Here is a 57,671-nt window from a genome sequence, read left to right on the forward strand (position 1 = left end):
CTGGCCAAGGGCTGCACTGCCACCACAGCCATGCTGACCATTCACAACATGGCCACCTGGATGGTGACGACCTGGGGCCAGCAAAGTCTGCGGGCCGAGTGGTCTGAAGCACTGACCACAGGCAGTAAGCTGGCTTCTTACTGCCTGACCGAGCCGGGTTCAGGCAGTGACGCCGCTTCACTTGCTACCCGCGCCGAGCGCGACGGCGATGAGTATGTGATTAACGGCTCCAAGATGTTTATCTCGGGCGCCGGCGCCACCGAGCTTTTGGTGGTGATGTGCCGCACCGGTGAGGCCGGCCCCAAGGGAATTTCGGCGATTGCCATCCCGGCTGATGCCAAGGGCGTTATCTACGGCAAGGCCGAGGACAAGATGGGCTGGAACGCCCAGCCAACCAGACTCATTACTTTTGAAAACGTGCGGGTGCCGGTTAATCATCTGTTGGGTGAGGAAGGCCAGGGCTTTACCTTCGCCATGAAGGGCCTGGATGGCGGCCGCATCAATATCGCCACCTGCTCTGTGGGTACTGCTCAGGCTGCGCTTGAGCGCGCCACCGAATATATGCATGAGCGCAAGCAGTTCGGCAAACCACTGGCCGCCTTCCAGGCGCTGCAGTTCAAGCTGGCCGACATGGCCACCGAATTGGTAGCCGCGCGGCAGATGGTGCGTCTGGCGGCATTTAAGCTGGACAGCGGCGATCCCGAAGCCACGGCTTATTGCGCCATGGCCAAGCGTTTTGCCACAGACATAGGGTTTGCCGTGTGTGACAGCGCGCTGCAAATTCACGGCGGTTACGGCTACATCCGCGAATACCCGCTGGAGCGACATTTCCGTGATGTACGGGTACACCAGATCCTGGAAGGAACCAATGAGATTATGCGCCTTATCATCGCCCGCCGCCTGCTGGATGAGCATGCCGGCGAGATCCTCTAAGGCCAAACCCATTTAACCGAATTGCAAGGAGTCATTCATGTCTTTTTTGATTGAGCATATCGAAGGCCATACGGCTGTTCTGACCATCAATAATCCACCGGCCAACACCTGGACGGCCGAGAGCCTCAATGAACTGCGCCTCAAGGTGGAAGAGCTCAACAATGATCCCGATATCTATGCCTTGGTACTGACAGGGGAAGGGGAGAAATTCTTCTCGGCCGGCGCCGATCTCAAGCTGTTTGCCGACGGTGATAAAGGCAATGCCGTCACCATGGCACGCTGTTTTGGCGAAGCATTTGAAACCCTGAGCGCCTTTCGTGGTGTGTCTATTGCCGCCATTAACGGCTATGCCATGGGCGGCGGTTTGGAAGTGGCACTGGCCTGTGATATCCGTATCGCCGAAGAGCAGGCACAGCTGGCATTACCCGAGGCTACAGTTGGCCTGCTGCCTTGTGCCGGCGGCACCCAGAATCTGACCGCTCTGGTCGGTGAGGGCTGGGCCAAGCGGATGATCCTTTGCGGTGAGCGAATCGATGCCGCCAAGGCCCGTGAGATTGGCCTGGTCGAAGAGGTCGTTGGTAAGGGCGAGGCCCTGAGCGTTGCCATTGCGCTGGCGACCAAGGCCGCCAAGCAGAGCCCATCGAGCGTGACCGTTTGCAAGCAGTTGATCCAGGCCGGACGTAATATGCCAAGAGCTCAGGCACTGCCGCTGGAGCGTGAGCTGTTTGTGGCTCTGTTTGACACCCAAGATCAGAAAGAAGGGGTCAATGCCTTCCTGGAGAAGCGCGCAGCCAACTGGAAAAACGCATAAGGAGGCGCTGATATGAGTCATGAAGTGGTATTTCAGACCCTGGGAACCGCCAGCGGCAAGTTGATTGGTGTGGCCACACTTAATGTAGAAAAAGCACTCAATGCACTGAACCTCAACATGGTGCGTTTGCTGGCCAAGCAGTTGGCTGCCTGGAAACAGGATGAACAGATTGCCTGCGTGATCCTCGACGGCAGCGGCGACAAGGCCTTTTGCGCCGGTGGTGATGTGCGGGCGCTGTATCAGGCGCAGCAGGCCAATCCCGGCAGTTACACCCAGGAAGCCCGGGTGTTTTTCGAAGAGGAGTATCGGCTCGACTTTCAGCTGCATACCTTCGGTAAGCCTGTATTGGTTTGGGGTGACGGCATAGTGATGGGTGGTGGTCTGGGGCTGATGATAGGTGCCAGCCACAGGGTATTGACCGAGCGCTCGCGCATCGCCATGCCTGAGGTCACCATTGGCCTTTACCCGGATGTCGGCGGCAGCTATTTTCTCGGCCGCATGCCGGGTAAAACTGGGCTGTTTCTCGGCCTGACCGCCTACAATATGAATGCGGCCGATGCCCGTTATACCGGCATTGGCAATCATTTTCTGGCCTCAACGGATAAAGAGCGCATGCTCGATGCCATGGCGACGGTTAACTGGGGCAATAACACCAGTCTCAACCAGCAGAAGCTGCATGATCTGCTCAATGAATTGGAAACCCAGAGTGAAGAGCGTCCCGGCAGCAGTCGCTTGAAGGGCCATCAGGCTCAGATAGATGAGCTGATGACCGGGGATATGGCGGAAATTCTCGTCAAGATGCAGACCTTGGAAACCGAAGAGGGCTGGTTGCAGCGTGCCCGTGACACCATGCTGAGCGGCAGCCCGCTGAGCTGGGCGCTGGCCTACGAGCAGTCAAGGCTTGGGACTGACATGAGCCTGGCGGATTGTTTCCGCTTCGAGCTGGGTCTCAGCCTCAACTGCTGCGCCATAGGTGATTTTTGTGAGGGTGTCAGGGCGCTGCTTATCGACAAGGACCGTAATCCCAACTGGCGTTACGGCAAGGGCAAGATAGCACCGCAAGAAGCGGTATCTGCCTTGCTCGAGTCGCCATTTGAACATGAACACCCATTGGCCGATCTGTAACAGGCCTAACTGCAAGATTGACCGGTGTCTTTGGTTAAGGCGTCGGCAAACAAGATTCCAACAGGGAGAGCAAACAGATGACAACAGTGGCTTTTATTGGTTTGGGCAACATGGGTGGGCCGATGGCGGTCAACCTGATCAAGGCCGGGATGACTGTTAGGGTATTCGATCTGGTGCCGGCGGCGATGCAGAGCCTGGCAGAGCAGGGGGCTATAACTGCCCAGAGCGCCTGTGGCGCAGCGGCGGGTGCCGATGTGGTGGTAACCATGTTGCCGGCTGGCAAGCATGTGCGTAGTCTGTACCTCGGTAGCGAGCAGCAGCAAGGGCTGCTGGATGTTGTGGCCGAGGGAACCTTGCTTATCGATTCGTCGACCATAGATGCTGACAGTGCCCGCGCAGTGGCGGCTGGGGCGGCCGCCAAAGGGCTTGAGTTTGTTGATGCGCCAGTTTCCGGTGGCACCGCCGGGGCCGCGGCCGGTACGCTGACCTTTATCTGCGGCGGCAGCGACGCAGGTTTTGCCAAGGCCAAACCCGTTCTCGAGTGCATGGGCGCCAATATTTTCCATGCAGGCAGTGCCGGAGCCGGTCAGGTTGCCAAAATCTGCAACAACATGCTGTTGTCTGTCTTGATGGTAGGTACCAGTGAGGCGCTGAGTCTGGGGATAGATAATGGTTTGGATCCCAAGGTGCTGTCAGATATCATGAAAGTTTCGAGCGGCGGCAACTGGACCTTGGAGAAATACAACCCCTGTCCCGGGGTGATGCCAAGCGTGCCATCGTCCAATGACTATCAGGGCGGGTTTATGGTGGATCTTATGGTTAAGGACCTCGGTCTGTCCCAGGAAGCAGCGCTGTCCAGTCAGTCGAGCACCCCCATGGGCGCACTGGCGCGCAGCCTCTATGTCAATCATGCCCGCAAGGGTAATGGTCGTCGCGATTTTTCCAGTATTTTTGAACAATTCAAGCAAGAGAAATAAGGATAACCCAATGGATGTAAAAGGTAAGGTAGTCGCCATCACAGGTGGAGCCGGTGGACTGGGTCTGGCGATGGCGCAGGAGCTGGCCGCAGCCGGTGCCCGTCTGGCGCTGATCGATGTGGATCAGGACCGTCTGGAGCAAGCCTGTGCTCTGCTGGGTGAGACCGAAGTGCAGGGTTATGCGGTGGACATCACAGATGAAGAAGATGTGATGGCAACCTTTCAGTACATTCTGGAAGATTTTGGTCAGCTTAATGTGCTGGTAAACAACGCGGGTATTTTGCGTGACGGCATGTTGATCAAAGCCAAAGAGGGTCAGGTGACAGACCGTATGTCGCTGGAGCAGTTCCAGTCGGTTATCAATGTAAACCTGAGCGGCAGTTTCCTCTGTGGCCGTGAAGCCGCCGCCGCCATGATAAGCTCTGGTCAGGAAGGGGTGATTATCAATATCTCCAGCCTGGCTCGGGCCGGCAATGTGGGGCAGAGCAACTATGCCGCCTCCAAGGCAGGTGTCGCTGCCATGGCGGTGGGCTGGGCCAAGGAGCTGGCGCGCTACAAGATCCGGGCCGCTGCTGTTGCACCCGGGGTTATTGCCACCGAAATGACCGCCGCCATGAAACCGGAAGCGCTGGAGCGCCTGGAGAAAATGGTACCGGTCGGCCGTCTGGGGGATGCCGCTGAAATCGCCTCGACAGTTAAATTCATCATTGAAAACGACTATGTCAATGGCCGGGTATTTGAAATTGACGGCGGTATCCGCCTGTAATTAAATGCCTTGAGATCAAGGCCAAAATAGATATCATCCCTGTTCTTTACCGGGTTTCAAACAAAGGCAGGGATGATGTTTTCTTCCTCCACCGGGCAGCTTGTTTGTTAATTTTCTTTTGCCATGATGCGCCGCAGCTCTATGTGAACGACGGCGATAAGTTGGTGAATATCTTCTCTGAACTTATGTACTTCTATGAGGATTTGGCCGGTGAGCGGGATGAAACCGGCGAACGCGCCAGGGTCTTGCAAAAGTTATCATTCTGCAATGGTGAGGGGTAGATACTTGTCCGCTTTGTATTACAGACGTTGACAATTCTTGTCTCGGATTGAACAATCCCCCCTAATAAAAGTTAAAAGTACCAGAGGTATCGACACTCACCCATGCATTGGTTGGAGAAACAGATTAAGCGCCTGCTTTTGTTGGTGGGAATTGCGGGTGTCATGGTAATCTATTTCGGATTCTTCTATCTGCTTCTCAGCGGTCGCTCTACTGAACCCATCACCTGGTACTATTTGCTTTCACCTTGGATCTGCATCTTTTTTGGATTATCCAGTTTGCAGCAGTACAGGGTGTTGCAGTGGTTCTGCGCCAAATTTAAATAACAACACAAGACTTAAGTTGTAGTAGTTTCAATCTGCCTGAGGGTGGGTGTTGGGGGGAAACGAAACCATGATTTTCAATCCCGGAAAGCAAATTTTGGCCGTAGCGCTGATGGTGTTCGTGCTGCAGGGTTGCGGTCAACCTGCGCAGGAGCAACAAGCGCCTGCCGACAATGAGCAGAGGATTAGCGCCGCTTATGGCAGCTGGGCCTCGCCTTTGGGGGCCGCCGAAGTCTACGGCAGTGCCTCGGCAATAGGTGAGCTGCAGAGTGTCGGTGATGCGATTTATTTCTCGGAATCCAGCCCGGCCGAAGGCGGCAAGGTGGGGATAAAGCGTCTTGAAAAAGATGGCAGCATTACCAGTGTGGTGGCACCGGCCTTTGGTGTTGGTAGTCGCGTTCACGAGTATGGCGGTGGCGATTTTCTCGGTATAGGTCAGAGCCTGTTTGTCACCAAGGGGCAGGATCAGCTGTTTTACCGGATAGCGCCGAATCAGGAGGCGCTGGCTCTGACTCCCAATGGCACCCGTCACGGGGAATGTATCTCTTACCCCAAGGGCTCACGGATTATTTGTGTTCGGGAAGATCATCGCCAACCGGGTGAGCCCAAGGCCAGTTTGGTGACCATTAACCTGAATTTCTCCGGTGAAGGGGATATCTTTGTCGATGGGCACGACTTTATCAGTTCTCCGGCAATCAATGCCGACAATACTCAGCTTGCCTGGATCACCTGGGAACATCCCAACATGCCTTGGGATAATACTCAGTTGTGGCTTGGGGATCTCAATCGCAAGGGGCAGTTGACTAACATTCGCCAAATCGCACCCGAGCGCAAGGGCGCACTGATGCAACCCCTGTTTAGCCCAAACGGCGTGCTCTACTTTATTGCCGACTATGACAACTGGTGGAACCTCTATCGGCTTGATGGCAAAGGCGATATCGAACAGGTTACCCAACTCAAGGCTGAAATTGGCGGCCCTGCCTGGAAGTTGGGGCAGCACGCTTACGCCTTTGAAAATGAAAATACCCTGATAGCCAGCTTCAACAAGGAAGGGGATGCCGGATTGCTGCGACTGGATCTGCAGACCGGGGTTATTGAAGTGCTGGCTGCTGACTTTGCCGATATCAAACAGGTGGTGCAGGGGGCCGACGGGGTTTATTTCGTTGGCAGTAGGCCAACACCAGAGCGCGGCATCTATAAGGTTTCCGGCCGCGGCACAGAACTTGTGTATGCACCTAAAATTTGTGGTCTGGATCCCAGATACATCTCCCGCGCCGTCAATGTTGAGTTCACCACCAAGGGGGGAGGCAAGGCTCACGGCTATTTTTATCCGCCGGTAAATGGTGATTACCAACCTCTGCCGGATACCCGGCCGCCTCTTTTGATGATGTTGCATGGTGGGCCGACCGCCAGCGCAAATAGGGCATACGACAGCGCCATTCAATACTGGACCAGCCGCGGCTTTGCCGTGTTTGAACTCAATTATCGCGGCAGTACCGGCTTTGGCCGCCAATATCGCCAGAGCCTCTATGGCAACTGGGGCAAGGCAGATGTTGAGGATGCTGTCTGGGCTGCAGGTTTTTTAGTTGACCAAGGCTGGGTCAATGCTGAGAAATTGGCTATCCGCGGCGGTAGTGCCGGTGGCTTGAGCGTGCTTTCAGCCTTGGCTTTCCATGATAAGTTCAAGGCCGGGGTGAGCTATTTCGGGATCAGTGATATTGAGGTGCTGGGTAAGGAAACCCATAAGTTTGAGTCAAGATACCTGGATCAACTGATAGGCCCTTACCCGGAAATGAAGGCAGTGTATCGTGAACGCTCGCCCCTGTACCACCTGCAGGGCTTCAACGAACCTTTGCTGCTGTTGCAAGGGCTCGAAGATAAGGTGGTGCCACCGAGTCAGTCGCAGCATATCTACAAGGCGCTGAAAGACAAGGGGGTGCCCACAGCATTTATCGGCATTGAGGGAGAAGGACATGGCTTCCGCCAACCCCACAACAAGATACTGGCGTTGGAATCAGAGCTGGTGTTCTATGGTATGGTGTTTGATTTCACCCCGGCGGGCACACTACCGGCACTGAAGCTGGACAATGCCGCAGCCTTGGCGCGGCCCGGGCAGCAAGTTGAGTGATAGCTTCAGGCCTGTTTGGTTTCGCTGGACAGGCCATCTATGATGGCGCATTCAGACTGATTGCCGCCGCGGCACTGGGATACCAGTTCGCTCAGTTGGGCATGCAGCGACGCCAGTCTGGCCATTTTGTCTTCCAACGCCTGCAGGTGCCCCTTGGCCAGACGTTTGACATCCTCGGCGCAGCGCTTGGGATTGTGTTTCAGTTGCAACAGATCCCGGCATTCATCCAAGGTAAAGCCCAGCTCGCGGCAGTGCTGCAAAAACTTGAGCGCCTCGATTTCAGCCGCCCGATACTCACGATACCCATTGGCGCCTCTGTGGGCCTCAACCAAGCCTATGTCATGGTAATAGCGGATACTCTTGATACTCAGACCTGTTGCCTTGGCCACTTCGCCTATTTTCATCGCTGAACTCCTGCCGTGTTGGGACTCTTGTGGGCTATTTTGTCGCGCCGCAAGCGCATTGTTGAGAGTCAGAGCACCTTTTCTGTTATGGATAATTATCCGGGCTTGACTCTCCCGTTACTGGAGACTTTAACCTTTATCTCAGTGTTGAGCCAGCCTCGCTTGCGAGGGGCACAGATGGGAGTTTCCAATGGACCAGATACAATTCACCATAGCGAATATGAAGTGCGGCGGCTGCGCCCGCAAGATAAAGGCCCTGTTCGCCGATGATACCGGCGTAGAAGCCGCTACCGAGGTGGCAGATAAGTCGTTGACGCTGACATTCGCCCCTGGCGCTGAGCTTACCCCCGCCGCGGCGTTGGCGAAACTGAAAGACGCAGGTTATGACGCCGAGCAGGCCGAGATTGCTGCTCCCGGTGCCGGTGACAGCGCGCAAGAGCCCAGCCCTGAACCTAGCCCTGAAGCCCCTGGCCGCTTTAGTTTCCATGTTGCCGATATGAACTGCGGCCACTGTGAGAGTAAGCTTCGCAAGGCGCTGGCTGATGAGCTTGAGGTAGAAGTCGACCTTAAAGACAAACAGCTACGGGTGAAAAGTCACAAGAGCGCGGCCGAACTGGCCGAATTGATAACCGGCGCAGGCTTTACCCCGCAAGCGCTTGCGCCTGGCAATACAAGTGAGCCGGAAAACTTCCGCTTTTATGTTGGCGATATGACCTGTGGCCATTGTGAGGCCAGTATTCGTAAGGCACTCAGCGATGAAGCTGAGGTGACGGTCAATCTGAACCAGAAACAGCTTGCACTGAAAAGCCATAAAACCGCCGCCGAGTTGACCGAACTGTTAAAGGCCGCCGGGTTTACCGCCGAGCCTTGGCGCGATGAGCATGCCGAGACTGATACTGATACTGATACCGAGACTGAGATTGAGACAGAAGCTCAGGCTGACGCTTCGAAACCGGCAGTGGCTGCAACTACAACTGAAGCTGAAACTGGCAACCATGCCGATAAAGCCGTCAAGCACAAGGCCGCCACGGCTTATCCTGCCAGCCCCACACTACTGTTTGTGCCGGATATGAGCTGCGCCAGCTGCGTGGCCAAGATAGAAAAAGCCTTTGCCGTCAAAGAGGTCGAGGCCAGAGTCAACTTGGCCGACAAGCAGGTTAGCGTAGCCGCTGGGCTGCCTGTGGCTGAAGCCGTTGCGCTGCTGCTCTCGGCCGGGTATCGCGCCGAGCCGATAACGGATGCCGCCAGTGCCATGGCCGACAAGGCCGAGCATGATGCCAGGGAATATCGCACCCGGATCAGGCAGGCCATTGCCGGTCTTGGGCTGGGGATCCCCTTGATGATCTGGGGCCTGGCCGGTGGTGACATGATGATCCACGATAGCCAAAGCCAACTTATCTGGGGCGCCATGGGGCTGCTGACCTTGTTGCTGCTGGTCACCACAGGGGGGCATTTCTTCAGTGGTATGTGGCGTTCACTCAAGGCCAAGAGTGCCAATATGGATACGTTGATCGCCTTGGGTACGGGCACGGCCTGGCTTTACTCCATGCTGGTGGTGCTTATTCCCGGCTTTTTCCCCGACGGCACCCGTCATGTGTACTTTGAAGCCAGTGTGATGATCCTTGGCTTGATTAACCTTGGGCACGCATTGGAGCTGAGAGCCCGCGGCAAGACCAGTGAAGCGGTGCAGAAGCTTATTGGCCTGCAGAGCAATACGGCTATCAAGATCACCGAAAACGGCGATGAAACCGTGGCCATAGCGGCGCTGGTGGTGGGTGACAAGCTGAGACTGCGCCCGGGTGACAGAGTGGCGCTAGATGGTGAAGTGCTTTCAGGCAATTCGTTGCTCGATGAGTCCATGCTCACAGGCGAACCCATTCCTGTGGCTAAATCCGTGGGCGACAGTCTGAGCGCCGGCACAGTTAATGGTAACGGCAGCCTTATTTACCAAGTTACTGCCGGGCCTGCCGATACCCGCCTGGCGAAGATTATCGCCCTGGTTCAGGAGGCCCAGACCTCCAAGATGCCCATAGGGCGACTGACAGACAAGATAGCCGCCGTGTTTGTGCCTGTGGTGGTGGTGATTGCGCTGCTGGCGGCCATCATCTGGTATTTTGCCGGTCCTGAGCCCGCGCTGTCTCATGCGCTGGTGGTGCTGACCAGTGTGCTGATTATCGCCTGTCCCTGCGCCTTGGGGCTGGCGACGCCTATGTCCATCATGGTATCTGTCGGCCGCGCCGCTTCCATGGGGGTGTTGGTGAAAAACGGTGAGGCGCTGCAAACCGCCAGCAAGGTCAGCTGTGTGGTGCTGGATAAAACCGGCACCATCACAGAAGGTAAGCCCGCCGTCACTCAGGTGGATATTTTTGATGATGCCTTTGATGAGCGCGAGCTGCTGCGTGCCGTGGCGAGCCTTGAGCAACACTCGGGTCACCCCTTGGCGGCGGCGCTGCTGGATGCCGCCAAAGCCAAAGAGGTTGTGTTGAGTGAGCCGCAGGGGTTTGACTATCGCCAGGGGCAAGGGCTGCTGGGTCAGTTTGAAGGCCGGCAGTGGGCGGTCGGCAACAGCAAGCTAATGGACGCACTGGGCATTAGGCTGACCGAGGCGCACCAGGCAAGGCTGGAGCAGGGGGCGGCGCTTGGACACACCCAGGTGCTGGTGGCTCGAGATAATCAACTGCTGGCGTTGGTGGGGATCAGTGACCCAATCAAAGCCGATGCCAAAGAAGCCATGACCGCGCTCAAGGCCCAGGGCAAGCGTTTGGTATTGCTCAGTGGTGATAACCAGGCCACAGCCGAAGCTGTGGCGCGTCAGGTGGGGATAGAGGAAGTCATCGCCGGGGTGTTGCCGGATGAAAAGCAATCCTGGGTCAGTAAGTTTCAAGCGCAGGGTGAAGTGGTGGCCATGGTCGGTGATGGGATCAATGACGCCCCGGCGCTGATGGCCGCCGATGTCGGCATTGCCATGGGCTCGGGCACAGAGATTGCCATAGAGAGCGCCGACCTGACCTTGCTTAACCCAAGGCTGGGCAGCTTGGCCGGGGCATTTGCCCTGTCGCGGGCGACGCTTGGCAACATCAAGCAGAACCTGTTCGGCGCCTTTATCTATAACACTCTGGGGATCCCGATTGCTGCCGGGGTGCTGTACCCGCTGACAGGGATCTTGCTGAGCCCTGTGGTGGCCGGCGCGGCAATGGCGCTGTCTTCCTTGACTGTGGTGACCAACGCCAACCGCTTGCGGCGTCAGTCTTTGGATTAAGCTTTTTCAGCGTTCGAGCCGGGGAAATTGCCCCGGCTTTTTCTTGTTTTATCGCCTTGTTTTTCCTGTTTAAATAAGGGGTTTGCCTTTGCTCAGCAATAATGCCTGCCGAAAAGAGAGCCTGCGGTCACGGCCTTAGCCAGTTAGAGCCTTTAGTCTAAAGAGCCTTTGGTCAATATAAGCTTGGGGCTGGATATCGCGGGCCAAGCGAGTCACAGCAAGGACAACAGGGAATAAGAAAAGGAATGGGAAAGGAGAAAAGGAATGGGGAAGGAGCCGGAAAATGCAATCCAGAAAATTCACCGCGGCAGCTAAGCTGAGTCTGCTAGGCGGCGCCTTACTGCTTAGTGCCGTCTCTGTACCTGCTCAGGCGGGCTGCGGCGTGAAAAGCACTGAGTGCATAGTGATCAAGGGCGACAGCCAAAAGACCCTGGAGTGTGAAATCACGGTTTGTGCCAATGTGCACTCATTTCTCAGTCGCTGGCAGTTGGCCGATGGCACCACGCTGAGCACGGATTACACCGAGGACAGCGAGAGCATCACTATCAATGGTGAGCCGGGATATGCCTTGCCGGCGGATATTTTGCGCCCCGAACTTGGCTGTTACAGCACTTTTGCAACAAACAAGACGGAAACTACCTTGGTGTGTGGCCGCGATCTGGATTTTTAATCTGCTTACAGAAGATTTTTAAAGTCTTTTATAAACAGCTGGTTGCACTGCTTTACCTCGCTGGCTGCCCGCGAGTTTGGTTGATAATTCACGCAGGAATGTTATAGTGCCCGGCTTTATTTACCCGGCCAATCATAGGCCTTGGGCTCTTGGACGCGGCTTTACATAGCCCGGTCCCGCATCTGGATATTTTGGAATCATACAGTGATAACGACAGCTAACATCACCATGCAGTTTGGCGCCAAGCCGCTGTTTGAAAACATCTCGGTTAAATTCGGCGAAGGCAACAGATACGGCCTTATCGGCGCCAATGGCTGCGGTAAGTCTACTTTTATGAAGATCCTTTCCGGTGAGTTGGAGCCAACCTCGGGTAATGTTTCGCTGGATCCCAACGAGCGTCTGGGTAAGCTGAACCAGGATCAGTTCGCCTATGAAGAGCACAGCGTTATCGACACAGTGATCATGGGCCACAAAGAGCTGTGGGCGGTGAAGCAGGAGCGCGATCGCATCTACTCCTTACCGGAAATGAGCGAAGAAGACGGCATTAAAGTGGCCGATCTTGAGATGCAGTTTGCCGAAATGGACGGTTATACCGCAGAAAGCCGCGCCGGTGAGTTGCTGCTCGGGGTGGGTATTCCGCTGGAGCAACATTTTGGCCCTATGAGTGAAGTGGCACCGGGTTGGAAACTCAGGGTGCTGCTGGCACAGGCCTTGTTCTCTGATCCCGATGTATTGCTGCTCGACGAACCGACCAACAACTTGGATATCGATACCATTCGCTGGCTGCAGGAGATGCTTAACCAGCGTAACAGCACCATGATCATCATTTCCCACGACAGATACTTCCTCAACTCTGTCTGTACCCATATGGCGGATCTGGACTATGGTGAGCTGCGGGTCTATCCGGGCAACTATGATGAATACATGACAGCCGCCTCACAGGCCCGCGAGCGCCTGGTGGCTGAAAACGCCAAGAAGAAGGCACAGATTGCCGAGCTGCAAACCTTCGTGGCGCGCTTCTCTGCCAACGCTTCCAAGGCCAAGCAGGCCACATCCCGTGCCCGTCAAATCGACAAGATCAAGCTGGATGAGATCAAGGCCTCCAGCCGGGTTAACCCCTACATTCGTTTCGAGCAGGAGAAGAAACTGTTCCGTAACGCTTTGATTGTTGAGAACATGAGCAATGGTTACGATGAGCTGCTGTTCAAGGATGTGAACTTTATCGCAGAAGTGGGCGAGCGTATCGCTATTCTGGGTGAAAACGGTGTGGGTAAGACCACCTTGCTGCGTACTCTGATCCACGAGTTGCCACAAAAGAGTGGTACCATTCAATGGTCTGAAAACCATCGTATCGGCTACTACGCCCAGGATCATGCCAGCGACTTTGAAAATGATATGAACCTGTTCGACTGGATGGGTCAGTGGCGTCTGGAAGGCGATGACGATCAGGCGGTGCGTTCAGTGCTGGGCCGTATGCTGTTCAGCGCCGACGACATCAAGAAATCTGTCAAGGTACTGTCCGGTGGTGAGCAGGGGCGTATGCTGTTTGGCAAGCTGATGCTGCAAAAGCCCAATATTCTGGTGATGGACGAACCAACCAACCACCTGGATATGGAATCGATTGAGTCGCTGAACAACGCCCTCGAGCTCTATGAAGGCACTTTGCTGTTTGTCAGCCATGACCGCGCCTTCGTGTCATCTCTGGCCAACCGTATCATAGAGATAAGCGCTGATGGCGTGAGCGACTTCAAGGGCACTTATGATGAGTTCCTGGCCAGCAAAGGCATTGAAGCCTAAGTCTTTTATGGCGAGCTTGGTTTAACACCAAGTAAAAAAATCACAATAAACAAGGCCGGTTCATTGAACCGGCCTTGCTGTTTTTTTAAAGGCTTGGATCAGAGGCGCGCTGACTTATTCTTCCGAGGAGTCAAGCTTCTGACTGTGGCCATATTGCTGGTGCAGATCAAAAATCTGCGACCATTGCCTTCCTTAACTAGTAATACCGCAACAATATTGTGTGAACTATATAATCTATTCACTTGAGTTGTCTTTTTTTGCGTTGATTTCCAATAGTTCAATATGAGTCGCTGCCGTTAGCCAAGGTTTAGGTATACAATTGCCGGCTTTCTTGCCTCAAAGGGCGTGTTGTAGGAAATGCTTATATATGTCGGTTGTATTGCCTAAAAAGTTTCGTTATGACATTAACGGACTAAGAGCTTGGGCTGTTGTTGCAGTTATTTTATTTCATTTTAAGGTGCTAGGATTTGCTGGAGGGTTTGTAGGAGTCGATATTTTTTTTGTTATTTCGGGTCTGTTAATGACAAAAATAATAGTGACAGGCTTAGAAAGTAACAGTTTCTCCTATAGCCGTTTTATGTTTGCAAGAGCCAAACGAATTTTTCCCGTATTGGCCGTATTATGTGTAGCATTATTGGTTTTCGGTTGGTTTTGGTTGTCAACGATCGATTATCAAAAATTAGGTACTCATATTGTTGGTGCGGCTTTATTCATTTCTAATCATAAGCTTTACAGTGAGGCTGGTTATTTCGATGCGGCATCTTATGAAAAATGGTTGCTTCATTCTTGGTCGCTGTCAGTTGAGTGGCAGTTTTATTTATTGTTGCCACTGGTATTGATGTTGGCTTGGCGCTGGCGCGGTAAACAAGCTGTATTACTCTCTTTGTTAGCTATTGCGCTGGTTTCCTTTATGTTGTCTGTGTATGCCGTGGAGACTAACCCTAGTGCGGCATTCTATCTTTTACCTTTTAGGGCATGGGAGATGGTAACAGGTGGACTTATTTGGTGGGTGATGAGACATAAGCAACTGGGACAGATGGCCAGTAAAGTCATAGAGTTGCTCGGGTTTACGTTAATTCTAATGGCTATCTTCGGTTTTAATGAGGCAACGCCATGGCCTGGAGGATATGCTTTAGTGCCGGTGCTTGGGGCTGTATTGGTGTTAGCTGCCAACCGTCAAGAGTCTCCTTTGACTGCTAATCCACTTATCGCACGTGTGGGATTGATTTCTTATTCACTTTATTTATGGCACTGGCCTATTGTCGTGTTTCTTGCTTATGCGGGGGAGCAAAATAATCCTACTTGGATTGTTGCTGGTATCTTGCTTACGTTTGCATTCGGAGAACTATCGTATCGATTTATTGAAACTCGCTCTAGTTATTACCTAGGTCAACTTAGCTTTAAAAAGGCTACATGGGTATTATTTTGCGTTTTATTATTGGTTGAGTTATTAGCAGTAACCGCACGACATTTAGAGGTTGAAGGACGGTTACCTAAAAAAGTTGAAAAAGCAAGTCAAGGGTCATTTGATCGTAACCCTAGATTAAATGAATGTCTTCTTGGACCTGGACGAGATATTCCCGAATCTAGCTGTATACATGGCACAGGAAAAGTACAAGCTGTGGTTGTTGGCGATAGCCATGCCAATGCGGTGATATCGAGTGTGGTATTAGCTGCTGAAGACAAAGGAAGTGTTGTGGAGATGACCTATAATGGCTGCTCAACCCTAATTGGAGCCAAGAGTCATATACCTAAATCACAATGTGATCTGTTTAATCAACATGTGCTTGATACCTTATCTACCACCAGTGATATACCTGTAATTTTAATTTCTCGATTAACAGGTAGTGTTTTTGGTTATAACGAACGGCACAAATTCCAAAATAGACCAGTGATCTACTTTGGTGATAATCCTGAACAGACTAGTGACGAGGTATATAAAGACTTTGTGATGAAACAGATCGAAACTGTGTGTCAATTAAGTCAATATCGTCCGGTATACCTGGTTCGTCCGTTGCCTGAAATGGATGTTGATGTACCAACTACTGTTTATCGTAACTTAATGTTTAACAATGGGTTACAAGATGTTTTTATTACTGATCAAGATTATATGCAACGTCATACCCTGATTTGGCAAGCACAGGATAAAGCTGCGGCCGCTTGTGGTGCTAAAGTGCTTAATCCATTGCCTTACCTTTGCGTTAATGGGCGTTGTATGGGAAGTAAGGATGGACTTTCTCTGTATTATGATACTAACCACTTGAGTGAATATGGGAATAAGTTTTTAACACCCATGTTTAAACCTTTATTTCAATAGTAAGACTAATTTTCGCATTGTTCCTAGTATACATGGTAGTGCTCATATGAGCTTGGGGGATTACATCGGATAGATGTAATCCCCTTTTTGATATAATAATGGAACTGTTCGGCATTAGAGGTTTGCAGTATTTTTTAAGCTAATAAGTTAGTGAGCTATCGAACTATCCAGATCAATTATCGCTTCATACTGACTAATATAAACTTTGCCTTTGAAGTGTTCAAAGAAGTCCGATTTTTTAATATTATCCATGACCGGGCCTTTAACTTCTGATAAGTGTAGTTGAATATCGGAATCTTTCAGGCGGTCGTGAATTAACGTCAAGCTTTCCAGCGCACTGGCATCGACTGTGTTTACCCCGGATAACATCAATACCAGATGTTGGGTTTTAGGATACTGTTGCAAATATTCCATTATCTGATCTTCCAGATAACGAGCATTGGCAAAATATAAGCTTTCGTCAATCCGCAGGCTGAGTACCGTTTTACTTTGGATTACATTAAAACGAAGAATGTTGCGAAAATGTTGGCTTCCCTCGATTAAACCAACCACTGCAATATGTGGCCGACTGGTGCGCCATAGAAATAGCGCTAGAGATGTAGCCAGTCCCGCTAATACGCCAATCTCAACATTAAATGCCAGTACACCGATAATGGTGAGAAACATGGCGATGGCATCACTCTTGGCACTTTTCCAGGTATGGATAATGGCTTGCACATCAATCAGTGCCGATACAGCAACGATAATAGTTGCCGCTAACACCGCATGTGGCAAATAGGTAAACAGCGGGGTGAAGTAAAGTACGGTAATGCCGATTCCAATTGCGGTAAATGTCCCCGCCATTGGCGTTTCAGCGCCAGCATCATAATTAACGACTGAGCGCGACAGACCACCTGTAACTGGAAATCCCCCATTAATAGCTGATGCGATGTTGGCACCACTTAAGGCAATCAGCTCCTGATTCGGCTCAATTCTCTGGCGACGTTTCGCCGCTAATGTCTGCCCAACTGAAGCTGACTCGACGAAACCGATAACACTCAGCAGAATTGAGGCTGGAAGCAGGTCTCCGATTAGTGCGAGGTCGAGCGAAGGCAGTGAAAAGCTAGGCAAACCGCTTGGGATCTGGCCAACTACGCTGACGCCTTTTTTGTCCAGATCAAATAGGGCTACTAGCACAATACTCAATATCATCACTATCACAGGAGCCAGTTTGATTGCATGACCTGCCAGTTCTGATGAAAGTCCTAGTTTGATTAAATTGGGTTTGAGGCTTTTGCGTGCATAGATAAGGGCAATCAAACTGAATGCCCCAATCATCAGGGTATAGAGATTAGTTTGGGGTAACGCAAGAATCAGATTAGCCACGCGCTGCAGCACATTTTCCCCATGCAGTGGCAAGCCAAAAATATGTTTAAGCTGGCCAATAGAGATAAGAATACCAGAAGCAGTCATAAAGCCAGAAAGCACCGGATGGCTTAAAAATGTGGTCAGAAATCCCAGTCTTAGTACCGACATCAGCAATAGCACGATACCGGAAAGAAATGCCAAGGTTGCAGCGGCGGTGATATAACCCTGGCTACCAGTTTCAAACAGTGGAGCAATGGCCTCTGCGGTCATTAGCGAGATCACCGCTACCGGGCCCACGGCCAGTGTTTTACTGGTGCCAAGCATAGTATAAACAATCAGCGGCAGGATACTGGCGTACAGACCAACAACGGGGGGCAGACCAGCAACCATCGCGTATGCAAGGCTTTGTGGGATAAGCATCAAAGTCACGATAATAGCAGCTAAGCCATCTTTCGTGGCGTCATGACGCGAATAATCAGGCAACCAAGATGATATCGGCAACCATTCCAACCAAGAATTTTTCATGCTTTGGCTATCCTAAGCAATGTGTGAATTCGGTTAATCGGGTTGCTTAACCCAACTAAGATCAAAACCCATTTTGGTAGCTTGGGCAATACGTCGATCAAATGAACCCAATTCGGTGCAGCTCATCGACCAGAGTGCGCTGCAACGTGTTCCCGTGCGACAGAAAGCCAAAATAGGTTTAGGGGCGTGCATAAAGAACTGACCAAACTGCTTTCCCTGATCCTGAGTAATATTTCCGGAAATAACCGGCAGGTGAAAATAGGTCATCCCCTGTTCTTTAGCCAGTCGTTCAATTTCTCTATTCAGGGGCTGATCATTTTCTTCCCCATCTGGACGGTTATTGATGATCGACTTAAATCCCATTGATGCCAGACGTGGTATGTCGCTGGGTAAAATTTGTGGTGAAACGGTAATTGATTCCGTTAAATAGATTGGTATTAGCATAATCGCAACTCAGTTTCAGACTTTATTCAATGGTATTTTCAGATAGCGCACACCATTATCTTCTTCCGGTGGTAACTCTCCGGCACGCATATTGACCTGAACCGAAGGCAAAATCAGGGTTGGCATATTCAGTGTGGCATCACGTCCTCTGCGCATCTCAACAAATTGCTGCTCAGAAATATTCTGTTTGACGTGAATATTGTATAGGCGTTCATCACCAATCGTAGTTTCAAACAGGTACTCTTCGCGATTTGGTGCTTTGTAGTCATGACACATAAAGACGCGTGTTTCATCAGGCAGAGCGAACAATTTCTGAATTGAGCGATAGAGGGTTGCTGCATCTCCTCCGGGGAAATCGCAACGGGCGGTGCCGTAATCGGGCATAAATAAAGTGTCGCCAACAAATACGCAGTTACCAATCACATAAGCCATACAGGCAGGAGTGTGGCCCGGAGTATGAATTGCGTGCGCTTCAATATTACCAAGAGTAAAAGTCTCTTTATCGGCAAACAAATGATCAAACTGACTGCCGTCCATCGCGAAATCACTACCGGCATTAAATAGCTTGCCGAACGTATCTTGTATCACAGTGATTTTTTCACCAATACCCAGTTCGCCACCAAGTTTCTGCTTGATATAGGGGGCCGCACTTAGATGATCAGCATGAACATGAGTTTCAAGGATCCACTCGACCTTTAAGCCACTTTTCGTTACAAACTCAATCAGTTTATCTGCTGTTTCGTAAGAAGTCCTGCCTGAAGCGGGGTCGTAGTCTAGTACCGAATCGATAACGGCACATTGCTGGCTGTTTGGATCTACGACTACATAGCTGTAGGTGAATGTTTTCGGATCGAAAAATTCGTAAACGCTGGGGGTCATATTTCCTCCTTGATTCCATAAAAGATGATTAACGTCACGTGGGCCGGATAGCATCCGTTTACATAGCAACTCGCATGGTTTGCGGATTACAGCTTTTTTACTGAAGCACCAGTCAACCTAGTTATAACCTTGAACTTTAAGTACTTCGGCTTCTTGAGTGATTGCCGGTGGTGGAACAATCACTTCATTGCCTGGGATCCAGCTTTCTGGAGTTGCACATACGTTTGCATCGCTAGTTTGTAGTGCTTCAGCTAGACCTAAAATTTCTGCCACAGAACGGCCATTGCTCATTGGGTAGTAAAGCATTGCGCGGAGTACGCCTTCAGGGTCGATAACAAAAGTGGCACGAACCGCAGAAGTATTACTCGCACCTGGCTGAACCATGCCGTAAGCACCAGCGATTTTTATATTTAGGTCAGCAATAATCGGGAAGTTAATTTCAACACCCAAGTTATCTTTAATGCTACGAGCCCATGCGATGTGTGCATGAATACCTTCGATAGACAGCCCCATCGGTTCACAATTAAGAGCTGTAAAATCTGCACTTGCCTGAGTAAACGCCATAAATTCAGTGGTACATACCGGGGTAAAGTCTGCCGGATCAGAGAAAAGAACCAACCATTTACCTTTGGAGTCTTCCAGGCTAAGCGTACCCTGGGTGGTTTTTGCGGTGAAAGGCGGAGCTGCTTCATTTAGACCTGGCATCGCAACTACAGTTGTCTGTTCAGTCATATAGCGTTTCTTACTTGCATCAGGATTTTGTCAATAAGATTTTTCTAATAGATATACTATAATAGCATTCGCTACTAAGTACAAATAGAAATTCTCAATTAGTCCGAGAGGGTATAGCGATTAGGGAAGCAGGAATTCAGATAATAAGCACCGGAACAAAAGTGCGTTAAACAGCGCGGCTTCAAACCAAGAACTACGGCTCCGGAGTTACCATAGGGAAGCATATGAAGGATAATTTGCAGCCTAAAGCTGACTTGGCTAAAATTACTGTAATTTTATCCAGTAATACTGTTCAGTGACAGTCAAAGGACGCAGTGGATGATCCTCTATATCGCCGAAAAGCCCAGCCTTGGGCGCGCCATCGCCGAGGTGCTCCCTAAACCCCATCGCAAACATGAGGGCTATATCGAGCTTGGTAATGGTGATTGTGTTTCCTGGTGTATAGGTCATCTGCTGGAGCAAGTTGAGCCGGATGCCTACGATCCCGCCTACAAGTCCTGGCAGTTGGAGCATCTGCCTATTGTCCCGTCCGATTGGCAGGTTAAACCCAAAGCCAGCAGTCGCGGGCAACTTAGTGTCTTGCGTAAATTGGTCAAGCAGGCCAGTGAGTTGGTCAATGCCGGCGATCCGGATCGGGAAGGACAGTTGTTGGTAGATGAAGTGATTGCTCACCTTGGGGTCAAGGGCGATAAGCTGGCGGCGGTCAAACGCTTGTTGATAAGCGACCTCAACCCGCAGGCGGTAAAACGCGCCCTGGGACAGATGCGCAGCAACCGCGAGTTTGTGCCATTGTCGACTTCGGCACTGGCACGCAGCCGAGCAGATTGGCTCTACGGCATGAATATGACCCGTGCCTATACCCTGCAGGGGCGCAAGGTGGGCTATCAGGGCGTGCTTTCGGTCGGTCGGGTGCAAACTCCTGTGCTTGGTTTGGTTGTCCGGCGCGATCAGGAAATCACCGCCTTTGTGCCCAAACCTTTTTATGAAGTGCTGGCCCATTTAAGCACTCAAGAGGGCAGCTGTTTCAGCGCCCGCTGGCAGCCCAGTGAGGCCTGTCAACCTTGGATGGATGAGGAGGGGCGGGTGCTCTCCCGCGGTTTGGCAATGAATGTAGTCGGCAGGATCACCGGCCAACCCGGCCGGGTAGATGAGCTGGAGCGCAAGCAAAGACACCAGGCGCCGCCTTTGCTCTATAGTCTATCGGCGCTGCAGATTGATTGTGCCAAACGCTTCGGCATGAGCGCCAAAGAGGTGCTGGATACGGCGCAGTCTCTGTATGAACGGCATAAATTGATAACCTATCCGCGATCCGATAGCCGCCATTTGCCCAAGGCGCAGTTACAGCTGGCCCCGGTAGTCTTGAATGCTATTACCCAAGGGGCAGCAGAGCTGCTGCAAGGCTGTGAAGCCCCCAATCCCGCCCTTAAGTCCAAGGCCTGGAACGATGCCAAGGTAGATGCCCATCATGCAATAGTGCCTACGGAAAAGACGGCTAACCTCGGTGTGTTGTCACAGCGTGAGCGTCAGGTGTATTTGCAGATTGCCCGTCAGTATTTGGCGCAGTTTTACCCCAATTATGAATACCTTGAAACCCGCGTTGTGATCGACATTGCCGGAGGTTGCTTCGTGGCTAAGGCCAAACAGCCATTAAAACAGGGTTGGAAGCAATTGTTTGGCAAACAAAAAGCCGACGATGAAGCGGAAGATATTCAAACTGTTTTGCCTGAGCTGACTCAGGGGCAGATGCTGGATTGCCTCAAGGGTGAATTAGTGGAGAAGATGACCCAGGCGCCCAAGCATTTTACCGATGCCACACTGCTGGCGGCGATGACAGGCATAAGCCGCTATGTGAAAGACACTGAGATCCGCAAAATTCTCAAGGAAACCGATGGGCTGGGGACAGAAGCAACCCGCGCCGGGATCATTGAACTCTTGTTTAAACGTGGCTTTTTGAAACGTCAGGGCAAGAGTATTTTGGCTACCGAGGCCGGCAGCGGGCTTATTCAAAGCCTGCCCGAAGTGGCCACCACGCCGGATATGACGGCGCTGTGGGAAAGTAGCCTGGATGCGATTTGTCGCCGTGAACTTAAATATCAGGCTTTTATGCAGCCCTTGACGGCTAAATTGGGCGAGCTTATTGAGCAGGCCAAGGCACAACTGCCTACGGCCTTGAGCGGCGTGAAAAGTACAGGCTTCAAAGGACGTAAACGTCGCAGTGGCGCTTATGCCGCTAAGGCCGGTGCCTCCAAGGGCGCAAGCATCAAGAAGGGCACTGGCGTTAAGACCGGCACCGCCAAGCGCAGCTATCGCTCAGCGACCAAGAGCAAAACCAAAGCCCAGTCTGCAACTTCCTGAGGACTGGCGGTTATTTCAAGCGTCGGTATTGGTTGGACAGGGGATGGTACTCGTATCCCAGCGCCCTGAGCTTATGCTCGAGCAGGGTAGGTGACAGGTCAAGCTCGTAATAAAGTGCATCTTTGTCCGGGCAACTTAGCCTCAGTTTCTCATTGACTATGCCCAACAGTATTTCGGCGGGCAGATGTTGCAGGCTTTCCATATTCCCTCCAAGTGTCAGCTATTGACTGCACCATAATGCAATAGAGTTGGCTTGGGTTGCAAATCTCACCTGAGTGTATTTAAAGTTTTAAAAAAATCAACATCTTAATAAAGTAATTTTATTTTCTGTTCCAGGCGGTTTTATCAATCTTTTTACCGGTTCCTGCTAGATCAAATATTCGCAAACACTTTAACTAAATTCAATATAATTGTTTAAAAATCAATCTGTTAATGTTTGTTATCAAGGTATTTGATTCTGCCCTTGTCGATACGCATGCATTCCTTTTGCTGCAGAAACAGTTCGCTTGTTACAACGATATTTAATTCTTCTCACGGCATTTAACGCTTTCCAATCACGATATTTCACGATTTGTCGATCCAGCGCAGGAAACCAGGGGCTGGAATTGGCTTTTTTACAGCTGGCACGCAAACTGCAGCCCTCGAGTAACACATATAAATATGTCTAATAAATCAGCGTATTAAACGCGTTTTACTTATAAAAGGGTAATGAATATGAACAAGAAGATCCTGGCACTTGTGATCCCGGCTATGCTGGCGAGTGGCGCTTCCCAGGCTGTGGAGCTGTATAAAGATCAGACCAACAGTGTAAACATGATCGGCTGGCTGGGTTTTGCTGCCTTCAATGATGGTCATGAAACCTCTGTTATCGATAATTTCTCTCGCGTAGGTTTCCGTTTTGATCGTCAGGAACGCAATGGCTGGCGCGCCTTTGCCCACACTGAGTGGGGCATCAACATGGTGACCAGTGATGACGGCCTGATCTACACCCAAGGCCAGGGCGGTGGTCAGATGCGTGCCGAGAAGAACAGTGACTTCTTGTTCAACCGCTTGGGTTATGTGGGTATGGCTCACGACAAGTGGGGGACTCTGACTTTCGGTAAGCAGTGGGGGGCATATTATGATGTGGCTTATACCACAGATATCCTGGATGCCTTCACTGGTTGGTCTGTGGGTGCCTACACCTTTGGTGACGGCGGCCTGACTGGTGCCGGTCGCGCCGATGCTGCCTTCCAGTATCGCAACACCTTCTTCGGTAAATTGCATATCGCCCTGCAGTACGCTTCCAAGCAAAATGACGATGTTGCCCTGTTTGACGAAAACGGCGTGGCGCTCAATGATGGCTCTGAGCTGAGCTTTGACTCCAGCTATGGTGCCAGCGTGACTTACTATGTAACCGATAAGTTCAAGGTGTTGGCCGGTTTCAACCGTGGTGACTTTGAAGGCAACCTGGCCGGTGTCGCCGTTGATGATACCAACCAGATCGTCGGTATCGGTGCCCAGTACGGCAGCTTCTACCAGTATGCTCCAGGCCGCGAAGCAGATGGTCTGTACGTTGGCTTCAACGCTCACAAGAGCAAGCAAAACGAACTGGTTGGTGGCAACCTGTACGATTCTACCGGTGGAGAATTCATCGTTGCTTACCAGTATGACAACGGCTTTGTTCCTTCATTCCTGTTGAGCTATCAGGATCTGGATACTGATGCCAACACCGCCATCCAAGGCGACTGGACCCGCCAATTTGCAGTTCTGGGTCTGCACTACCGTTACAGCCGTGACACTGTGATGTATGCCGAAGCCAAGATTGACTTCAGCAGCATGGATGACAAGTCCTGGGAAGATCTGCAGGACAACAACTATGCGGTAGGTATCCGTTACTTCTTCTAAGGGGCTCCCAGTATTTCCCTGCACAGGCCACCTTAGGGTGGCCTTTTTTTCACTTTTGTTGCCTTGATTCGAAAGGAGAACAAGCGAAACTATGACAGTGAGTAAAGGTCTGTGGTTAACGGCATTATTTAGCTTGTTGGCATTGGGAGAGACTGGTGCCGCCGCGGCATCTACTCGTGTGGAAATTGGTTACCTGGGGTTTTCCGGGGATACCCGTAGCGACAATCGCGGCGCTTTCAACCAACCTTTTGTGGCTTTGAGCTATTTTAATCGTGATGAACATAACACCTTTTATCAACTATTGAAGGTGGAGAACCCGGCTAAAGCCGTCGCCGATAAACGGGTTGCATTTAAATCTTTGACCATTTGGCATTATCGCCTTAATGAAGAGCGTACCGCCTTATGGTTACAAAATTTTCTCGGTACTCATAAACATTTGACCGAAGATAATTTCTATTTGGGATTAAAACAGCATTTTGATTACGGCTCGCTGCGTTTTAATCTGGGGCTGGCGGGGCACTATAGCGTAAGCCAGTCCAATCTGACCGACAGGGATTACTCAGGGTTATCCGGCGTGGTGCTCAATGGCAACAGTTATTACGACTTGCCAGTGTTTCCCAAGGGCTGGAAATTAAACCTGGATTATACTGCGGCTTTTGGGCGTGACCGCGAGCATGCGGCGGTATTTGGTTATGACGACGATTATGGGCATCAGTTGTTTGCAGCGATCTCCGGTTCATTAGTCAAAGATCTGAACCTGAAACTGCAGTTGACGCATTACCAAAGTTGGGGCACTGCGCCCAACGATGGTTTGGAATACAGTGTTGCCGTCAATTACGCATTTTGATCTATTAAACCAATAAGGCCGAAAGAGATGACTTTCGGCCTTATTATTTTTGAGTTGTCGATTACACAATTCCCAGTTTTTTCATTTTGCTGCGCAGCGTATTGGGGTTGATATCCAACAGCTCGGCAGCGCCGCCGGGGCCGTAGAGTTTGCCGCCGGTCACTTTAAGGGCGTGCTCTATGTATTTACGGGTCATGGTTTCCAATGGTACCAGTTGATTGCCCGCATGACTGGGGTCGACCACTATGGTCTGGCCGCTGGCAGTGGCCACGGCTTCGGTTTGCGGCGCCAGGAAACTGAAGTCCAGTGGTCCGGCCGGGTTTTGAATGATGGCCCGCTCCAGCACATTGATCAGCTCCCGGACATTACCGGGCCAATTGTACTGGCTGAGAATGGCCAACTGCTCAGGGCGGATGCAGGGGAGTTTGAGCAACTGGAATCGGGCGCTCAGCTGTTCAATGAAATGCTGCACCAATAGCGGAATATCTGTCCTTCGTTGGCGCAGAGAAGGGATATCAATCGGGAATACTGCCAGTCGGTACCAGAGATCCTCGCGAAAATCCCCCTGATGCACCATGGCTTGCAGGTGTCTGTGAGTCGCGGCAATCACCCTGATATCCAAATGCACCTGTTCATGGCCGCCGACCCTGGTGATGGTGCTGTTTTGCAGTACCCTGAGCAATCTCACCTGAGCCGAGAGTGGCAGTTCACCAATCTCATCGAGGAAGATGGTGCCGCCATTGGCTTGTTCAAAGTAACCGGCCTTGCGCGACTCGGCGCCGGTAAAGGCGCCTTTTTCATAGCCGAACAACTCAGAGTCGATCAGGGTTTCAGGAATGGCGCCGCAGTTGACTTTGACAAAGGGTTTGCCGACTCTGGCCGAGAGTTCATGAATGGCGTTGGCGATCACTTCTTTACCGCAACCGGTTTCCCCCAGCATCAATACTGTGGTGTTGAGGTGGGCGATGGATTGCACCTGTTGCATCACCTGCTTTAGCCCTGAATTGGCACCGACCACACCGTTTTGTACATCAAGAGTGCGTTTGAGGCTAACGTTTTGTTTTGCCAGCGCCTGATTTTCCAGCAGCAGATTACGACCTCTGAGATTGAGGGCGGTGATCAGGGCAAAGGTACTCATCTGCGGCGCCAGCATATCTGCGTGGCGGGGACGGAAAGTGCCGACGCTCTTGGAGTAAAAGCCTACTATGCCCAAATGGGTATCTTCCATCGACATACGTAAAATGATCAGTGAGCGGATCCCGGGGATCACCTTAGGGGCAGCCTGGGATGTCACGGGATCATGATCAATGTCGTTAACAATCCTCACCCTGGGCCTATCGGGATCTTCCAGTGTTTTGGCCAGTCCCTCAGGGAGGGATACCTGGATATCGAGGGTACTTGCCTGCGTTTCGCTTGCCTGGGCGATAAATTGTATGTCATTGAATTCTTTTCGATAAATGTTAATGAATAGGCCGTCGAGTGGCACTGAGTCACGTACATAGTCGAAGTAGTGCTTAAGCGAGGTTTCCAACTGCAGGCTACTGCAGAGCCGCCTGGTACACTCGTAATAAAAGTGTTTTTCCATTGATATTTCAAATAAACCGCGAAGTTTCGTGATTGTAGATCTTTATATTTCGTGATTCTGTGGCCGTAATCATAAATCTCCCCCTGAGCACCTCTTTTTGGTTAGTTGGCATGGCCGGTGCAACTGGTTGACTGAAGTTCTTTCCCTGCATGAAAGGAAAATAAGTACATGACAGAAAAACAGAAAATAGACAGTAGTCGTCGTCAGTTGCTCAAAGGCGGCGCCGCTCTGGCAGTGACCGGGGTGGGGATGGCTGTCAGCAATGGTGCCATGGCCCAGTGCCGCGAACAGGCGCCGGAATCCTTTGATGAACTGGTAGACGTATTGGTAGTCGGCAGTGGCTTTGCCGGTATGGCTGCGGCGCTGCAGGCCCGGGAAGCCGGCGTCAGCGTAATGGTTATCGACAAGATGCCTGTTTTTGGCGGCAACTCAACCATTAACGGTGGTGCCATGGCGGTTGCCGGTTCTCCGTTGCAAAAGCAGGCCGGTATTGAAGATTCAGTTGATGCCATGGTCGCCGACATGTTGCGCGCAGGTCGAGGCATGAATGATGTTGAGATGCTCAAGCTGGTATGTAACGGCACGGCGGAATCTTGCCAGTGGCTGATAGATTATGGCGTCAAGTGGAAGCCTTTCGTACAGCATTTCGGTGGTCACAGTGTGCAGCGGGTACTGCAGACAGTTGAGAGCTCCGGCGCCGGTATCATACGTCCGCTGGTCAAGGCTGCCCGCGCCAAAGGCGTGATCATGAAAAATCAAACCAAGCTCGAATCTTTTATCCGAGATGATGAAGGCCGCGTGATCGGGGTCGAGGTTCGTGAAGGTTATTATTTCCCAAGGGAGCGGACAGGTAAGATACGCACCATAGGTGCCCGCAAAGGGGTGATCATGGCGACCGGCGGCTTTGGTCGGGATATCGAATATCGCATGATGCAGCTGCCTGAGCTGAACAATGACCTGGACTCAACCAACCATCCGGGTGCCACATCTGAAGCACTGAAGCAGATGATGCTTCTGGGTGCCAACCCTATCCATCTGGATCAAATCCAATTGGGTCCGTGGGCATCACCCGATGAGAAAGGTTTTGGAACTGCATCCCAGTTCAACACCATTGCCACTTATCCTCACGGCATAGTAGTGGATGTGCGCACCGGTGAGCGTTTCTTTAATGAGTTGGCCGACCGTAAGGCGCGTGCCGATGCCATCATGACCCGCAGAGATGAGCACAACAACCCTGTGTATCCCATTGGCTTTACCAATGCCGAAGGCGCCAAGAATGCCCAAACTTTGGATTGGGGCATCAAGTACAAGGTGATCACCAAGGCCGATACCTTGGATGAGCTGGCCAAGGCTTATGGTATGCCGGCCGACAAGCTCAAGGCGCAGGTGGCCCGTTGGAACGAAGCGGTCAAGAGCGGTGATGACAAAGAGTTTGGTCGACCAATGCAGGAAGCCATAGTGTTGGACAAGGGCCCATGGTACGCAGTGCGTATGTGGCCGAAAGTTCACTACTGCATGGGTGGTGTCAAGGTTAATACCAATTCTGAAGTTCTGCATCTGGTCAGTAACCAGCCGATTGCAGGCTTGTATGCGGCCGGCGAATCCACCGGCGGTATTCACGGTGCCAGCCGTCTAGGTGCTTGCGCCGTGGCTGAAGGTATTGTTACTGGCCGTAACGCCGGCCGTAATTGTGCTGCTGCCAAGCCGGTCGCACTGAAACAAGCGTAACAAATTCAATAATAAGGAGTAAGATGATGAACAAATCTCTAATGCTGGCGTCGCTGACGCTGGGCCTGATGTCAGGCAGTGCTCTGGCAATGGAACAAGTGGTTCTGGATGGCAAGCATATGACTCAGGAACAAGCCTGGGCCATTGCCGATGGCGCCAAAGTCAAAGTAGCCTCTCAGGCCCGTACCAAACTGGTTAAGGCGCACGAGCTGTTGATGGAAGCTGCGCGTCTGGGTAAGCCGGTTTATGGTCTGACTGTAGGTGTGGGCCTGAACAAAGACCACAAGCTGTTTGATGCCAACGGTAAACTGAGTGCCGCTGTTATGGATGCTTCCCGCAGCTTCAACTACAGCACATTGCGCGCTCACAGTGCCGGTGTTGGCGAGCCAATGCCTGTACGTCTGACCCGTGTGGCTCTGGCCGTGCGTCTGAACACCATTTTGGCCGGTCAAACCGGGGTTCAGCCTGTGGTTGCCGACCTTTACGAAGCCTACCTGAACAAGGGTATTACTCCTGTCATTCCTTCACAGGGTACTGTGGGTGAAGCCGACATCCTGCTGGCCTCTCACGTCGGTCTGGCGATGATTGGTGAGTGGGAAGTGTTCTACAAGGGCAAGCGCGTAAGCAGCCGTGAAGCCATGGCTGATGCCGGTGTTCCTTTGCTGGAGCCTATGGGTAAAGATGCCCTGTCTATCCTGTCCAACAACGCAGTGGCTGTAGCCTATGCAATGAAGGGCTATCAGGATGCCAAGCATCTGCTGGAAGTGTCTCCAACCGTATTCGGTTTGAGCCTTGAAGGTTTGAACGGTAACGTGGCGCCTTTCCTGCCACAAACCAATGACATCCGTCCTTTCCCATATATTCAGGCCACCACCAAGGATATTCTGGCGCAGCTGGATGGCAGCTATCTGTGGCAACTGAATGATGAGCGTCCGCTGCAGGATCCTCTGAGCTACCGTACCACAGCCTATACTCTGGCCAGCGCCAAGAAAGCCCTGGTGGATCTGGGCGAAGTGATCGATATCCAGATCAACCACTCAGACGATAACCCAGCCGTAGTACTGGGTGCCTCCAAGGACTACAGCCAATTCCCTCAGGTTGCCAAGTACATGGTTGAAGGCAAGGGCGGTGTGTTCCCAACCACCAACTTCGAGCCTCTGCCTGTCGCCCTGGCAGTACAGAACCTGAGCACTGCTTTGACTCACGTGTCTCACAACAGCGTGATGCGTACTATCCACCTGTCTGATGCTCACTTTACCCGTCTGAGCCGCTTCCTGGCCGGTCCGGAAAATAATGGTCATGCTTTCGGTGCTATCCAGAAAGCCTTCGTTGACATGCAGGTACGTAACAAGCAACTGGCTAGCCCGGTTTCATTCGATGGTGTTCAGATTGCCGGTAATATCGAAGACACTTTCACCAACCTGAAACTGGCTTCTGACAATCTGGTTCAGATTGTTGATAACACCAACACCATCTATGGTCTGGAGCTGCTGCACTCTACTCAAGCTGTTGATCTGCGCAAGATGCACGATAAGAGCTTGAAGCAGGGTAAAGCCACAGGCGCCATGTATGAAGCTTATCGTCAGAAAGTGCCTTTCGTAAGCAAGGATCGTCCTTTCACTCCTGATATTCAGGCGTCACACGACTTTATTGCCAACTACTGATAGAAGAGCGGGGCAGGTCACTGCCCCGCAACAGGAAGCCCAAGATGTTGAAGATGATATCCACTGTTCTTGTAGCCTGCGCCTTGATGCTGCCTGGAGCGGCCAACGCCATGAAGATCAAGGACTACCATAAAGAAGTCATGACGACTGAGAATGGTCGTATTGATTGCGCCGCCTGCCATGGTGATGCCAAGCGCAAGACCATTCCCGATGCGACAGCCTGTGAAGCCTGCCACGGTACTCCTGAAGATGTTGCCAAGCAGACTGCACGTCCGGCCAACGCCGGTCATGATGTTGAACCCAACCCCCATGACAGCCTGCACTATGGCACGGACTTGCCATGTACTTACTGCCATCAGGAGCACAAAGAGAGCAAGGTTTATTGCAATCAGTGCCATGAGTTCACTTATCCAGCAATGAAGCGCTAAGTCGGCGGTTCGAGTCTCCCTGTATTTTTGGATTGGACCCCGTCCGTTTTTTCCACCGCAGCCAAGGCTGCGGTTTTTTTTGGATAAAAAAGGTCTGCCAAAAGAGCAGACCGGGACGACACCAAAACAAGCGTTTAAGCAAAGCGTCAATGGATGTGGAACCAAGTTCAGTGTGCGCTTTGTAAATTAACCTAAGCTGAAATCACCTGAGTGCCTGGCCACGATTGAGGGCGATAAGCTTATCCAAGATCCGCTCACCATCCATGCGTATGCCATTGTGCTCATACTCGGAGGTCAACCAATACTTGAGGTTGCCCACCTTGGCGGCGGTTTCCAGGCTGTAGGCCTGCTCGACATACATATCTTCGCTGTAGATGGCAGCGGCGACAGGTACGCGGTTGTTGGCGAGAATGTTAGGGTCATAGAGTGAGGGCCAATCGGCTTTGGCGGCCAGCAATTCGGCGCAGGCTTTCAGCGGCTTGAGGTTGGCAAACTGTTCGAACATCCAGGGATAAATCATCTCACCACTGAAAAGCAGCTCTTTGGCGTCCGGGGCAAAAGCCGGATATTCGGCCCGCACCCTGTGGGCAGCCCAGTTGGCGGCTTGCTGCTGGCAGTAGATGGACTCGTGCATGATGGCAAACAGTGGGTTGGTATTGTAATCCAGCATTTGGCAGAACTGCGCCTCAAACAGAGGATTCAGTGCCTTGCCACTTGGGGTATCTATCAAGGCTTGCTCCAGCAGATAGTAGACGGCCTCCGGCCCTTGCTCCATGCCTAAGTTGACCCCCAAAAGTTGCAGCATTTCCTGGGTCAGCCGCTCTCCTGTAGCCAGGCGCGCATCATGGTTATTGATAAAGTCTCTGAGCTCGACCAATAGGGCTTTGGCATCCTTGAAGCGGGCAAAGAAGTCCTGGTTTTTGGCCAGCAAGCGCTGATAAGTTGCCCGGTAAACTTCGGCTGCGGGGCGCTCAAGGGAAGGGATACCGCCGGTAATATAGGCTTCCTTGAGTCCTTGCGGTGCGGCGCTCAAGTATCTGAGTACGCAAAAACCACCGAAACTCTGACCAAGAATGCTCCAGGGAGTATCAGGACTAAGTTGTGCCCGAATCGCCTCGGCATCGCGGATGATATTGTCGGCGCGAAAATGGCTCAGATACTCGGCCTGCTCGTCAGGCGTCATGCCGTCCAGCGTCTTGAAGCTGACCGGACTTGAAAGACCAGTACCGCGCTGATCCAACAAGAGTACCCTATACTCCTTGAGTGCTCTTTTAATCCAGCCACCATTGGCAAGGGGGCGGGCGGCACCAAAGCCAGGGCCACCCTGAAAGAACACCAAGAGTGGCAGGGTCGCGGCGTTATCTTGGGTGCCGATAAGCTCCCGGGCAAAAATTTGCAGTTGTTCCCCGGTGGGATGCTGATAATCCAGTGGCAGAGAGAAGAAGTGTTTGCGGCTCAGGATGCCAGCAAGACGGCTGTCTGTTATCATGTAGGGCCTTGGGCTTGACAGTGGATGGCTCAAAATTGTATACAAAAATCCCTGCGCTGCAAACCGGCGCCAGAAAAGCCGCCTATCTGGCGCTTTCCTGCCCGGGATCAATTTTTCTGTTGCAGGGTTGATGGATCATGCACCGAGACGATCTATCGATCATGGAACGATAACAGCCTGCGAGTGTGTGTAATGAAATACCAGATCATCCCAGTGACCCCTTTCCAGCAGAATTGCAGCCTCATCTGGTGTGAGAAGAGTGGCAAAGCCGCTGTGATAGATCCAGGTGGTAACCATGAGCGCATCATGGATGCCCTGGCGCAGCACGGCCTGCAGTTGCAATATATTCTTTTGACTCACGGCCACATAGATCATGTTGGTGCCGCCAAGGCTTTGGCCACCGAATGTGACGTGCAGATTATTGGCCCGCATATCGACGATAAATTTTGGCTGGAGAACCTGCCACGCCAAAGCCAGAACTTTGGTTTCCCGGCCTGCGCCGCCTTCGAGGCTGACCGCTATCTGGAAGATGGCGAAGAGGTTATCTTGGGCGAGCAGGCATTGCAGGTGTTTCACTGTCCGGGGCATACACCCGGGCATGTGATCTTCTTTGACCGCGAAGAGAACCTGGCCTGGGTGGGAGATGTCCTTTTCCGTGGCTCTATAGGCCGTACTGACTTTCCCGGCTCCAACTATCAGCAGCTGATTGACTCCATTCGTTACAAACTCTGGCCTTTGGGCGAGCAGGTCAATTTCATTCCCGGCCACGGCCCAATGTCGAGCTTTGGTGAAGAAAGGCGTAATAACCCCTTTGTTGCCGATCAGCTACTGGCCGATTGAGGCATTCCAGTCGCAACAGACCCGGGCATGCCCGGGTTTTTATTTTCAGCCCCTAAACCACCTACTTCAGTAGGTGGTTATCATCAATTTAGGCTTGGCCTGTAAAGGCTACCCATGCTAATTGCTCTTTTGATTTTTAGCGAAGTCAAAGGACAAAAAGCATGAGTAGATACGAGCAAGCATCGCATGTGTATTGGCGATGTCAATATCATATAGTTTGGACTCCAAAGTACCGTTTTAGGATTCTCAAAAACAAAGTAGGTAAGGAGGTTTACCGCTGTATTCACGTTTACAGTGAGTAACTTGGGTGCAAAGTAGTAGAGTTAAATGTTCAGGTAGACCATGTTCATTTAGTTATAAAAGTTCCGCCAAAGTTATCGATATCAAGACTGATGGGAGCGCTCAAAGGCAAAATAGCACTAAAACTATTTAGTAAATATCCATACTTGAGGAAGAACAAAATGTGGGGTAACCATTTTTGGCAGCGAGGATACTTTGTCGATACGGTTGGAATAAATGAAGAGATAATAAGGCGTTATGTCCGGCATCAAGAGAAAGAAGAAAAGCAGGAGCAAACTCAGTTAACGCTGGAGTAAACAACGCCCCCTTTGAGGGGGCATATACAAAGCCACCTTCTTCAGAAGGTGGATTCTTTACTTGGCTGAAATTCACTCCATTATTGTTTTTTTACTACCAAACGTTTGCAAAGTGAGCCGGATCTCGGCATTAATAAGCCCTTTTTTGGTGTAGGTCCGGTTTTTGTTATCAAAATCGGGGTAATTTAACCAATGTTTACATTTTGTGGAGATACTCCTATGCAACAGCGTTGGCATGCAGCAATATCTGCCGGTCTCTTGGCCACTGTCTGGTGTGGGGTTGCCGACACCTTTGGGCTGATCACCTGGATAGGGTTTCTAGGATGCAGTACTTTCTTTGCTCAAGGACGCAGTGGTTTCGCCGGTCTGCTTCAGGCCTGGTGCACCAATACATCGGGAGTATTCTGGGCTTGGCTTATCATCAGTGGTAGTAGCTTCTTTGTCTCGCCGGTATTTGGCTGGATCTTCACAGGTATAGCCACCAGTGCCATGTGCCTGCAGGCCTGTTTCGGTAAACTTAACTTTATTCCCGGTGCCTTTATTGGTTGTTGCATCACCTTTGCCATGTCGGCGGATATTACAGCTATTATGCCGCCCCTGCTGATTGGCGCCGTATTCGGTTATGCCATGAGTCGCTTGACCGACCTCATGGGCTATTGCCAAACCAGTCGCAGTCGTCAAACTCAAACAAAACCTCTGCCGGTCGAAAGGGCGGTGGAGTAATAGATTATATTGCCAGGATCCTGTCCCGGCTTTTAGCTTCGCGCTGAGGAGCACTGATGAAGCAGATCCAGTTTAGAAAAGTTGATGCCATGCTGATTAAGTTCAGTCTCAACGGTAAATTCTGGCTTGTGTGTTCGCTGGTTAGCGCCATAACCGTCGCTATCGCACTGGCTAACTGGTGGCAGTTGGATGCCAGTGTAACCCAGGGCGCTGAGGCGCGTTTACAAGCCAAAGCCGAGACCCTGCTCCAGTTGGCGCCCAAGCAGGGGCGCGATCTTTGGCTACAGCAGCAAGGTCTTAGCCGTAATGAACCGCGCGCTGAGATCAAAGTTATGCTCAGTAGCCATGATGGTAACTACTGGCTCGGTGACAGCTTAACACTGCAAGAGCAAGAGATGCTCAGCAGGGCGAACTGGTTGCTGCTGTGGGCCTTTGTCGGGCTGTTGCCGCTGTTTCAACTCAGCTATTGGATCTCCACCTCTCTCGGCGGCGGACTCTGGGATATGTATATGGCGATCAAACGCCTGGCTGACGGCGATTTGAGCTTTAGGCTCAATTTCTTCGGTACAGATGATTTCAGCCTGATAGCCCGCGAGATTGACCGCTGCGCCGATAACATGAGCGAAATGGTCACCGCCATCAGCAGTAATGCTGAAACCTTGTCGATGGCGGCTTCCGAATTTGCCGAGCAAGCCGCTGCCGGTGATGAGATGGGCAAAATTCAGTGGCAGTTTCTCGATACTGTGGCCACGGCGATGGAGCAGATGAGCAATGCCATTACCGAAGTGTCCCACAACGCCGCCGAAACCTCTTCCCAGACCCGGGACAATGCCTCTCAGATGGGCCTGGGTGCCAGACATATAGCAGAAACGGTTGCCAGCATAGGTGAGTTGTCGAGCCGGATTGCCGAGGCGTTCTCTTCGGTATCGCAACTGTCGCGGGAGGCTACCGAGATTGGCGCTGTGGTGACCACTATTGATGGCATTTCCGAGCAGACCAATCTGCTGGCGCTCAATGCCGCTATTGAGGCGGCCAGAGCCGGTGAACAGGGGCGCGGCTTTGCTGTGGTTGCCGACGAGGTGCGGACCCTGGCGGGACGAACCCAGGAAGCGACAGTGGAAATTCAACGTATGATAGAGGGTTTACAGGCGGGCAGCCGCAATTTGTCTCAGCTGACTGAGGCGATAGTGTCGCAGGCCGATGAAAGCCGCCAGGCGATCATTCAGGTGGGTACGGATGTTGAGGGGATGCGTGGCTCAGTGGATGCGGTGTTTGATCGCAGCAGCCAAATCGCAGCCTCGGCCGAAGAGCAAAGCGTGTCGGCCCGGGAGATCAGCTCGCAGCTTGGCGATATCCGCAGCCACTCGGATCAGATGCGCCAGGCCAGCGAAAGGGCGATAGAGCTGAGTCAAAAACTGGCCCAGGCTTCTGCCTCACTGACCCGGCTGTTGGCACAATATAAAACCAGTTAAACGGGTAGACAGTAGCGCCATAAAAAAACGCCGGCACCATCAGATGTCGGCGTTTTGCGTTATAGCGTTTCCTGAGCTTTGTTTTTTGCCTCAAGCGCGCCGCTCGCTGTGGTCAGCATCAGCAGCGCCATCAGCGCTCACAACCAGGTCAGCGAAAACAGCTCCAGATAGGCGCGTGATCCGAGGGCTTGTCGATGCCGCGAAGCGCGTAATCCACGTCGGCCTCACTCAAGCGGCTTGCCAGCGACTCGGTTGCCAGGATCACATCGATACGCAGGCCGCGGTTATCATCAAAGCCACGGCTGCGATAATCAAACCAGGAGTAGCGTTCGCTGCGCTGCGGGTGCAACTGGCGGAAGGTATCCACCAAACCCCAATCCAGCAGGGTTTGCAACCATTCACGCTCTTCCGGCTGGAAGCTGCATTTACCCGTCTTCAGCCAACGTTTGGCATTGGCGTCGCCGATGCCGATATCCAGATCCAGCGGCGAGATATTGATATCTCCTATGATGGCAATATCCTGATCCGGGCTGAATGAGTTTTGCAGATACTGCATCAGATCGGCATAAAACTTACGCTTGGCCGGGTACTTGGTTTCGTGATTGATATTCTCCCCCTGGGGGAAGTAGCCGTTGATCACTGTCAGTACACGGCCGTTGTCCTGGATGAACTTGCCGGCGATAAGCCGGCGCTGGGCATCTTCATCGTCGGTGGGAAAGCCTTTTTGAACCTCAATGGGGGCCTGTTTGGATAACAGAGCCACACCATAGTGGGCCTTGCCACCGTGGAAATGTACCTGATAACCCATGGCTTCCACTTCGGCCAGAGGGAAGGCCTCGTCGTGCACCTTGGTTTCCTGCAGCCCTATGATGTCCGGTTGGTGGCTGTCTATCAACTGTTGCAGCTGATGCAGACGGGCTCTCAATCCGTTGATGTTGAAGGAAACGATTTTCATCAGGGCAGCACTCGTTTGAAGGGTTTAACGATAACACTCAGATAAACGCCGGCGGCAACATAAGGATCGGCATTGGCCCAGGCCTGGGCGGCTTCCAGCGATTCAAACTCGGCCACCACCAAAGAGCCGCTGAATCCTGCGTCCCCCGGGTTTTCACTGTCCACGGCGGGATGTGGGCCGGCCAGCATCAATCGTCCTTCATCGGCCAGCAGTTGCAGGCGTTGCAGATGGGCCGGACGAGCGGCAAGACGTTTTTCCAGGCTGTTTTCAACATCTTGGGATGAGATCATATACCACATTATTTGAGTTCCTTGCGTTGCTCTTCGGGGATGTGTTTAAAGAGATAAACCACGGTTGCTATGGTGTTCAGCAGCGTCACTGCGGTCAGGCCAAAGACCTTGAAGTTGACCCAGGTTTCCTGACTCAGACTGAAGGCGACATAGATATTGATAATGCCGCAGACAATAAAGAAACTGACCCAGTACCAGGTGACTTGGGCCCATATCTTGTCGGCGACCTTGAGTTCTTGCCCCAGCATGCCCTTGAGTACAGGCTTATTCAGCAATTGGCTGACACCCAGACCCAAGGCGAACAGGGCATAGACTATGGTGACTTTCCATTTGATAAAGGTATCGTCGTGAAACACCAGAGTCAGGGTGCCGAATACGGCCACCATGGCAAAGGTGATGAGATGCATTTTCTCAAGCTTGCGGTACAAGAGATAGGTCACCACGAGTTGCAGCGCCGTTGCGGCTATCAGGGCGCCACTGGCGACATAGATATCGTAAAACTTATAAACGGCGAAGAAGATGACCAGCGGCAGGAAATCCAGCAGTTGTTTCATAGTAATCAGACTGAGTGAAAATTGCCTGTGAGTTTAGCACGGCGGGCTTTGAGGGATAAACCTCTTCGGCCCTTGCGTGGGTCAGTGCACAATTATTACAGGGAACCTGAGTTGATCTTGCCGGTCTCCGGGATAATTTCCACTATCACCCAGGCCCGGCCCCGTTTATGCAGGCGAATGGTTCTGTCATCGACCCAGGGACGACCACCTGTACGACCGGTAAATTTGACCACGACAGTCACGTCATCGGTGAATTTGCGAAAGAAGTCGATATCTATCTCCTCAATCTCCAGGGTGACATCTGTCATCTGTAGATTGAGCATATGGCGCTGCACAGAGGCGGCGATATAGTAACTTTTCAGCACCTCCTTCATAGGGTCGTCGACATACAGGCTCGCCTTCTCGACATCCTTATCTACGTAGATGGCCTGAAAGAATCCCAGGGCGACTTGCTCTGGGGTATCTATGGTGGCTTGACTCGGGTCATCATTGCAGCCAAATAGGCCGAGCAGACAAAGAAAAAGCAGATATCTCATAGTGTTGACCCTGGTGATTGGTGCCAAACAGTATCGTTTTTTTTAGCATTTATCGCAAGCCGCTGCCTCGGGCTTGACGGGATCGGCGATCCTGTGGCATATAGAAAGGGTAGTATAAAGATTCTTATCCACAGAATCTGTGGACAAGTGTGTTGAAGACTCGATAGATACTTCCTAAGCGATTGATATCGTCGTTAAATTGTCGCTGGTCAATTTTTGACGCTTGGCGTTTTCCCCTATCAATTTCTTCCCTGATTACTTATTTCTGACTTAATCATCCCTGGCGTAAATGATCCTTTGCGTCGAATTTGTACAGCATTTGCTGATAAAAGCCGCAGTCAGTCCATAATACCGTTTAAATAACAAAATCAAACTGCTGAAGCGGATAGGGTGTGGCTACCGGATATCAAATACTTCTTTCTGACTGTCAGAGTGGCATTCCCCGGAGAGCCGCGATGAACCAAAAAAAAGCGCCTGCAGTAGCAGACGCTTTTGAATTGGCTATAGGCCGTTAATCGTTCTGGGTGGCCTGAATGGCGGTCAGGGCGATGGTGTAAACAATATCATCCACCAGGGCGCCGCGGGACAGATCGTTCACCGGCTTACGCATACCTTGCAGCATAGGACCTATGCTGATCAGATCGGCGCTTCGTTGAACGGCCTTATAAGTGGTGTTACCCGTGTTGAGATCCGGGAACACAAACACAGTCGCCTTACCGGCAACCGGGCTGTCCGGCGCCTTGGAGCGAGCCACGTTGGGCATTACCGCAGCGTCGTATTGCAGTGGGCCGTCAATCACCAGATCCGGACGCTTCTCTTTGGCAATCCGGGTGGCTTCACGCACCTTATCCACATCCGAGCCTGTACCTGAGTCACCGGTAGAATAGCTGATCATCGCCACTCTGGGCTCAATGCCGAAGGCTTTGGCCGACTCGGCCGATTGGATGGCGATATCGGCCAACTGCTCGGCATTGGGATCCGGGTTGATGGCGCAGTCACCATATACCAGCACTTGATCCGGCATCAGCATGAAGAAGATGGAAGAGACCAGACTGGAGCCTGGCGCTGTCTTAATCAGTTGCAGTGGTGGACGAATGGTGTTGGCTGTGGTGTTGACCGCACCGGAAACGATACCATCCACTTCATTCTGGGCCAGCATCATGGTGCCCAGCACCATGTTGTCTTCCAACTGTTCACGGGCAACTACTTCGGTCAGGCCCTTGTGACGGCGAAGATCCAGCATAGGTTCGACATAGCGATCACGCACTTCATCGGGATCGATAATCTCGACACCTTCTCCCAGAATAACGTCCTGCTGGGCTGCGATACGCAGAATTTCATCGCGTTTGCCAAGCAGTACGCAGCGGGCAATGCCACGCTCGGCGCAGATGGCGGCGGCTTTGATGGTGCGCGGCTCATCGCCTTCAGGCAGTACCACTGTCTTGTGCGCTGCGCGGGCCAGCTCGGTAAGCTTGTAGCGGAAAGCCGGTGGCGACAGGCGGTGCTCGCGAGGCGAGTTTTCGGTGACGCTTTCTATCCAGCTCTGATCGATATGACCGGCAACGTATTCCTGTACCAGTTCAATACGCACTGCATCGTCCACAGGGACTTCGTGGTCAAAGCGTTGAATATTGAGTGAGGTCTGCCAGGTATTGGTGTCGATAAGGAACACAGGCAGGCCGGTTTCAAAGGCCTGTTCACACAAGGCCATGATCTCGGGCTCAGGTTCATAACCGCCGCTCAGCAGCAAGGCACCAATTTTGACGCCGTTCATCGCCGCCAGACAGGCAGAAACGATAACATCGGAGCGATCGCCAGAGGTGACCAGCAGCGAGTCTGTCTTGATGTGCTGCACCATGTTGGGAATCGAGCGGGCACAGAAGGTTACCTTGCGCAAACGGCGAGTGTTCATCTCACCGGCATTGATGATGCGGGCGCGCAGGTGCTTGGCTAAATCAGAGGCCCTGGGGGACACCAGATCCAGGTTATAAGGCACGCTGCCGAGGATCCTCAGTGGGCTCTTGCCCGGCAACTGGAACATACCGGCAGTATCGCTGCGCTGAACACCCTGATGGTCGAATACTTCAGACAGATCCGGACGGGCACGGCCTTCGTCGTCCACCGGCGCACCAATCTTGTTGATGATGGCACCGATAAGGCGTTTGTTCTTGTTGCCACCCCAGGAATTAAAGGCGATTTCGAGGCGGTTCATCAGTCCGGTCGGGCTGTCGTTGCCTGGGGTTGCCACAAAGATCACATCGGCGTCGAGCGCCTTGGCAATGGCATAATTGACATCATCGGCAAACGGATGGCTACGGGTGTGCACCAGGCCTTCGATGATCAGGGTTTCAGTGTTGTCGGCAATTTCACTGGCGCGGGCGATGATTTGCTCCATCAGCACATCTGTCTGATCGGCACGGATCAGCGCTTCGGCGTGGATCATCTCAAACGGTTCAAGCGGGTTGACCGTAGGGGATTTGCTGAGGATGGTGGTTGAACGCTCAGGGCCGTGGTCCTGCGGGCGCAACTGGGAAATGGGTTTAAAGAATTGCACTTTAACGCCGTGGCGTTCCAATGCGCGAACCATCCCCAGGCTGATAGACGTCAGGCCGACGCCTGTGCCTATGGGGATCAACATAATGTTACGGGACATAAAAACCTCTTCGGAGTCGATGGTTTTCCGGTGAATCTTGTAAAGTCAAAAACATGAAAGCCGCCAGGTTAACCCGGCGGCTGATTGGTCATATTATTCTTCTATCAAACTAATAGCGTCTTCGGCGATGACCCACTCTTCATTGGTGGGAATGACCATGGCCAGAGTGCCTTCATCTTTAGTGATAATTCCGCCATTGCCGAAGCGGGCGGCCAGGTTGCGTTCATCATCGACCTGGAAGTTGAAGATGGACAGTAGTTCCAGCACTTTCTTGCGGATAATGTCGGAGTTTTCACCTATGCCGCCGGTAAAGACCACGGCATCCAGACGGCCCAATGGCACAGTGTAGGAGGCGATGTATTTTGCCAGACGATAGCAGAAGATTTCCAGTGCCAGTGTCGCACCTTTGTGACCTTCGGCATATCCTTCTTCGATACCACGGCAATCATTGGTCAGTTCGCTGATCCCCAAAAGGCCACTTTGCTTGTTCAGCAGGTTGTTGACCTCTTCCAGGGTGTAGCCCAACTGGTGTACCAAGTGATAGATGATGGAGGGGTCGATATCGCCGCAGCGGGTTCCCATCACCAAGCCTTCCAGTGGTGTCAGCCCCATGGAAGTATCCATGCTCTTGCCACCTTTAACTGCCGTAACCGAAGCGCCGTTGCCCAGGTGAGCACAGATCACATTGGTATCAGCCAGCTCTTTACCCAGCACCTTGGCCGCTTCGCGGCTGACAAACAGATGGCTGGTGCCGTGCATACCGTAACGACGAATGCCGTGTTCACGGTAAAGTTTATAGGGCAAGGCGTAGACAAAGGCGTGCTCAGGCATACTTTGGTGGAAGGCGGTGTCAAACACGGCAACCTGAGGCAGGCTTGGGAACGAGGCCATGGCGGCGCGAATACCTATCAGGTGCGCCGGGTTGTGCAGCGGTGCCAGTGAGGCACAGTCTTCGATACCTTTAATCACCTGATCGTCAATGATAACCGAGCGGGTGAATTTTTCGCCGCCGTGCACGATACGGTGACCCACCGCCAGGATCTGTGACGCCAGTTCAGGCAGGGGAGCCAAAATCTGGTTTACAATAAACTCCACGGCTTCACGGTGCGCGGTAAATGCGCCCAGTGCGGCTTCATGCTTTTCGCCATTGTGTTTCCATTTGATGCGGGAGTTTTCCAGACCAAAGCACTCGGCCAGACCTGAGATCTGATCATCGCCCGTGAGTGCATCCATGACTGCAAATTTCAAAGAAGAGCTGCCGCAATTTAGAACCAATACCAGTTTTTTAGACATGTTAAAAACCTTTCGCCGTTTTTAATTAATGAGTTACGGGTGAACTGGACTCGCCTGTAACCTGTTTCACTGTGTTCCTGCCGTCAAGCCGTTGTTGGGGCCGAATAGGGAACTGTGCTAAGGTAAAAGCAATATTATGCTTGTTTTCAGGTGCCTTGATTGAGCCTTAACTTTCTCAAAACCGTGAGGGAAGGTCATCGTTATATGAAGACCTGGCCCATGGTCAGACAACTGGGTTTCTTTTTTCCTGAGTTTCGCGTTATTCGTGCCACTCAGTTGGCGTTGCAATTGATGCCTGTGTTGGCCATGCTATCGGCTGCCGCGCCACTCTATTTCTATGGTTGGGACTATCTGCCCCAGGCCATTGCTATCTTTCTGTTCTTTCTCAGCCTGCCTTTGCAGGGCTATCTGTGGCTGGGTTGGCGTGCTCGCCATCCCTTGCCGCTGTCCTTGCTCGATTGGGGTAATCAACTCAATGCCAAGCTTTCCGGGCTTGGGGTAAGCAGCCGCCCTTTAGGGGCCAAGGCCTGCTATATGGATATGGCGCAGATCCTCAAATTGGCCTTTGAACGTCTCGACGCCGGATTTTGGGAAGAGCTCTGAATCAGTAGTCGGCGTTGATCCCTTTCTGAATAAATATAGCCTTTATTCGCTCCATGGTTTCGCGATTCGGTGGCGACACGCCGTCGAGTTCATAGTGCTCACCCATAGCTTCCCACTTGTGTTTGCCCAGTTCGTGGTAGGGCAGCAACTCTACTTTTTCCACATTGGTCATTGGCTTGATGAACTCTGCCAGTTTTTCGGCCGAGGCTTCATCGTCTGTATAGCCACCGACAACCACGTAACGGATCCAGGTTTTCTGGCCTCGTTGTGCCAGATATTCGGCAAACTGCAATGTTCGCTGATTACTGACCTTGGTGAGATCTATGTGCTTGGCATCATCCATCTGTTTGATGTCCAGCAGCACCAGATCTGTGTTATCCAGCAACTGGTCAATTACTTCTGTGTACTTACGAACAAAGCCGTTGGTATCCAGACAGGTGTGTATGCCTTCGGCCTTACAGGCTTTGAATAGCTCGGCAACGAATTCTGCCTGTAACACGGCTTCACCACCGCTGGCGGTCACGCCACCACCGCTGGCTTCCAAAAAAGGTCGGTAGCTGACTATCTGTTCCATCAGCTCCTCGACCGTCACTTCCTTGCCGCCATCCAGATCCCAGGTGTCGCGATTGTGACAGTATTTACAGCGCATCAGGCAACCCTGCATAAAGGCGATAAAGCGAATGCCGGGACCATCTACTGTGCCAAAGGATTCCACCGAGTGGATCCGTCCTTTTACTGTCATGTGCTCTCCTTGGAATGGCTGCAGCGGCGGCCGCTGCAGCCTGGTTTCAAACGTGAATTACAGTGCTTTGGTGAAAGTACGGGTAATCACGTCTTGCTGCTGCTCAGGGGTCAGTGAGTTGAAGCGCACTGCGTAGCCTGAAACGCGTATGGTCAGCTGTGGATACTTGTCAGGGTTGACGACAGCATCTTCCAGCATTTCACGGTTCATCACGTTGACGTTCAGGTGCTGACCACCTTCATGACCTGGCTTGTGGGCGAAGTATCCGTCCATCAGCGCGGCCAGGTTGGTGCGGCGGGCATCTTCATCTTTACCCAGTGCATTGGGCACAATGGAGAAGGTGTAAGAGATACCGTCCTGAGCGTGAGCGAAGGGCAGCTTGGCCACTGAGGTCAGTGAAGCGATAGCGCCTTTTTCGTCACGGCCGTGCATTGGGTTGGCTCCCGGGGCAAATGGTGCACCAGCGCGGCGACCATCCGGAGTGTTACCTGTCTTCTTACCATACACCACGTTGGAAGTAATGGTCAGGATTGACTGGGTTGGGATGGCGTTGCGGTACATCTTTTTGTCACGAATTTTGGCCATAAAGCCTTCGACCAGCATGCAGGCGATGTCATCAACACGGGCGTCGTTGTTACCGAACTTGGGATAATCACCCTCGATTTCGAAGTCTACGGCAATACCGTTTTCATCGCGAACCGGTTTCACCTTGGCATACTTGATGGCAGACAGGGAGTCGGCAGCAATAGACAGACCGGCGATACCACAGGCCATGGTGCGACGTACGTCTCTGTCATGCAGCGCCATCAGCGCGGCTTCGTAGGAGTACTTGTCGTGCATGTAGTGGATGGTGTTCAGCGCAGTGACATACTGAGTTGCCAACCAGTCCATCAGACCGTCGAGGCGACTCATGACGTCATCATAGTTGAGCACTTCGTCTGTGATAGGATCTGCCTTGGGAGCGACCTGAATTTTCAGCTTTTCATCCACACCGCCGTTGATGGCGTACAGCATGGTCTTGGCCAGGTTGGCACGGGCACCAAAGAACTGCATGTGTTTGCCGACAACCATGGGGCTCACGCAGCAGGCGATGGCGTAGTCATCGGACTCGAAGTCAGGGCGCATCAGGTCATCGTTTTCATACTGGATAGAGCTGGTGTCGATAGACACTTTGGCGCAGTATTTTTTGAATGGCTGAGGCAGCTGCTCGGACCAAAGCACAGTGATGTTTGGCTCTGGGCTTGGGCCCATGTTGTACAGGGTGTGCAGGAAGCGGAAGCTGGTCTTGCTCACCAGTGGACGACCGTCCAGACCCATACCACCGATAGATTCGGTAGCCCAGATTGGGTCGCCGGAGAACAGCTCATCGTATTCAGGAGTACGCAGGAAGCGCACCATACGCAGCTTCATCACGAAATGGTCGATCATTTCCTGAGCCTGCTCTTCGGTGAGCACGCCGTTTTTCAGATCGCGTTCGATATAAACGTCGATGAAGGTTGAAGTACGGCCCAGAGACATGGCGGCGCCGTTTTGGCTCTTCACCGCAGCCAGATAACCGAAGTAGGTCCACTGGATGGCTTCTTTGGCATTCTTGGCAGGGCCGGAGATGTCATAACCGTATTTGGCTGCCATCTTTTTCATCTTGCCCAGCGCTCTGTGCTGCTCGGCAATCTCTTCACGTAACTGGATAACGTTGCTCAGATCTTCACCGGCTTCCATTTGAGCCTGCAGTGAAGTGAACTGGGCAACCTTGTCTTTCATCAGGTAGTCGATACCGTAGAGGGCTACGCGGCGGTAGTCACCAATGATACGGCCACGACCGTAGGCATCGGGCAAACCTGTCAGTACACCTGACTTACGGCAAGCGAGGATTTCCGGAGTGTAAACATCGAACACGCCCTGGTTGTGGGTCTTACGCAGTTCGGAGTAGACATATTTGATTTCAGGATCCAACTCGCGATCATAGGCGGCGCAGGAGCCTTCAACCATGCGGATACCACCGTTGGGCAGCATGGCGCGTTTGAGTGGCGCATCAGTCTGCAAACCAACAATGGTTTCCAGTTCTTGATTGATGTAGCCGGCATCATGGGAATCTATGGTAGAGACTTTGTCTGTATCAAAGTCGACCGGAGCGTGGGTGCGGTTTTCCTGCTTGATGCCTTCCATGACTTTGTCCCACAGGGCTGTGGTCGCAGTGGTGGGGCCAGCCAGGAAAGACTCATCACCTTCATAGGGGGTGTAGTTCTTCTGGATAAAGTCACGTACATTGACTTCGGTCTTCCAATCGCCGGGAACAAAGCCTTCCCATGCGCTTGCAAACAGCTCAGTTTTCTCGGTCATAGTACTCATACCTTCTAGTTGAGATAAAGTTACTTGCTGGTTTCGCTGCCTTGCTTGGCCAGCAAAGGACGGCGATACACAAACCAGTAAGTCAACCCTACAAATAAAGCTCCCCCCACGATATTACCCAGAGTGACGGGAACCAGATTATGGAACACGAATTGGCTCCATGTGAGATCGGCAAACTGCTCGGGGCTGACCCCGGCGCTTGTCCAGAATTCAGTGCCAGCCATATTTTTGCTGATAATGGCCATAGGAATAAGGAACATGTTGGCGATGCAGTGCTCAAAGCCCGCGGCGACAAACATAGCAACCGGTAGCACCACGGCCAGCAGCTTGTCAGTGACCGAGCGACCGGCATAGGCCATCCATACCGCCAGACACACCATGATGTTACACATGATCCCGAGGGCGATAGCCTGGGTAAAGTCATGGTGCAGTTTCGCCTGGGCGGTTTTCATATAACCTAGGCCTATTAAACCGTGGCCGGCATCATAGTGTTTGGCGGTGATCATCAGGCCTACCAGTAGCATGGCGCCGATAAAGTTGCCCAGATAGACCAGCCCCCAGTTACGCAGTAAGGCTTTGGTGGTGACCCGTTTGCTGGCTCTGGCAGTAATGGTTAATACTGTTGAGGTGAAAAGTTCGCCGCCCAGTACCACCACCAACATCAGGCCCAGGCTGAAGCACAGACCGCCGATGAGTTTGTTGAGACCGTAGGGAAGGGCGCTGCCGCCGGCAGTGGCGACGACATAGAAGATAAACGCGAGGCCAATAAACACCCCCGCAGTCATGGCCAGCAACAAGGTCGACTGGGTATCACGGCCGATTTTGACGACGGCCGCATCCTCGACCTTCTGCGCAGTATTGGCAGGGGTTGATGCATCAAATGGGCTAGGACTGTTGTTCATAGTTGCCTTCTTTCGCTCATTTGGTGGCTGGCCACCGGTTTAGGTTATAAAGTTCATTTATCGCTTATCTATAGTGATGGCTGCGAGCCATCGAGTTCATCAACTATAAGCAAGGTGTAATTAAATTACGTGATTTAGATCAATTTAACCGCTTATTAATCTAAATTATGAAATTAAACTACGTTTTGCTACTCTTTTTTGTCTAAAATTTCCTTGAAATAATTCACCGAAATTCGAGTTATCTTCCAGTGTCATCTACCAAGGTTTGTGCTTTTAATTGGTGTTTGGTTCAAGTATAAGCTTGTAACACGTTATAAAAGTCCAGTCTGTGCTCTTGCTCGCGGTGAATGGCTGCAAACAGAAATGTTGACCTTTCCCGTGTTGTCGCAATCCTCGCCTTCTTTGACTTACAGAGCCTTGATGAGGTTTTAGTGACCTCTGAGGAACTGTGTAAAGAATCGCCTTACATGTATTGAACCTTAAAATTGGTCTTACCAATTTACCATAAAAATATTAACACAGAGCCGTGCTGTCGGCATCTGATATCGGCCTTTACCCATAGGGAAAAGCTAAATTTTGCGAGCAGGTTAACAATTGTATGTCATTGCGTCGACGCGGGGGGAGCTGGCGCCAGTTTATTTCAGTAAAGGCTTATGCCTGTGGCCTCACAAACCCATATCAAAACTTGATTCGGGTCTTGATTTTTGGGCTGTTGTGACCCGCCTGGGAGCAGGCTCAGGGCTGTGAGTCCTGTCATGGTTCATTAGGCATGCAGTCAAAAAGTTAACGGAATATCATCAGGTAACCGGGTGGTAACTTTATCCAACAACCAAAGCGTAACTTGCGTCATGCCTTGGCACTCGAGGGAAGAGTTGATTAGAATCAAGGCTTTCTTTTGCTGTCACGCTCCATTTCAAGGAGCTATCCAAGGAGGCCGTTATGCCATCCATGGCACGTCTGGCCATCATACTTACCCTGATTTATGCCCTGTTTTGGGCTCTTGGGCCCCTGTTGACCGATATAGGGATCTGGGGAGCACAAGCTGATTATTACGGCCTGCCTTTGTGGTTTTGGCTGTCCTGTATTCTGACTCCATTATGTTTCATTCTGGGGCTCTTCTACCTGTTTGGCCGGGGAGGGCATAAAGAGTGACCACCCTTATCCCCGTATTGGTTTATCTGTTGCTCAGCCTGGTGTTGACCCGCTTTATTGCCGCCAGACAAGACAAGGCCAGCCTCTATCAGGATAAGGCGGCGCGCTTTTTTATCGGTGGCCGTTTTCTCAATGGCCCCATGTTGGCCTTGACGCTGGTGGCCACCTATACCAGCGCCAGCTCTTTTATCGGTGGTCCGGGCGCCGCTTACAAGATAGGTTTGGGCTGGGTATGGCTTGCCTTGATCCAGGTGCCGGTTGCCATGCTGACCCTGGGAGTGTTGGGGCCGAAAATTCTCGCGGCCAAGGCGCCTTACGCCACTTTGATTGAGTGGTTGGATGCTCGCTTTGAGCATAAAGGAGTCAGCATGTTGGCGCTGGGCTCCTTGGTGCTTGGATTTGTCGCCATGATTACGGTGCAGTTTATCGGTGGCGCCAGGTTGTTTGCCGGCGTCAGCGGTATCGACTACAGCTTGGGGCTGGCTCTGTTTGTGGTGACTGTGCTGGCTTACACCCTGAGCGGAGGTTTTCGGGCGGTGACCATCACTGATGCCTTTCAGGGGATAGTGATGCTGCTGGGGCTATTGCTGCTGTTTTTCACCTTGCTTGGCCATGGGGGGATGACAGAGTTGATGTCCAAGGTGGCCAGTGAAGACCCGGCATTGTTGCAACCCCACGGCAATGAAGGACAACTGGGCTGGCCCATGATGCTGTCGTTTTGGGTGCTTATCTGTTTTGGCACGCTTGGGTTGCCACATACTGTGGTGCGTTTGCTGGCGGTTAAAAATACCCAGGCGCTCAAGAAAGGTATTATTTGGGGCACCCTTATCAGTGTCTTGATGACACTGTTACCGCATCTCATTGGATTGATGGGGCGGGCGCTTTATCCCGATTTGCAAGTACCGGATGAGATCATGCCAACTTTGATCTCCGGACTGTTTTCGCCACTTTTGGCCGGGGTGCTGCTGGCGGCGCCCATTGCCGCCGTGATGTCGTCGGTGGACTCTATGTTGCTGCAGGCGGCGGTCAGTCTGGTGCGGGATGCCTGGGTTAAAGTCAGGCCACAAACCTCGGCGCAAAGCCAGCTGCGTTTGAGTCGCATTGCCATGTTGATGATTGCTGCGCTCGCCTGCTACTGGGCGCTGGAGCCTCCGGCCATGATAGTCTGGCTCAATCTGGCGGCTTTCGGTGCGCTGCAGGCGGTGTTTCTCTGGCCAATTTTAGCGGCGGTATTCTGGCCTTCATTGACTGGCAACGCCGTATTTGCCGCGATGATTTCCGGATTGCTGAGTTATGGAATGCTGCAATGGCAGGCCTTGCCTTTACCATTTCATATTCACCCTGTGGTCCCGGCCTTGCTGGTTTCACTCTTGGCCATGTTGGGCTGCCATGCATGGTTGTCTGCGCGAGCGGTTTTGGCGGTAGCGCCGGATAAGGCAGAGTAAAGAGCTATGCTTGATTGTTGAGTAAGGGATGAAACAAAAAAAGCGCAGTCATTGACTGCGCTTTTGGCTATTAAAGCGCTTATCAGAAACGGATCTGATAACCCGCGTAGACTACGCGGCCGATAATGTTGTGGGTATCGGCGTCATAACCTGGGTAGGACAGCTCATAGTTAACCGTAGGCATGGCATCGAACAGGTTACGGGCACCGACCGTGACTTTACCGAACTGGTCAAAGTCATAGTTCATGGCCAGATCCCAAGTGGTGAAGGAACCAAAGTCCTGCTTGTCGATGTTGGCAGCTTGCTGCTGTGGTGTTTCACCGGCATAGGAGTCGATGTACTTGGCGATCAGCGAGGCGCTGAAGGCATCGTACTCATAGCTAAAGGTGGAGTTGAAACGCAGCTCAGGATATCCCTTGGTACCCAGCACGTCGTAACGTGGATCGACCGGACTGGCTTGCTCTGTGTACTCCAGTGCATAGGTGCCGTCCAGGGCAAATTTCAGACTGCCGTAGTTACCCAGCTCGAAGCGCGAGCTGAAAGAGACGTCCAGACCCGAGGTTTGCACCCCGTCCATGTTGATGTAACCGGCGCCAATCTCTTCAATCTTGCCGTCGGTATCACGCTTCACATAGACATATTTAGGATCGTAGGCACCGAGACCTGTAGTGGCCTCCAGATCCAGGATAGTCTGGGCACCGACATAGCTGACCTGGTTGCTGATCTCAATGTTGTAGTAGTCCACAACCAGAGAGATATCATCTGTGATGTTCCACACTGCACCGAAGGCATACTGATCAGACTCTTCAGGTTTCAGCTCCGGATTACCTGAGCTCTTGCGCAGATACTGAGTTGACTCACACACATCGGCGCCTTCGCGTTGGTCAGGCGGTAGCATCTGACAACCTTTGGTGTCGATCACTCGGTCATAACTGGTAGCAGCTTCGCCCAGCAGATCATCCAGTGACGGAGCACGGAAGCCCTGGCCGTAAGAGGCGCGCAGGACCAGGTTATCCAACAACTGGTAACGCAGGTTGATAGAGCTGGACAGCTGGCCTTCATCCGGCAGGCTGTATTGGTCATAACGGCTGGCCAGTTTAACGTTCAGATCGTCGGTGACCGGCAGTTCCAACTCAACGAAGGCAGCCTTGTAGTTACGCTCACCGGCAGAGTCGCCACCGTAAGTACCCAGTACTTTGCCGGCAGCTTGCTGCGCATCGCGGCGATCGCTGAATTCCATCTTCTGGTACTCGGCGCCCACAGCGTAACCTATGTCACCGCCTGGCAGGGCGATAGGTGCCAGGGCTGCCCAGGAAATGGCTGTTGCTGTGGTCTTGGAATCCGCCTGACGGGTGGCTGTGTGCAGGAAGCTGTCCAGGGTTGCCTGAGTGGCATTACCGCCCAGAACAAATGGGTTATAAAGCCCGGCATCGACGGCTTGCTGCAGGTTGTCTTCAAACACATAAGAGTCTGTGCTTATATCCACCTGTTGATCAGAGTACTGTACGTACCAGTTCAGTGAACCGGCATCCAGCTCCAGGTTCAGCCCTGTCACCACGTCAACAACATCGGATTTGAACGTCGTGCTGCGATCGGCCACGCCTGTCAGACGGTGGTAAGCCTGTACTTCAGTTGCACCGGCTGTGCCATAAGTTGGGTTCAGTGGGTTGTCGGCTGCTATAAACAGGTTGGGGGTCCACAGTGCGGTTGAAGAAGTGGTGGACTTGTCACGCATCACAATCGCCTGACCGAACCACTCCAGATTATCGGTGATCTTGTAAGTCAGGTTGCTGAACAAGGAGTCTTTGGTCTGGTCCGGCAGGTAATCGGTACCATCAAACATGCTGTAGCCACAACGTGGACCATCTTTACTCTGAACGATTTGATCGGCGGGGCAGTCTTTACCTGGAACATAGTCACCAGTGTAGCTTGGCGTCTCAAAGGTTCCATCTTCTTTTTTGCCTGGGCGAGCAGCTACTGGGCGCCAGGTGCCTTCCGGTGCATACAGAGAACTGCGACCATAAGCTTTATCCCAGTTGGCAGTGAGATGTTCACGCTGGCCACCCTTGAGAGGATCAAACTTCTTATGCTCTATGATAACCAGACTGCTGCTCTTGTCGCTGGTGTTACCAAAGGTCATCGACGCCGACATTTCATCACGGCCACCCTGAGTCGGGTTGGCGAATTTCAGATCAAATCCGAGGCCATCATAATTTTTCTTCAGAATGATGTTGATTACACCGCCAATGGCATCGGAACCATAGATGGCTGATGCACCGTCACGAAGAATTTCAATACGCTCGATGGCGTCCATGGGGATTAGGTTAAGGTTGGTTGCATCGGCACCGAAGGTGGCTGATGGTGCGATACGGCGGCCATTGATCAGGGTCAGGGTACGGTTTGAACCCAGGCCTCGCATGCCTGAGCTGGCGTGGTTACTGGCAGAGCTACCAGCGTCGCTGATAAAGCTGCCCGCCGTATTGTATGGCATTTGTGCCAGTACCGCAGAAACATCTGTCAGACCGGTTTTGGCTATGTCTTCAGAACTCATTACCGTCACCGGCAGTGCCGATTCCATGTCGGTACGCTTAATGCGCGAGCCGGTAACTTCGATGCGCTCCAGTTGTTGTTCGTTTTCGTTGGCTTGAACAGCGGGTAAGCTAAGAGAGGCTGCTGCAGCGCCGCCAAACAAGGCGAAGCGCACAGCTTTGCTGACACTGAGATTCATCATTTATATCCTTTTATGATATTTGTTTTATCTTTTTTGTATTTATTAGGGCCGATAAAGAACAATTCGGCGACAAAATGTAACCATTAAGATACAAATAATACAAGTGGTTAAATGCTTATTGACTATCTTTTTGTTGTAATAAAGATGTAACCAAGTATTTTTAAATATTATTGATACAAAGGTTATTAAAATAAAACACACAAAGAAAACAATGTTGCAACAATTGGCGAGAAATTAAGATGAGCAAATAATAAGCGGCGCGAATGCGCCGCTTATTTACAGGATTAAGTTCTGTTTAATCCAGTTTAGAAGGAATAGTTCAAACTAGTGTAGTAGAAGCGGCCGATGTTATCGTATGCAGCAGATCCTGCACTGGTTCCGGTTGAACCATAAGGCAAGTCCTTATCGAATAAGTTATCGATACCAAACTTGAGGGTTATGCCGGAATCAAATTGATAACCCAAAGCAACATCACTGATGAAGTAATCGTCGTACTGCATGTTGGAACTTGGGTTGGCATTAAGGGCCAGATCCTTATCTGTGTACAAGCTGACATCATTGACGAAACGGGTACGCCAGTAGCTGAGCCAGTTTTCATACTTGTAATTCAGAGTCAAGTTAGCCTGCCAATCGGCATATCCCAAAGTACCCGCCAACTCTTCATAATCACTGGGATCATCTTGGAAGGAGAAGTTACGACGTTTTATCAGGTGGGTCGCGATCAGGTTAGCACTGAAATCACCGCCGAGAATATCAGCCTTATAGGCCAGATCCAGATCCACCCCGGCTGCTTCCAGTGATGCCACGTTCAGCGCATGGCTTTGGATCAAGGTTATTTGGTGGGTTGAAGGATCGCGGGTGATCAAGTCACAGTACTGATTATTTATACCACTGGCTGAATCCAGGCATCGGTCAACTATGGTCTGTGCTCCGATGGAGCTGATGGCATCGTCGATCTTGATGTTCCAGTAATCGAGTGTCAAAGATAGACCTTCGATAAACTCAGGCTGGTAGATAAGCCCAACAGTGTAGCTGGTGGACTCTTCTGGCTTCAGTTCCCGGTTACCACTGCTCTTACCTTCTATCCTTTTGGCATCGTACTCATCATTGAAATCGGCAGGTACACCCATTGCAGCACAGTTCTTACGGCGGGTGGCTGAATCAGCCAATGTATTGAGGTTATCGATACGGCAGCTGTCTTTAACACTAAAGTATGTTTGACTCGGTGCACCAAACAGTTCGCTGATATTTGGAGCTCTGATGGCTTCGGCATAGGTACTGCGCATTCTCAGCTCATCGTTGATTTCCCAGCTTAGACCGGCTTTCCAGGTGGTCGCATTGCCTATGGTGCTGTAATCGGCGAACCGGACTGCCAGATCCATATCCAGCTGGCGGATCAGCGGTAAGTCGGCCAACAGCGGGATTGATACTTCCGCAAATACTTCCTTAACATCGAAATCACCTTTGTCTTCGCCCAAGGCATTGAAGAATGTACCTCCGGCATTCTCAGGCTCTTTAGTCTCACTTTCTTCTTTGCGGTACTCAACCCCGGTAGACAAGCCTACATAGCCCGCCGGTAATTCAAATAGCCCGGAATTGGTGATGGTGCCACCCAAAACAGTTTGCTTAATTACTGCATTGCCAACAGAAGTGGTATTGATATAGTCAATGGCTTCCTGGCTTGGATTACCGGCACCAAAAATGTTGACCGGTACACAACCTTCAGCGCGGGCGGTTTCGCTGCGACAGACTATGTTACCGTCGAGCATAACGGCATCGAGGGCATTTTGGTAGTTGGCATAGATCAGGTTGTTTTTGTTTACCCGCTCCAGATCTGTCTGACCATAGATGGCGTACAGATCATAGTCCCAATCGTCGGCCAAGACGCCTTCAAGGCCCAATACATAGCGCTGGGTTTCACGGGTGTCATCTTCTATACGTTGGCCCAGGTCAGCCATGAAACGGTTGATGACGATTGAATCCAGTGGTTGAGGAGTACCGTCCGCATTCTTGTTGTTCTTCATCAGAGCAACCAGGTTGGGATCCAGATAAGGGTTGTCAATCTTCACTGAGTTAAGTTTATTGCCAAAGAAGAAGGCCGGTTGGCTATAATTACTGGCCTGGCTGTTGACATATTTTGCCTCAAAGTAGAGGTTCATATCGTCATTCAACTGATAATTGCTTTTCAAGTTGAGGTTATAGCGTTTGAACTCGGGCTGCAGATCTTCAAACTGTCTCAAGTTGGTAAAGTCGCAGTCGACACAGTAGTTACCGTCGACTTTTGGGCCTATGTAAACATCACCTATGGTTCCGTCTGGATTGAAGGTTTTCCAACCATCCAAAAAGAAGGTACCGGCGTTGCTGATCCTGTAATGTCCACCGTTTGGCAGGAAATACTTGTCCGGGTCAGACGGATTGTTGGAGTCAATGTAATTACCGTTAGCATCCTTGGGTCTATCGGTATTTTTCAGACTGGTAAATGAGGTTCTGGTTTGATCACGATCGAAAGCTCTGAGTCTATCCTGAGCGCTGTATTCCGCAGCGAAGGCGATATTACCGCGACCATCATTAATATCTTTGCCGTAAGAAAGCGAAATTCTGTCTTTACCAAAGTTACTGTCATCAGCCCGACCTTTAATAGCCGAGATATCCAAGCCGACAATATCTTTTTTCAGAATAAAGTTAACCACACCAGTGACCGCATCGGCACCATAAATGGCGGATGCTCCGCCGGTAATGACTTCTACTTTTTCGACCCAGGCACTTGGAATCGTGTTGACGTCAACCGAAGAGCTTCCCGCTGAGCTGGCAACATGACGTTTGCCGTTTACCAGCACCAAGGTTCTGTCGGTACCCATGGTACGCAGATCCAACAGGTTGGCACCGGCAGTACCAATGTAACGCCCGGAGTTGGCAAGGGAATAAGTGTTACCCAGCGCAGGCAACTGGTTGAGGGCTTCACCTATGTTGGTCACACCGGTAGACAGGAGTTCTTCACCTGAGATTACAGTCACTGGCGTTGGCGCCACGGCACCTTCACGAATGATACGTGAGCCTGTGATAGAGATTCGCTCAACGGCTGAATTTGCCGTTTGTTGTTCTTGTTCTGCCGACAATGCTGGTGCGGAATAGGCTGCAGTTGCAACACCACCAATTAACGCAAAGCGCACCGCTTTGGCTAATTTAGAATTAACTTGCATTATATCTCCCTGATACTTATGTATGATTTTTTATTTTTACACCCGAATTAATTAATAGATGTTTACGGATGTATCAAGAATATAACCTTGCAGAAATAAAAAGTGCAACATAGATGAAACAGATATAAATTGTTTGAATTAATAACAAATAAAGCTCTTTTGGTAACAAAGATATAACGTACGGTGTTTATTTTTTTAATTGCTTGATAATGTCGTGTTGTGTTTTATTTTTGTTTTTTCAGGGTGTGTTGTTTGTGGTGGTTTTGTTTTTATGGTGTGGTATTTTTGTTTTTTTACTTTTTTATTTAAGAGATGTTTTTATTTGTCTAGATACTTGAGTGAATATTTGTTGGCCATTGAAGATCTATTAATTTGCCAAAAGCGTGACAAGCGTCACACTTTTGGCGTTGTTGTAACTCGGTTTCATCATACAGATGACCAGGGGCGGTAGTGTCTGAGGTAACTGATAGCAACGAAGCCGACGATAGCACTGGCTATCACAAGCTCAATATTTCCAAGTAGCGCCAGTGGCCGGTGCAGTGATTGCAGCATGGGTTGGCTGTTGCACCAGGCGGCTGTTTTCAGTAGAGCTGTGGCGCCTATCACCATGGGGAAGGTGTAAGCAGCAAACCCAGGGCTGAAAGGGAGGCGCAGCAAGTGCAGGAAGGCCAGATAGATGACCAGGGTCATCAGCAGGGCCAGGCTCAGCAGCAGGGCGACCAACCAAAGCTCAGGCTCAGGAGTCAGGGTCAGATAGCCGGCCAAAGACAAGCTGGCCGGTGCTGCCAGAATCGCTATGGTAGGCTTGGCTGCATCCGCGACCGGATTACAGAAAATCAAGCGATAGAGCATCACAGGCAGCATCACCAAGTAACTCACCAGGCCGAACATCAGAATGATGTGAGCGATTTGAGCGCCTACCTCGCCGGCTTCGGCGCCGGGAAAGGTCACAGCTGCTACCACCATGCCGATAGGGGGCACAAACCAACTGGGCACCATATGCTCCAGGTTGAAGTCCATTGCTCTATGCAGCACAAAGGCAGCCAGTAAACAGCAGTGAATGGCGATAGCCGCCAGCCAGATCAGGAAGCCACACAAAGGAAGATGGATCCCTACGGCTTTGGAGATCACCATCAGTGCCATGGCAAAGGTGGGCAGCACACTGCCGACCACAGGGTGGCGCAGTTCTTCATTCAGTAATTCAGGATGCAGAATGAATTTGACTGTCAGCAGAGACAGTAATATGCCGGCAACCACCGCGCCCAATGCCAGACCGGGAAATTCTGCTGATACGTTTTCCCAGGCCCAGCCCAGGCTAGCGATAGCCAGCGCCAATCCGGCCAATGGGCTTGGCAGTCGCTTGAAAGCGGCTTTACTAAACTTGGACTCGCGAGTGCTGAGTTCTTCAGTGGTAGTGGCAACGAGTTTCATACTGTGACCTCTAGATTCCAATTTGATGGTCCTAGTCTAAAATCGGTCTTTGGTTAATAAAATTGAAATTAAATTATTCATTGATTCAAATTTATTTAAGCTTGCAGCGCAGCAGAGTATGTCCAAGTCCTATGTCATCGATATCTTCATCGACATAAAAACCCGCTTGTTGCAGTAGTTTCAGCAGTACCTTGGAGTGATACATACGACTGTTGCCGTTGGCCATGGCGGTGAAGTAGAGCGAGGTGGCATTGACACAATAGGCGGAGGCGGCATTGGGTTGTCTGTCCCAGAAGGTTTCCAGAATGCAGAGCTCGGCTGTCGCCGGCATGGCTTTGGCACAAGCCTGCAGGATGGCCAGGATTTGTGCCTCGCTGAAACAGTCGAGGAATTGGCTCATCCAATAGAGATCGCCGTCGCTAACAAAGGGGCCGTCAGGAGCAAGCAGATCGCACGCCAGACCGGATATCCGCTCGCTTAAACTTGCAGCTTTTGCGGCCTCTGCGGCCAGTTCAAGCTGGGGAGCGAGATCCATTATGGTTACCCGGCACTGTGTGTTGTATTCGGCACACTTCAAGGCCCACTTGCCGGTATTGCCGCCGATATCCACCAAATGAGTCGGCCCATTGGCAAATATGCGCGGCATCAGGCTGTCAAAGGCATGATCTGAATAATAGTGGTCAAAGGCGAACCAGCTGTGTTTGGCTTCTGTCGGTAACTGGCTCAGAGCCGGGTAAATAGTGGGCCAATCGCCGAAAACTTTCAGTCCCTCGGGAGCGCCTTGTTCCAGCGCTTGCTGCAGATGAAACAGGCCTTGGTAGCAAATGTCGTGGATAAAATTGAGATTGGTGGCGGCCATATCGTCATGCAGCAGAAACCAGCCTGTCTTGTCGAGAATGTAATTGTCTCCCTTGTGCCAAACTAGTCCCATGGAGAGCGCCATATCGAGTAAAACGCCCAGAGCATATTCTGTCAGCCCGGTTTTTTCTTTGAGTATCTCAAGGCTGGTACCTTCATCGCCTGCGGCATCTATATGCTTGAGGATGTCGAACTGCAGCAGGCAGCGGGTCACCTGAAAACTGACTGGAGCGAAGGCGATTTTTTGTGCTTCAAATTTGGCCTCGAAGGCACTGAGTTTGGCGGGTTCACTAAAAAAGGGCATTGTCTTAGCCGTGGAAAAGGTTCAAAAAGAGTCTTTATGGCGCAAAGCACAAGGCAAGTACAGGCCAGCTGAATGAAACTTTGATCAAGAGGGCAAATATGTGGTTAATGCCGCTTTTGATTTCGGGATCAAACGGGATATTTTGAGCGATAGAGTTCAGGACGAGAGGTTGGCATAAAAAAGCCCCATCATTAGACAGGGCTTTCAAGTTGCGATTTTACTTACTGCACGTTTTCCTGATCGCCGAATTGGCCGACAAACAGGGCTGAGGACAGATAACGCTCGGCAGCCGATGGCAGGATCACCACTATGTTTTTGTCTGCAAATTCCGGTAGGGCGGCGA

At 51.6% G+C, this 57,671-nt stretch carries 46 protein-coding genes and 2 pseudogenes (2 of these 48 only partly in view); 26 read left to right on the forward strand and 22 right to left on the reverse strand.

Features of this window, described 5'->3' with window-relative positions; genetic code table 11:
* From SIL79_RS13990 to SIL79_RS14025, 8 genes are all read left to right on the forward strand, one after another.
* On the forward strand, positions 1-933 hold the 3' portion of the coding sequence (locus tag SIL79_RS13990) for an acyl-CoA dehydrogenase family protein (RefSeq protein ID WP_025009787.1). 225 nt of this gene lie to the left of the window's left edge; only the last 933 of its 1,158 coding nucleotides appear in the window; the start codon falls outside the window, past its left edge; the stop codon is at positions 931-933.
* Positions 934-970: 37 nt separating this feature from the next.
* The gene (locus SIL79_RS13995; RefSeq protein WP_319619385.1) at positions 971-1,744 is read left to right on the forward strand and encodes an enoyl-CoA hydratase; all 774 of its coding nucleotides are present in this window, start codon (positions 971-973) and stop codon (positions 1,742-1,744) included.
* A 12-nt stretch (positions 1,745-1,756) separates the two neighbouring features.
* Positions 1,757-2,869 (forward strand): enoyl-CoA hydratase/isomerase family protein, encoded by a 1,113-nt coding sequence (locus SIL79_RS14000; RefSeq protein WP_039032779.1) that lies wholly within the window; start codon positions 1,757-1,759, stop codon positions 2,867-2,869.
* Between the two features lie 77 nt (positions 2,870-2,946).
* Entirely contained in the window at positions 2,947-3,846 is a 900-nt protein-coding gene (gene mmsB / locus SIL79_RS14005) for a 3-hydroxyisobutyrate dehydrogenase (protein WP_039032780.1), read from the forward strand.
* Between the two features lie 10 nt (positions 3,847-3,856).
* The gene (locus SIL79_RS14010) at positions 3,857-4,612 is read left to right on the forward strand and encodes an SDR family oxidoreductase (protein WP_039032781.1); all 756 of its coding nucleotides are present in this window, start codon (positions 3,857-3,859) and stop codon (positions 4,610-4,612) included.
* Positions 4,613-4,716: 104 nt separating this feature from the next.
* A complete protein-coding gene (locus tag SIL79_RS14015) occupies positions 4,717-4,893 on the forward strand; it encodes a hypothetical protein (RefSeq protein ID WP_160289552.1) in 177 nt (58 codons plus the stop codon).
* A gap of 102 nt (positions 4,894-4,995) precedes the next feature.
* Complete coding sequence (locus SIL79_RS14020) at positions 4,996-5,217, forward strand: hypothetical protein (RefSeq protein WP_039032782.1); 222 nt, start codon at positions 4,996-4,998, stop codon at positions 5,215-5,217.
* A gap of 67 nt (positions 5,218-5,284) precedes the next feature.
* Positions 5,285-7,342, forward strand: coding sequence for a S9 family peptidase (locus SIL79_RS14025; RefSeq protein WP_405130417.1), 2,058 nt, complete (start codon positions 5,285-5,287; stop codon positions 7,340-7,342).
* A gap of 5 nt (positions 7,343-7,347) precedes the next feature.
* Here the strand turns inward: SIL79_RS14025 and SIL79_RS14030 are convergent, their stop codons facing one another.
* Positions 7,348-7,746, reverse strand: coding sequence for a MerR family DNA-binding protein (locus tag SIL79_RS14030; RefSeq protein WP_319619386.1), 399 nt, complete (start codon positions 7,744-7,746; stop codon positions 7,348-7,350).
* A 190-nt stretch (positions 7,747-7,936) separates the two neighbouring features.
* Between SIL79_RS14030 and SIL79_RS14035 the strand changes: the two are divergent.
* From SIL79_RS14035 to SIL79_RS14055, 5 genes and pseudogenes are all read left to right on the forward strand, one after another.
* Positions 7,937-8,590 (forward strand): annotated as a pseudogene (locus SIL79_RS14035) (heavy-metal-associated domain-containing protein); the annotation flags it as partial.
* A gap of 210 nt (positions 8,591-8,800) precedes the next feature.
* Positions 8,801-11,005 carry a heavy metal translocating P-type ATPase gene (locus SIL79_RS14040; protein ID WP_405130440.1) on the forward strand — a complete coding sequence of 735 codons (2,205 nt, stop codon included), beginning with the start codon at positions 8,801-8,803 and terminating at the stop codon, positions 11,003-11,005.
* Positions 11,006-11,288: 283 nt separating this feature from the next.
* Positions 11,289-11,675: a hypothetical protein gene (locus SIL79_RS14045; RefSeq protein ID WP_319619387.1), complete on the forward strand. Its 387-nt coding sequence runs from the start codon at positions 11,289-11,291 to the stop codon at positions 11,673-11,675.
* Positions 11,676-11,879: 204 nt separating this feature from the next.
* Positions 11,880-13,472 carry an ABC-F family ATPase gene (locus SIL79_RS14050; RefSeq protein WP_025009796.1) on the forward strand — a complete coding sequence of 531 codons (1,593 nt, stop codon included), beginning with the start codon at positions 11,880-11,882 and terminating at the stop codon, positions 13,470-13,472.
* 367 nt (positions 13,473-13,839) lie between these two features.
* Positions 13,840-15,789 carry an acyltransferase family protein gene (locus SIL79_RS14055; RefSeq protein ID WP_039032784.1) on the forward strand — a complete coding sequence of 650 codons (1,950 nt, stop codon included), beginning with the start codon at positions 13,840-13,842 and terminating at the stop codon, positions 15,787-15,789.
* 147 nt (positions 15,790-15,936) lie between these two features.
* On the opposite strand, the gene SIL79_RS14060 is transcribed toward SIL79_RS14055, so the two are convergent.
* The 4 genes from SIL79_RS14060 to SIL79_RS14075 all read right to left on the reverse strand — a co-directional run bounded on the left by SIL79_RS14060 (position 15,937) and on the right by SIL79_RS14075 (position 19,716).
* Positions 15,937-17,661, reverse strand: coding sequence for a SulP family inorganic anion transporter (locus SIL79_RS14060; RefSeq protein ID WP_319619388.1), 1,725 nt, complete (start codon positions 17,659-17,661; stop codon positions 15,937-15,939).
* A 33-nt stretch (positions 17,662-17,694) separates the two neighbouring features.
* Positions 17,695-18,105 (reverse strand): TIGR01244 family sulfur transferase, encoded by a 411-nt coding sequence (locus tag SIL79_RS14065; protein ID WP_039032786.1) that lies wholly within the window; start codon positions 18,103-18,105, stop codon positions 17,695-17,697.
* Positions 18,106-18,120: 15 nt separating this feature from the next.
* Complete coding sequence (locus tag SIL79_RS14070) at positions 18,121-18,984, reverse strand: MBL fold metallo-hydrolase (RefSeq protein ID WP_319619389.1); 864 nt, start codon at positions 18,982-18,984, stop codon at positions 18,121-18,123.
* Between the two features lie 117 nt (positions 18,985-19,101).
* Positions 19,102-19,716, reverse strand: coding sequence for a peroxiredoxin (locus tag SIL79_RS14075; protein WP_319619390.1), 615 nt, complete (start codon positions 19,714-19,716; stop codon positions 19,102-19,104).
* A gap of 318 nt (positions 19,717-20,034) precedes the next feature.
* On the opposite strand from SIL79_RS14075, the gene SIL79_RS14080 reads away from it, so the two are divergent.
* Entirely contained in the window at positions 20,035-22,071 is a 2,037-nt protein-coding gene (locus tag SIL79_RS14080; protein ID WP_319619391.1) for a DNA topoisomerase III, read from the forward strand.
* Positions 22,072-22,081: 10 nt separating this feature from the next.
* Here SIL79_RS14080 and SIL79_RS14085 read toward each other — a convergent pair whose 3' ends face one another.
* The gene (locus tag SIL79_RS14085) at positions 22,082-22,273 is read right to left on the reverse strand and encodes a DUF4250 domain-containing protein (RefSeq protein WP_162206273.1); all 192 of its coding nucleotides are present in this window, start codon (positions 22,271-22,273) and stop codon (positions 22,082-22,084) included.
* A 512-nt stretch (positions 22,274-22,785) separates the two neighbouring features.
* Here SIL79_RS14085 and SIL79_RS14090 point away from each other — a divergent pair.
* Both SIL79_RS14090 and SIL79_RS14095 read left to right on the forward strand, forming a co-directional pair.
* On the forward strand, positions 22,786-23,958 hold the full coding sequence (locus SIL79_RS14090; RefSeq protein ID WP_039032790.1) for a porin: 1,173 nt from the start codon (positions 22,786-22,788) through the stop codon (positions 23,956-23,958).
* 91 nt (positions 23,959-24,049) lie between these two features.
* Positions 24,050-24,805, forward strand: a complete 756-nt coding sequence (locus SIL79_RS14095; RefSeq protein WP_039032791.1) for a nucleoside-specific channel-forming Tsx family protein — start codon at positions 24,050-24,052, stop codon at positions 24,803-24,805.
* A 61-nt stretch (positions 24,806-24,866) separates the two neighbouring features.
* Here the strand turns inward: SIL79_RS14095 and SIL79_RS14100 are convergent, their stop codons facing one another.
* Positions 24,867-26,390, reverse strand: coding sequence for a sigma-54-dependent Fis family transcriptional regulator (locus SIL79_RS14100; RefSeq protein ID WP_071475949.1), 1,524 nt, complete (start codon positions 26,388-26,390; stop codon positions 24,867-24,869).
* Positions 26,391-26,558: 168 nt separating this feature from the next.
* Between SIL79_RS14100 and SIL79_RS14105 the strand changes: the two genes are divergently transcribed.
* Genes SIL79_RS14105 through SIL79_RS14115 form a run of 3 tightly spaced genes read left to right on the forward strand, consistent with a single transcriptional unit; the run spans position 26,559 to position 30,210 of the window.
* On the forward strand, positions 26,559-28,118 hold the full coding sequence (locus tag SIL79_RS14105; protein WP_039032793.1) for a flavocytochrome c: 1,560 nt from the start codon (positions 26,559-26,561) through the stop codon (positions 28,116-28,118).
* Between the two features lie 26 nt (positions 28,119-28,144).
* Positions 28,145-29,782: an HAL/PAL/TAL family ammonia-lyase gene (locus tag SIL79_RS14110; protein ID WP_071475948.1), complete on the forward strand. Its 1,638-nt coding sequence runs from the start codon at positions 28,145-28,147 to the stop codon at positions 29,780-29,782.
* Between the two features lie 44 nt (positions 29,783-29,826).
* Positions 29,827-30,210, forward strand: coding sequence for a cytochrome c3 family protein (locus SIL79_RS14115; RefSeq protein ID WP_039032795.1), 384 nt, complete (start codon positions 29,827-29,829; stop codon positions 30,208-30,210).
* Between the two features lie 202 nt (positions 30,211-30,412).
* Here the strand turns inward: SIL79_RS14115 and SIL79_RS14120 are convergent, their stop codons facing one another.
* The gene (locus SIL79_RS14120; RefSeq protein WP_039032796.1) at positions 30,413-31,699 is read right to left on the reverse strand and encodes an alpha/beta fold hydrolase; all 1,287 of its coding nucleotides are present in this window, start codon (positions 31,697-31,699) and stop codon (positions 30,413-30,415) included.
* A gap of 192 nt (positions 31,700-31,891) precedes the next feature.
* On the opposite strand from SIL79_RS14120, the gene SIL79_RS14125 reads away from it, so the two are divergent.
* From SIL79_RS14125 to SIL79_RS14140, 4 genes and pseudogenes are all read left to right on the forward strand, one after another.
* The gene (locus SIL79_RS14125) at positions 31,892-32,539 is read left to right on the forward strand and encodes an MBL fold metallo-hydrolase (protein WP_028781082.1); all 648 of its coding nucleotides are present in this window, start codon (positions 31,892-31,894) and stop codon (positions 32,537-32,539) included.
* A 161-nt stretch (positions 32,540-32,700) separates the two neighbouring features.
* Positions 32,701-33,135, forward strand: a pseudogene (gene tnpA / locus SIL79_RS14130) (IS200/IS605 family transposase).
* Positions 33,136-33,354: 219 nt separating this feature from the next.
* Complete coding sequence (locus tag SIL79_RS14135; RefSeq protein ID WP_319619392.1) at positions 33,355-33,858, forward strand: DUF1097 domain-containing protein; 504 nt, start codon at positions 33,355-33,357, stop codon at positions 33,856-33,858.
* A 56-nt stretch (positions 33,859-33,914) separates the two neighbouring features.
* Complete coding sequence (locus tag SIL79_RS14140; RefSeq protein WP_101094793.1) at positions 33,915-35,330, forward strand: methyl-accepting chemotaxis protein; 1,416 nt, start codon at positions 33,915-33,917, stop codon at positions 35,328-35,330.
* A 148-nt stretch (positions 35,331-35,478) separates the two neighbouring features.
* On the opposite strand, the gene xthA is transcribed toward SIL79_RS14140, so the two are convergent.
* From xthA to ackA, 6 genes are all read right to left on the reverse strand, one after another.
* On the reverse strand, positions 35,479-36,285 hold the full coding sequence (xthA, locus tag SIL79_RS14145) for an exodeoxyribonuclease III (RefSeq protein WP_025011773.1): 807 nt from the start codon (positions 36,283-36,285) through the stop codon (positions 35,479-35,481).
* On the reverse strand, positions 36,285-36,584 hold the full coding sequence (locus SIL79_RS14150) for a YciI family protein (protein WP_025011774.1): 300 nt from the start codon (positions 36,582-36,584) through the stop codon (positions 36,285-36,287). Before SIL79_RS14150 ends, xthA begins: the two co-directional genes overlap by 1 nt.
* On the reverse strand, positions 36,584-37,129 hold the full coding sequence (locus tag SIL79_RS14155; protein WP_039032799.1) for a septation protein A: 546 nt from the start codon (positions 37,127-37,129) through the stop codon (positions 36,584-36,586). Before SIL79_RS14155 ends, SIL79_RS14150 begins: the two co-directional genes overlap by 1 nt.
* Positions 37,130-37,224: 95 nt before the next feature.
* Positions 37,225-37,665 carry a hypothetical protein gene (locus tag SIL79_RS14160; RefSeq protein ID WP_319619393.1) on the reverse strand — a complete coding sequence of 147 codons (441 nt, stop codon included), beginning with the start codon at positions 37,663-37,665 and terminating at the stop codon, positions 37,225-37,227.
* A gap of 511 nt (positions 37,666-38,176) precedes the next feature.
* Complete coding sequence (pta, locus tag SIL79_RS14165; RefSeq protein WP_039032801.1) at positions 38,177-40,318, reverse strand: phosphate acetyltransferase; 2,142 nt, start codon at positions 40,316-40,318, stop codon at positions 38,177-38,179.
* A gap of 93 nt (positions 40,319-40,411) precedes the next feature.
* Positions 40,412-41,611 carry an acetate kinase gene (gene ackA, locus SIL79_RS14170; protein ID WP_025011777.1) on the reverse strand — a complete coding sequence of 400 codons (1,200 nt, stop codon included), beginning with the start codon at positions 41,609-41,611 and terminating at the stop codon, positions 40,412-40,414.
* Positions 41,612-41,770: 159 nt separating this feature from the next.
* On the opposite strand from ackA, the gene yfbV reads away from it, so the two are divergent.
* Positions 41,771-42,214, forward strand: coding sequence for a terminus macrodomain insulation protein YfbV (yfbV, locus tag SIL79_RS14175; RefSeq protein ID WP_028779375.1), 444 nt, complete (start codon positions 41,771-41,773; stop codon positions 42,212-42,214).
* A 1-nt stretch (position 42,215) separates the two neighbouring features.
* Here the strand turns inward: yfbV and pflA are convergent, their stop codons facing one another.
* Genes pflA through focA form a run of 3 tightly spaced genes read right to left on the reverse strand, consistent with a single transcriptional unit; the run spans position 42,216 to position 46,207 of the window.
* A complete protein-coding gene (gene pflA / locus SIL79_RS14180) occupies positions 42,216-42,956 on the reverse strand; it encodes a pyruvate formate lyase 1-activating protein (RefSeq protein WP_039032802.1) in 741 nt (246 codons plus the stop codon).
* Between the two features lie 57 nt (positions 42,957-43,013).
* Positions 43,014-45,296: a formate C-acetyltransferase gene (gene pflB, locus SIL79_RS14185; RefSeq protein ID WP_039032803.1), complete on the reverse strand. Its 2,283-nt coding sequence runs from the start codon at positions 45,294-45,296 to the stop codon at positions 43,014-43,016.
* A gap of 29 nt (positions 45,297-45,325) precedes the next feature.
* Entirely contained in the window at positions 45,326-46,207 is an 882-nt protein-coding gene (gene focA, locus SIL79_RS14190; RefSeq protein ID WP_039032804.1) for a formate transporter FocA, read from the reverse strand.
* A 939-nt stretch (positions 46,208-47,146) separates the two neighbouring features.
* On the opposite strand from focA, the gene SIL79_RS14195 reads away from it, so the two are divergent.
* Both SIL79_RS14195 and panF read left to right on the forward strand, forming a co-directional pair.
* The gene (locus SIL79_RS14195; RefSeq protein WP_039032805.1) at positions 47,147-47,359 is read left to right on the forward strand and encodes a DUF997 family protein; all 213 of its coding nucleotides are present in this window, start codon (positions 47,147-47,149) and stop codon (positions 47,357-47,359) included.
* On the forward strand, positions 47,356-48,804 hold the full coding sequence (gene panF, locus SIL79_RS14200; protein WP_039032806.1) for a sodium/pantothenate symporter: 1,449 nt from the start codon (positions 47,356-47,358) through the stop codon (positions 48,802-48,804). Before SIL79_RS14195 ends, panF begins: the two co-directional genes overlap by 4 nt.
* An 82-nt stretch (positions 48,805-48,886) precedes the next feature.
* On the opposite strand, the gene SIL79_RS14205 is transcribed toward panF, so the two are convergent.
* The 5 genes from SIL79_RS14205 to cysK all read right to left on the reverse strand — a co-directional run.
* Positions 48,887-51,535 carry a TonB-dependent receptor plug domain-containing protein gene (locus SIL79_RS14205; RefSeq protein WP_039032807.1) on the reverse strand — a complete coding sequence of 883 codons (2,649 nt, stop codon included), beginning with the start codon at positions 51,533-51,535 and terminating at the stop codon, positions 48,887-48,889.
* A gap of 305 nt (positions 51,536-51,840) precedes the next feature.
* A complete protein-coding gene (locus tag SIL79_RS14210) occupies positions 51,841-54,735 on the reverse strand; it encodes a TonB-dependent receptor domain-containing protein (RefSeq protein WP_039032808.1) in 2,895 nt (964 codons plus the stop codon).
* A 426-nt stretch (positions 54,736-55,161) separates the two neighbouring features.
* On the reverse strand, positions 55,162-56,166 hold the full coding sequence (locus tag SIL79_RS14215; protein WP_039032809.1) for a TDT family transporter: 1,005 nt from the start codon (positions 56,164-56,166) through the stop codon (positions 55,162-55,164).
* 91 nt (positions 56,167-56,257) lie between these two features.
* Positions 56,258-57,328 (reverse strand): methyltransferase, encoded by a 1,071-nt coding sequence (locus SIL79_RS14220; protein ID WP_319619394.1) that lies wholly within the window; start codon positions 57,326-57,328, stop codon positions 56,258-56,260.
* Between the two features lie 221 nt (positions 57,329-57,549).
* Positions 57,550-57,671, reverse strand: the end of a protein-coding gene (gene cysK / locus SIL79_RS14225; RefSeq protein ID WP_039032811.1) for a cysteine synthase A. Its footprint extends 847 nt past the window's final position; only the last 122 of its 969 coding nucleotides appear in the window; its start codon lies beyond the right edge, outside the window; the stop codon is at positions 57,550-57,552.

This window comes from Shewanella indica (genome assembly GCF_033842865.1).
GTDB lineage: Bacteria > Pseudomonadota > Gammaproteobacteria > Enterobacterales > Shewanellaceae > Shewanella > Shewanella indica.

Coding starts and splice junctions, on each gene's coding strand:
- SIL79_RS14195 (WP_039032805.1), top strand. CDS start 47,147: ATGCCATCCATGGCACGTCTGGCCATCATACTTACCCTGATTTATGCC.
- SIL79_RS14060 (WP_319619388.1), bottom strand. CDS start 17,661: ATGAAAAATTCTTGGTTGGAATGGTTGCCGATATCATCTTGGTTGCCT.
- SIL79_RS14000 (WP_039032779.1), top strand. CDS start 1,757: ATGAGTCATGAAGTGGTATTTCAGACCCTGGGAACCGCCAGCGGCAAG.
- SIL79_RS14025 (WP_405130417.1), top strand. CDS start 5,285: ATGATTTTCAATCCCGGAAAGCAAATTTTGGCCGTAGCGCTGATGGTG.
- SIL79_RS14205 (WP_039032807.1), bottom strand. CDS start 51,535: ATGATGAATCTCAGTGTCAGCAAAGCTGTGCGCTTCGCCTTGTTTGGC.
- SIL79_RS14055 (WP_039032784.1), top strand. CDS start 13,840: ATGTCGGTTGTATTGCCTAAAAAGTTTCGTTATGACATTAACGGACTA.
- SIL79_RS14070 (WP_319619389.1), bottom strand. CDS start 18,984: ATGACCCCCAGCGTTTACGAATTTTTCGATCCGAAAACATTCACCTAC.
- pflA (WP_039032802.1), bottom strand. CDS start 42,956: ATGACAGTAAAAGGACGGATCCACTCGGTGGAATCCTTTGGCACAGTA.
- SIL79_RS14045 (WP_319619387.1), top strand. CDS start 11,289: ATGCAATCCAGAAAATTCACCGCGGCAGCTAAGCTGAGTCTGCTAGGC.
- SIL79_RS14135 (WP_319619392.1), top strand. CDS start 33,355: ATGCAACAGCGTTGGCATGCAGCAATATCTGCCGGTCTCTTGGCCACT.
- SIL79_RS14010 (WP_039032781.1), top strand. CDS start 3,857: ATGGATGTAAAAGGTAAGGTAGTCGCCATCACAGGTGGAGCCGGTGGA.
- SIL79_RS14085 (WP_162206273.1), bottom strand. CDS start 22,273: ATGGAAAGCCTGCAACATCTGCCCGCCGAAATACTGTTGGGCATAGTC.
- SIL79_RS14215 (WP_039032809.1), bottom strand. CDS start 56,166: ATGAAACTCGTTGCCACTACCACTGAAGAACTCAGCACTCGCGAGTCC.
- SIL79_RS14100 (WP_071475949.1), bottom strand. CDS start 26,390: ATGGAAAAACACTTTTATTACGAGTGTACCAGGCGGCTCTGCAGTAGC.
- SIL79_RS14210 (WP_039032808.1), bottom strand. CDS start 54,735: ATGCAAGTTAATTCTAAATTAGCCAAAGCGGTGCGCTTTGCGTTAATT.
- xthA (WP_025011773.1), bottom strand. CDS start 36,285: ATGAAAATCGTTTCCTTCAACATCAACGGATTGAGAGCCCGTCTGCAT.
- SIL79_RS14120 (WP_039032796.1), bottom strand. CDS start 31,699: ATGATAACAGACAGCCGTCTTGCTGGCATCCTGAGCCGCAAACACTTC.
- mmsB (WP_039032780.1), top strand. CDS start 2,947: ATGACAACAGTGGCTTTTATTGGTTTGGGCAACATGGGTGGGCCGATG.
- SIL79_RS14220 (WP_319619394.1), bottom strand. CDS start 57,328: ATGCCCTTTTTTAGTGAACCCGCCAAACTCAGTGCCTTCGAGGCCAAA.
- pta (WP_039032801.1), bottom strand. CDS start 40,318: ATGTCCCGTAACATTATGTTGATCCCCATAGGCACAGGCGTCGGCCTG.
- SIL79_RS14105 (WP_039032793.1), top strand. CDS start 26,559: ATGACAGAAAAACAGAAAATAGACAGTAGTCGTCGTCAGTTGCTCAAA.
- SIL79_RS13995 (WP_319619385.1), top strand. CDS start 971: ATGTCTTTTTTGATTGAGCATATCGAAGGCCATACGGCTGTTCTGACC.
- SIL79_RS14090 (WP_039032790.1), top strand. CDS start 22,786: ATGAACAAGAAGATCCTGGCACTTGTGATCCCGGCTATGCTGGCGAGT.
- SIL79_RS14095 (WP_039032791.1), top strand. CDS start 24,050: ATGACAGTGAGTAAAGGTCTGTGGTTAACGGCATTATTTAGCTTGTTG.
- SIL79_RS14080 (WP_319619391.1), top strand. CDS start 20,035: ATGATCCTCTATATCGCCGAAAAGCCCAGCCTTGGGCGCGCCATCGCC.
- SIL79_RS14140 (WP_101094793.1), top strand. CDS start 33,915: ATGAAGCAGATCCAGTTTAGAAAAGTTGATGCCATGCTGATTAAGTTC.
- pflB (WP_039032803.1), bottom strand. CDS start 45,296: ATGACCGAGAAAACTGAGCTGTTTGCAAGCGCATGGGAAGGCTTTGTT.
- SIL79_RS14030 (WP_319619386.1), bottom strand. CDS start 7,746: ATGAAAATAGGCGAAGTGGCCAAGGCAACAGGTCTGAGTATCAAGAGT.
- ackA (WP_025011777.1), bottom strand. CDS start 41,611: ATGTCTAAAAAACTGGTATTGGTTCTAAATTGCGGCAGCTCTTCTTTG.
- SIL79_RS14160 (WP_319619393.1), bottom strand. CDS start 37,665: ATGAGATATCTGCTTTTTCTTTGTCTGCTCGGCCTATTTGGCTGCAAT.
- SIL79_RS14075 (WP_319619390.1), bottom strand. CDS start 19,716: ATGACTGAACAGACAACTGTAGTTGCGATGCCAGGTCTAAATGAAGCA.
- SIL79_RS14020 (WP_039032782.1), top strand. CDS start 4,996: ATGCATTGGTTGGAGAAACAGATTAAGCGCCTGCTTTTGTTGGTGGGA.
- SIL79_RS14065 (WP_039032786.1), bottom strand. CDS start 18,105: ATGCTAATACCAATCTATTTAACGGAATCAATTACCGTTTCACCACAA.
- SIL79_RS14150 (WP_025011774.1), bottom strand. CDS start 36,584: ATGTGGTATATGATCTCATCCCAAGATGTTGAAAACAGCCTGGAAAAA.
- focA (WP_039032804.1), bottom strand. CDS start 46,207: ATGAACAACAGTCCTAGCCCATTTGATGCATCAACCCCTGCCAATACT.
- SIL79_RS14125 (WP_028781082.1), top strand. CDS start 31,892: ATGAAATACCAGATCATCCCAGTGACCCCTTTCCAGCAGAATTGCAGC.
- SIL79_RS14155 (WP_039032799.1), bottom strand. CDS start 37,129: ATGAAACAACTGCTGGATTTCCTGCCGCTGGTCATCTTCTTCGCCGTT.
- SIL79_RS14115 (WP_039032795.1), top strand. CDS start 29,827: ATGTTGAAGATGATATCCACTGTTCTTGTAGCCTGCGCCTTGATGCTG.
- SIL79_RS14110 (WP_071475948.1), top strand. CDS start 28,145: ATGAACAAATCTCTAATGCTGGCGTCGCTGACGCTGGGCCTGATGTCA.